General features: G+C 64.2%; 56 protein-coding genes (2 of these 56 running past the window's edge). 22 read left to right on the top strand and 34 right to left on the bottom strand.

Annotated elements, in window-relative coordinates; genetic code table 11:
• The 3 genes in view from LDZ23_RS07330 to LDZ23_RS07320 are tightly spaced (at most 27 nt apart) and all read left to right on the top strand, a layout consistent with a single transcriptional unit that may run on beyond the window.
• Positions 1–2,812, top strand: the 3' portion of a protein-coding gene (locus LDZ23_RS07330; RefSeq protein ID WP_034474185.1) for an efflux RND transporter permease subunit. Its footprint begins 377 nt before the window's first position; only the last 2,812 of its 3,189 coding nucleotides appear in the window; the start codon falls outside the window, past its left edge; its stop codon occupies positions 2,810–2,812.
• 27 nt (positions 2,813–2,839) lie between these two features.
• Positions 2,840–4,048, top strand: a complete 1,209-nt coding sequence (locus LDZ23_RS07325) for an efflux RND transporter periplasmic adaptor subunit (RefSeq protein WP_008349563.1) — start codon at positions 2,840–2,842, stop codon at positions 4,046–4,048.
• Complete coding sequence (locus LDZ23_RS07320; protein WP_034474186.1) at positions 4,048–5,547, top strand: efflux transporter outer membrane subunit; 1,500 nt, start codon at positions 4,048–4,050, stop codon at positions 5,545–5,547. Before LDZ23_RS07325 ends, LDZ23_RS07320 begins: the two co-directional genes overlap by 1 nt.
• 81 nt (positions 5,548–5,628) lie before the next feature.
• Here LDZ23_RS07320 and LDZ23_RS07315 read toward each other — a convergent pair whose 3' ends face one another.
• Positions 5,629–6,252: a hypothetical protein gene (locus LDZ23_RS07315; protein WP_034474188.1), complete on the bottom strand. Its 624-nt coding sequence runs from the start codon at positions 6,250–6,252 to the stop codon at positions 5,629–5,631.
• Positions 6,253–6,272: 20 nt separating this feature from the next.
• Positions 6,273–7,667, bottom strand: coding sequence for a selenium-binding family protein (locus LDZ23_RS07310; protein WP_034474191.1), 1,395 nt, complete (start codon positions 7,665–7,667; stop codon positions 6,273–6,275).
• 187 nt (positions 7,668–7,854) lie between these two features.
• On the opposite strand from LDZ23_RS07310, the gene LDZ23_RS07305 reads away from it, so the two are divergent.
• On the top strand, positions 7,855–8,010 hold the full coding sequence (locus LDZ23_RS07305) for a hypothetical protein (protein WP_167354197.1): 156 nt from the start codon (positions 7,855–7,857) through the stop codon (positions 8,008–8,010).
• 109 nt (positions 8,011–8,119) lie between these two features.
• Here LDZ23_RS07305 and LDZ23_RS07300 read toward each other — a convergent pair whose 3' ends face one another.
• Positions 8,120–8,440 carry a hypothetical protein gene (locus tag LDZ23_RS07300; RefSeq protein WP_008349571.1) on the bottom strand — a complete coding sequence of 107 codons (321 nt, stop codon included), beginning with the start codon at positions 8,438–8,440 and terminating at the stop codon, positions 8,120–8,122.
• A gap of 86 nt (positions 8,441–8,526) precedes the next feature.
• The gene (locus LDZ23_RS07295; protein WP_008349572.1) at positions 8,527–8,997 is read right to left on the bottom strand and encodes an Lrp/AsnC family transcriptional regulator; all 471 of its coding nucleotides are present in this window, start codon (positions 8,995–8,997) and stop codon (positions 8,527–8,529) included.
• A 112-nt stretch (positions 8,998–9,109) separates the two neighbouring features.
• Here LDZ23_RS07295 and LDZ23_RS07290 point away from each other — a divergent pair, with 112 nt between their 5' ends.
• Both LDZ23_RS07290 and LDZ23_RS07285 read left to right on the top strand, forming a co-directional pair.
• Positions 9,110–10,048, top strand: a complete 939-nt coding sequence (locus tag LDZ23_RS07290) for a DMT family transporter (RefSeq protein WP_034474193.1) — start codon at positions 9,110–9,112, stop codon at positions 10,046–10,048.
• Positions 10,049–10,101: 53 nt separating this feature from the next.
• The gene (locus LDZ23_RS07285) at positions 10,102–11,013 is read left to right on the top strand and encodes a recombination-associated protein RdgC (RefSeq protein ID WP_033537178.1); all 912 of its coding nucleotides are present in this window, start codon (positions 10,102–10,104) and stop codon (positions 11,011–11,013) included.
• A 9-nt stretch (positions 11,014–11,022) separates the two neighbouring features.
• Here the strand turns inward: LDZ23_RS07285 and LDZ23_RS07280 are convergent, their stop codons facing one another.
• From LDZ23_RS07280 to LDZ23_RS07260, 5 genes are all read right to left on the bottom strand, one after another.
• Complete coding sequence (locus tag LDZ23_RS07280) at positions 11,023–12,099, bottom strand: GGDEF domain-containing protein (RefSeq protein WP_034474195.1); 1,077 nt, start codon at positions 12,097–12,099, stop codon at positions 11,023–11,025.
• A gap of 34 nt (positions 12,100–12,133) precedes the next feature.
• On the bottom strand, positions 12,134–12,895 hold the full coding sequence (locus LDZ23_RS07275) for a hypothetical protein (RefSeq protein WP_034474198.1): 762 nt from the start codon (positions 12,893–12,895) through the stop codon (positions 12,134–12,136).
• Between the two features lie 494 nt (positions 12,896–13,389).
• Positions 13,390–14,262 carry a DMT family transporter gene (locus LDZ23_RS07270; protein WP_034474200.1) on the bottom strand — a complete coding sequence of 291 codons (873 nt, stop codon included), beginning with the start codon at positions 14,260–14,262 and terminating at the stop codon, positions 13,390–13,392.
• Between the two features lie 67 nt (positions 14,263–14,329).
• Entirely contained in the window at positions 14,330–15,241 is a 912-nt protein-coding gene (locus tag LDZ23_RS07265; protein WP_008349578.1) for a YihY/virulence factor BrkB family protein, read from the bottom strand.
• A 77-nt stretch (positions 15,242–15,318) separates the two neighbouring features.
• A complete protein-coding gene (locus LDZ23_RS07260) occupies positions 15,319–15,489 on the bottom strand; it encodes a hypothetical protein (protein ID WP_160172930.1) in 171 nt (56 codons plus the stop codon).
• 162 nt (positions 15,490–15,651) lie between these two features.
• On the opposite strand from LDZ23_RS07260, the gene LDZ23_RS07255 reads away from it, so the two are divergent.
• A complete protein-coding gene (locus LDZ23_RS07255) occupies positions 15,652–17,133 on the top strand; it encodes an NCS1 family nucleobase:cation symporter-1 (protein WP_033537166.1) in 1,482 nt (493 codons plus the stop codon).
• Between the two features lie 4 nt (positions 17,134–17,137).
• Here the strand turns inward: LDZ23_RS07255 and LDZ23_RS07250 are convergent, their stop codons facing one another.
• Positions 17,138–17,458: a hypothetical protein gene (locus LDZ23_RS07250; protein ID WP_034474202.1), complete on the bottom strand. Its 321-nt coding sequence runs from the start codon at positions 17,456–17,458 to the stop codon at positions 17,138–17,140.
• Positions 17,459–17,573: 115 nt separating this feature from the next.
• Between LDZ23_RS07250 and LDZ23_RS07245 the strand changes: the two genes are divergently transcribed.
• The 3 genes from LDZ23_RS07245 (at position 17,574) to tehA (ending at position 19,263) form a co-directional block, all read left to right on the top strand.
• The gene (locus LDZ23_RS07245; protein WP_241484924.1) at positions 17,574–17,717 is read left to right on the top strand and encodes an alpha/beta fold hydrolase; all 144 of its coding nucleotides are present in this window, start codon (positions 17,574–17,576) and stop codon (positions 17,715–17,717) included.
• 143 nt (positions 17,718–17,860) lie between these two features.
• On the top strand, positions 17,861–18,130 hold the full coding sequence (locus LDZ23_RS07240; RefSeq protein WP_008349582.1) for a hypothetical protein: 270 nt from the start codon (positions 17,861–17,863) through the stop codon (positions 18,128–18,130).
• Between the two features lie 98 nt (positions 18,131–18,228).
• On the top strand, positions 18,229–19,263 hold the full coding sequence (gene tehA / locus LDZ23_RS07235; RefSeq protein WP_034474204.1) for a dicarboxylate transporter/tellurite-resistance protein TehA: 1,035 nt from the start codon (positions 18,229–18,231) through the stop codon (positions 19,261–19,263).
• A 3-nt stretch (positions 19,264–19,266) separates the two neighbouring features.
• Here the strand turns inward: tehA and LDZ23_RS07230 are convergent, their stop codons facing one another.
• The 7 genes from LDZ23_RS07230 to LDZ23_RS07200 form a co-directional block, all read right to left on the bottom strand.
• Positions 19,267–20,052: a 3',5'-cyclic-nucleotide phosphodiesterase gene (locus LDZ23_RS07230; protein ID WP_034474206.1), complete on the bottom strand. Its 786-nt coding sequence runs from the start codon at positions 20,050–20,052 to the stop codon at positions 19,267–19,269.
• A 6-nt stretch (positions 20,053–20,058) separates the two neighbouring features.
• Positions 20,059–22,287, bottom strand: a complete 2,229-nt coding sequence (locus LDZ23_RS07225) for a CHASE2 domain-containing protein (protein ID WP_034474208.1) — start codon at positions 22,285–22,287, stop codon at positions 20,059–20,061.
• A complete protein-coding gene (locus LDZ23_RS07220) occupies positions 22,284–22,430 on the bottom strand; it encodes a hypothetical protein (protein ID WP_160172931.1) in 147 nt (48 codons plus the stop codon). The genes LDZ23_RS07225 and LDZ23_RS07220 overlap by 4 nt, the downstream gene beginning before the upstream one ends.
• 10 nt (positions 22,431–22,440) lie before the next feature.
• A complete protein-coding gene (locus LDZ23_RS07215) occupies positions 22,441–23,088 on the bottom strand; it encodes a FecR family protein (protein WP_034474212.1) in 648 nt (215 codons plus the stop codon).
• An 8-nt stretch (positions 23,089–23,096) separates the two neighbouring features.
• On the bottom strand, positions 23,097–24,863 hold the full coding sequence (locus tag LDZ23_RS07210; protein WP_244808092.1) for a ShlB/FhaC/HecB family hemolysin secretion/activation protein: 1,767 nt from the start codon (positions 24,861–24,863) through the stop codon (positions 23,097–23,099).
• The gene (locus LDZ23_RS07205) at positions 24,836–27,136 is read right to left on the bottom strand and encodes a two-partner secretion domain-containing protein (RefSeq protein ID WP_244808091.1); all 2,301 of its coding nucleotides are present in this window, start codon (positions 27,134–27,136) and stop codon (positions 24,836–24,838) included. Before LDZ23_RS07205 ends, LDZ23_RS07210 begins: the two co-directional genes overlap by 28 nt.
• Positions 27,137–27,302: 166 nt before the next feature.
• On the bottom strand, positions 27,303–28,220 hold the full coding sequence (locus LDZ23_RS07200; protein ID WP_008349593.1) for a LysR family transcriptional regulator: 918 nt from the start codon (positions 28,218–28,220) through the stop codon (positions 27,303–27,305).
• 235 nt (positions 28,221–28,455) lie between these two features.
• On the opposite strand from LDZ23_RS07200, the gene LDZ23_RS07195 reads away from it, so the two are divergent.
• The 3 genes from LDZ23_RS07195 to LDZ23_RS07185 all read left to right on the top strand — a co-directional run bounded on the left by LDZ23_RS07195 (position 28,456) and on the right by LDZ23_RS07185 (position 29,690).
• Positions 28,456–28,806: a hypothetical protein gene (locus LDZ23_RS07195; RefSeq protein WP_008349595.1), complete on the top strand. Its 351-nt coding sequence runs from the start codon at positions 28,456–28,458 to the stop codon at positions 28,804–28,806.
• Between the two features lie 30 nt (positions 28,807–28,836).
• Positions 28,837–29,088: a hypothetical protein gene (locus tag LDZ23_RS07190; RefSeq protein WP_235366340.1), complete on the top strand. Its 252-nt coding sequence runs from the start codon at positions 28,837–28,839 to the stop codon at positions 29,086–29,088.
• Between the two features lie 68 nt (positions 29,089–29,156).
• Positions 29,157–29,690 (top strand): cupin domain-containing protein, encoded by a 534-nt coding sequence (locus tag LDZ23_RS07185; RefSeq protein WP_008349599.1) that lies wholly within the window; start codon positions 29,157–29,159, stop codon positions 29,688–29,690.
• Positions 29,691–29,694: 4 nt separating this feature from the next.
• On the opposite strand, the gene LDZ23_RS07180 is transcribed toward LDZ23_RS07185, so the two are convergent.
• Entirely contained in the window at positions 29,695–30,642 is a 948-nt protein-coding gene (locus LDZ23_RS07180) for a DMT family transporter (protein ID WP_244808090.1), read from the bottom strand.
• Between the two features lie 323 nt (positions 30,643–30,965).
• Here LDZ23_RS07180 and LDZ23_RS07175 point away from each other — a divergent pair, with 323 nt between their 5' ends.
• Entirely contained in the window at positions 30,966–31,448 is a 483-nt protein-coding gene (locus tag LDZ23_RS07175; RefSeq protein WP_244808089.1) for an ElaB/YgaM/YqjD family protein, read from the top strand.
• A 68-nt stretch (positions 31,449–31,516) separates the two neighbouring features.
• A complete protein-coding gene (locus LDZ23_RS07170; RefSeq protein ID WP_008349604.1) occupies positions 31,517–31,972 on the top strand; it encodes a response regulator in 456 nt (151 codons plus the stop codon).
• Between the two features lie 39 nt (positions 31,973–32,011).
• Here LDZ23_RS07170 and LDZ23_RS07165 read toward each other — a convergent pair whose 3' ends face one another.
• The 3 genes from LDZ23_RS07165 to LDZ23_RS07155 form a co-directional block, all read right to left on the bottom strand.
• Complete coding sequence (locus LDZ23_RS07165; RefSeq protein WP_008349606.1) at positions 32,012–32,287, bottom strand: DUF1488 family protein; 276 nt, start codon at positions 32,285–32,287, stop codon at positions 32,012–32,014.
• Between the two features lie 204 nt (positions 32,288–32,491).
• Positions 32,492–32,716 carry an FmdB family zinc ribbon protein gene (locus LDZ23_RS07160; protein ID WP_008349608.1) on the bottom strand — a complete coding sequence of 75 codons (225 nt, stop codon included), beginning with the start codon at positions 32,714–32,716 and terminating at the stop codon, positions 32,492–32,494.
• Positions 32,717–32,801: 85 nt separating this feature from the next.
• Positions 32,802–33,500, bottom strand: a complete 699-nt coding sequence (locus LDZ23_RS07155; protein WP_008349610.1) for a carbonic anhydrase — start codon at positions 33,498–33,500, stop codon at positions 32,802–32,804.
• Between the two features lie 244 nt (positions 33,501–33,744).
• Here LDZ23_RS07155 and LDZ23_RS07150 point away from each other — a divergent pair, with 244 nt between their 5' ends.
• Both LDZ23_RS07150 and LDZ23_RS07145 read left to right on the top strand, forming a co-directional pair.
• Positions 33,745–34,056 (top strand): TFIIB-type zinc ribbon-containing protein, encoded by a 312-nt coding sequence (locus LDZ23_RS07150; RefSeq protein ID WP_008349612.1) that lies wholly within the window; start codon positions 33,745–33,747, stop codon positions 34,054–34,056.
• 60 nt (positions 34,057–34,116) lie between these two features.
• Positions 34,117–34,623, top strand: coding sequence for a CBS domain-containing protein (locus tag LDZ23_RS07145; RefSeq protein WP_244808088.1), 507 nt, complete (start codon positions 34,117–34,119; stop codon positions 34,621–34,623).
• Positions 34,624–34,627: 4 nt separating this feature from the next.
• Here the strand turns inward: LDZ23_RS07145 and LDZ23_RS07140 are convergent, their stop codons facing one another.
• From LDZ23_RS07140 to LDZ23_RS07120, 5 genes are all read right to left on the bottom strand, one after another.
• Positions 34,628–36,013 (bottom strand): glycosyltransferase family 9 protein, encoded by a 1,386-nt coding sequence (locus LDZ23_RS07140; RefSeq protein WP_244808087.1) that lies wholly within the window; start codon positions 36,011–36,013, stop codon positions 34,628–34,630.
• Between the two features lie 361 nt (positions 36,014–36,374).
• On the bottom strand, positions 36,375–37,811 hold the full coding sequence (locus LDZ23_RS07135; RefSeq protein ID WP_425306897.1) for an ISNCY family transposase: 1,437 nt from the start codon (positions 37,809–37,811) through the stop codon (positions 36,375–36,377).
• A 176-nt stretch (positions 37,812–37,987) separates the two neighbouring features.
• Positions 37,988–39,292 carry an RNA polymerase sigma factor gene (locus LDZ23_RS07130; RefSeq protein WP_008349617.1) on the bottom strand — a complete coding sequence of 435 codons (1,305 nt, stop codon included), beginning with the start codon at positions 39,290–39,292 and terminating at the stop codon, positions 37,988–37,990.
• A complete protein-coding gene (locus tag LDZ23_RS07125) occupies positions 39,289–39,687 on the bottom strand; it encodes a VOC family protein (RefSeq protein WP_008349619.1) in 399 nt (132 codons plus the stop codon). The genes LDZ23_RS07130 and LDZ23_RS07125 overlap by 4 nt, the downstream gene beginning before the upstream one ends.
• 77 nt (positions 39,688–39,764) lie before the next feature.
• Positions 39,765–40,118, bottom strand: coding sequence for a YciI family protein (locus LDZ23_RS07120; RefSeq protein ID WP_008349620.1), 354 nt, complete (start codon positions 40,116–40,118; stop codon positions 39,765–39,767).
• Positions 40,119–40,394: 276 nt separating this feature from the next.
• Here LDZ23_RS07120 and LDZ23_RS07115 point away from each other — a divergent pair, with 276 nt between their 5' ends.
• Positions 40,395–40,793 carry a DUF2917 domain-containing protein gene (locus tag LDZ23_RS07115; protein WP_008349622.1) on the top strand — a complete coding sequence of 133 codons (399 nt, stop codon included), beginning with the start codon at positions 40,395–40,397 and terminating at the stop codon, positions 40,791–40,793.
• A gap of 18 nt (positions 40,794–40,811) precedes the next feature.
• On the opposite strand, the gene LDZ23_RS07110 is transcribed toward LDZ23_RS07115, so the two are convergent.
• Positions 40,812–42,470, bottom strand: a complete 1,659-nt coding sequence (locus tag LDZ23_RS07110) for a tannase/feruloyl esterase family alpha/beta hydrolase (RefSeq protein ID WP_008349624.1) — start codon at positions 42,468–42,470, stop codon at positions 40,812–40,814.
• A gap of 113 nt (positions 42,471–42,583) precedes the next feature.
• Positions 42,584–43,444 (bottom strand): LysR family transcriptional regulator, encoded by an 861-nt coding sequence (locus LDZ23_RS07105; protein WP_008349626.1) that lies wholly within the window; start codon positions 43,442–43,444, stop codon positions 42,584–42,586.
• A gap of 153 nt (positions 43,445–43,597) precedes the next feature.
• Between LDZ23_RS07105 and LDZ23_RS07100 the strand changes: the two genes are divergently transcribed.
• Positions 43,598–44,989 carry a DHA2 family efflux MFS transporter permease subunit gene (locus LDZ23_RS07100; RefSeq protein ID WP_008349628.1) on the top strand — a complete coding sequence of 464 codons (1,392 nt, stop codon included), beginning with the start codon at positions 43,598–43,600 and terminating at the stop codon, positions 44,987–44,989.
• Positions 44,990–45,029: 40 nt separating this feature from the next.
• Positions 45,030–46,025 carry an aldo/keto reductase gene (locus tag LDZ23_RS07095; RefSeq protein ID WP_008349630.1) on the top strand — a complete coding sequence of 332 codons (996 nt, stop codon included), beginning with the start codon at positions 45,030–45,032 and terminating at the stop codon, positions 46,023–46,025.
• A gap of 4 nt (positions 46,026–46,029) precedes the next feature.
• On the opposite strand, the gene rarD is transcribed toward LDZ23_RS07095, so the two are convergent.
• Entirely contained in the window at positions 46,030–46,905 is an 876-nt protein-coding gene (gene rarD, locus LDZ23_RS07090; protein WP_008349632.1) for an EamA family transporter RarD, read from the bottom strand.
• 244 nt (positions 46,906–47,149) lie between these two features.
• On the opposite strand from rarD, the gene LDZ23_RS07085 reads away from it, so the two are divergent.
• Positions 47,150–48,211 carry an AI-2E family transporter gene (locus LDZ23_RS07085; RefSeq protein ID WP_008349635.1) on the top strand — a complete coding sequence of 354 codons (1,062 nt, stop codon included), beginning with the start codon at positions 47,150–47,152 and terminating at the stop codon, positions 48,209–48,211.
• A gap of 120 nt (positions 48,212–48,331) precedes the next feature.
• The gene (locus LDZ23_RS07080; protein WP_144403608.1) at positions 48,332–49,561 is read left to right on the top strand and encodes a hypothetical protein; all 1,230 of its coding nucleotides are present in this window, start codon (positions 48,332–48,334) and stop codon (positions 49,559–49,561) included.
• A 59-nt stretch (positions 49,562–49,620) separates the two neighbouring features.
• Here the strand turns inward: LDZ23_RS07080 and LDZ23_RS07075 are convergent, their stop codons facing one another.
• The 5 genes from LDZ23_RS07075 to LDZ23_RS07055 form a co-directional block, all read right to left on the bottom strand.
• On the bottom strand, positions 49,621–50,061 hold the full coding sequence (locus LDZ23_RS07075; RefSeq protein WP_033535930.1) for a lysozyme inhibitor LprI family protein: 441 nt from the start codon (positions 50,059–50,061) through the stop codon (positions 49,621–49,623).
• A gap of 14 nt (positions 50,062–50,075) precedes the next feature.
• On the bottom strand, positions 50,076–50,786 hold the full coding sequence (locus LDZ23_RS07070; protein WP_034473394.1) for a LysM peptidoglycan-binding domain-containing protein: 711 nt from the start codon (positions 50,784–50,786) through the stop codon (positions 50,076–50,078).
• A gap of 170 nt (positions 50,787–50,956) precedes the next feature.
• Entirely contained in the window at positions 50,957–52,621 is a 1,665-nt protein-coding gene (locus LDZ23_RS07065; RefSeq protein ID WP_008349642.1) for a SpoVR family protein, read from the bottom strand.
• Positions 52,618–53,883 (bottom strand): YeaH/YhbH family protein, encoded by a 1,266-nt coding sequence (locus LDZ23_RS07060; protein WP_008349643.1) that lies wholly within the window; start codon positions 53,881–53,883, stop codon positions 52,618–52,620. Before LDZ23_RS07060 ends, LDZ23_RS07065 begins: the two co-directional genes overlap by 4 nt.
• 204 nt (positions 53,884–54,087) lie before the next feature.
• Positions 54,088–55,687, bottom strand: partial view of a PrkA family serine protein kinase gene (locus LDZ23_RS07055; RefSeq protein WP_008349646.1) — the 3' portion only. Its footprint extends 323 nt past the window's final position; the window shows 1,600 of its 1,923 coding nt (coding positions 324–1,923); its start codon lies beyond the right edge, outside the window; its stop codon occupies positions 54,088–54,090.

Below are 55,687 nucleotides of genomic sequence, written 5' to 3'. Positions count from 1 at the left end.
GCCGAATATCTTGCGCTTCAATGCATCGACGGTGCCGATTCTGCGGCTCGCGTTGTCGTCGTCGGAACTCAGCGAACAGCAGCTCTACGACTTCGGCAATAGCTTTCTGAAGACGCAGCTCGCGACCGTGCAAGGCGCTTCGGTGCCATTGCCTTATGGCGGCAAGCAGCGGCAGATCATGGTCGATATCGATTCGCGCAAGCTGCAGGCGAAGAACCTCGCGCCGACCGACGTGGTCAATGCAATCAGCGCGCAGAATCTGATTCTGCCGACGGGCACGACGAAGATCGGCGCAACGGAATACTCGGTCGGCCTGAACGCGAGTCCGGGCTCGATCGAAGGACTCAACGACATACCGATCCGCACCGGTCCTGGCGGCACGATCTATATCAAGGACGTCGCGCATGTGCGCGACGGCTTCCAGCCGCAAACCAATATCGTGCGGGTGGACGGCACCCGCGCTTCCTTACTCACGATCAACAAGAGCGGCAATGTATCGACGCTCGATATCGTCGCGCGCGTGAAGAACCTGTTGCCGACCTTGCGCGGCATGGTGCCCGAGTCGCTGAAGATCGAGCCCGTTGCGGATCAATCGCTCTTCGTGCGCGCGTCGGTGTCGGGCGTGCTGCGTGAAGCGGTGATCGCAGCGGGCCTGACTGCGCTGATGGTGCTGCTGTTTCTGGGAAGCTGGCGTGCGACGCTCATCATCGCGATCTCGATACCGCTTTCGATGCTGACGTCGATCGTCGCGCTCTCCGCGATCGGGCAGACGATCAACATCATGACGCTCGGCGGCCTCGCGCTCGCGGTCGGTATCCTCGTCGACGACGCGACAGTTGCAATCGAAAACATCAGCCAGAATCTGGAGCAGGGCAAGGAACTGGAGCATGCGATTCTCGATGGCGCGCAGCAGATCGCCGTGCCGACGCTCGTGTCGACGCTCTCTATCTGCATCGTGTTCATTCCCATGTTCCTGCTGACGGGCGTCGCGCATTACCTGTTCGTGCCGATGGCCGAAGCCGTCGTGTTCGCGATGCTCGCGTCGTACTTCTTCTCGCGCACGCTGATCCCGACGCTTGCGAAGTATCTGTTGCGTCATCACGAGCACATGGGCGGCGATGTCGAATCGATGAAAGGCTCGCGCAATCCGTTCGTGCGGATTCATCTCGCATTCGAGCGTCATTTCGAGTCCGTGCGCCATCGCTATCGACGCGTTCTCGAAACGCAGCTCGCGCAACCGGGCCGCTTCGCTTCGTTGTTTTTGCTGTGCTGCCTGCTGTCGCTCGGGCTTGCGCCGTTCCTCGGGCGCGACTTCTTTCCGTCGATCGATTCAGGCGTGATCGCGCTGCATATGCGCGCGAAGACGGGCACGCGCATCGAGGAAACGGCGGCGCTGACGGATCGCGTCGATGCACGCATCAGGCAACTGATTCCGCGCGGCGAGATTCGCTCGATCATCGACAACATGGGCTTGCCGGTATCGGGTATCAATCTCTCGTACAACAACACGGGCACGGTCAGTTCCGCCGATGCCGACGTGCTCATCAGCCTCAACGAAGATCACGCGCCGACAGAAGGCTATATCCACGAGTTGCGAAAGCGCCTGCCGCAGGAGTTTCCCGGCGTGACGTTTTCATTCCTGCCCGCCGATATCGTGAGTCAGATCCTCAACTTCGGCGTGCCCGCGCCGATCGATATAGCGATCACCGGCCGCGATGTGCGCGGCAATCGCGCGCTGGCGAATCGCATGCTGGAAAAGATTCGCCGCGTGCCGGGTCTCGTCGATGCGCGCATCCAGCAGCCATCCGATCTGCCTGCGATCAACGTCGAGGTCGATCGCACGAAGGCGTTGCAAGCGGGCTTCACGCAGCGCGATGTCGCGAACAACTTGCTCATCACGCTGTCGGGCAGTCAGCAGACGACGCCCACGTTCTGGCTCAATCCGGTGAATGGCGTGAGCTATAACGTCATCACGACGGCGCCGCAATACGACATGAACTCGCTGCAATCGGTGGCGAACATTCCGGTGACATCGTCGAGCGGCAAGACCAATATTCTCGGCGCGCTCGCAACGCTTTCGCGCAGCGCGCGCGATGCGGTCGTCTATCACTACAACGCGCAGACCACCATCAATCTCTATGCGACCACCGAGCGGCGCGATCTCGGCGCAGTGGCGGACGACGTGCAACGCATCATCGACGAAGCGCGCGGCGAATTGCCCAAAGGCTCGACGATCGAAATGCGCGGCCAGGTCGAGACGATGAACGGATCGTTTTCGGGTCTCGCATTCGGCCTCATTCTCGCGGTCGTGCTGGTGTACTTGCTGATCGTCGTGAACTTCCAGTCGTGGCTCGATCCGTTCATCATCATCACCGCATTGCCGGGCGCGCTCGCGGGCATCGTGTGGATGTTGTTCCTGACGCATACGACGTTGTCGATTCCCGCATTGACCGGCGCGATCATGTGCATAGGCATCGCGACGGCAAACAGCATTCTCGTGGTGAGCTTCGCGCGCGCCGCGCTCGCCGAACATGGCGACGCAGTGCGCTCCGCGCTGGAAGCGGGCTATACGCGTTTCAGGCCGGTGCTGATGACCGCGCTCGCGATGATGATCGGCATGGTGCCGATGGCGATCGGGCTCGGTGAAGGCGGCGAGCAGAATGCGCCGCTCGGGCGGGCGGTGATCGGCGGCCTGATGGTCGGCACCATCGCAACGCTGTTCTTCGTGCCGGTCGTGTTTTCGATCGTCTATCGGCGCATGGAAGCACGCGGCAAGGGACCGGGCGCGGCGGCACGGAAAGCGGCGCAATAAAACAATCGAACAGCAGGCGGAGCAAGAATGGAAGAGCAGTTGTCGCAACGATCGGGCAACAGGCGGCGAGGGCGCTTATGGCTCGTGATCGCGCTCGTGGTCGTCGTCGCGCTCATCGCGCAGGGAATCCTGTCGCGCCGCGCTGCGCACGCGGAACTCGAACGCGATGCGAACGAGCACGGCTTGCAGACGGTCGAGGTCATCAAGCCGACGCGCATGAAGGCCTCGCAGGATCTCGTGCTCGCAGGCGATATCCGCGCGTTCTCCGATGCGCCGATCTTCGCGCGCACCAATGGGTATCTGAAGCGCTGGACCGTCGATATCGGCACGAAGGTGAAGAAGGGCCAGTTGCTCGCGGAGATCGATGCGCCCGAAATCAACGATCAGCTTCGTCAGGCGCGTGCCGATGCGCAAACCGCGCGCGCGAACTATCTGCTTGCGAAGACGACTGCGGAGCGCTGGGCGCAGATGCTGAAGAACAACTCGGTGTCGCGCCAGGAGACCGATGAAAAGAACGGCGACATGCTCGCGAAGGAAGCGGCGCTGAACGCGGCGCAGGCGAACGTGTCGCGGCTCGAACAACTCGTGTCGTTCCAGAAGATCTATGCACCCTTCGATGGCGTCGTCACCGCGCGCAACACCGATGTCGGTCAGTTGATCGACGCCGGCAGCGGCGCCGCCGGCCGCGAGCTCTTCCACATTCAGGATGCGTCGACGTTGCGTGTGTTCGTCGATGTGCCGCAAGCGTATGCGCGGATGATCACGGTGGGTTTGCCCGCGGAGTTGCTGCTCAACGAAGAGCGCAATCGCAAGTTCGACGGCGTCACGGTGCGTACCGCGGGCGCGGTCGATCCCGTCGCGCGCACGATGCGCGTCGAAGTCGATGTGAAGAATCCGGCGGGCGAATTGCTTGCGGGCGCGTATGCGCAAGTGCGCTTTCGTCTCACGAGCGCGAGTCCTTCATACACGCTGCCCGGCAATGCGCTGTTGTTCCGTCCGGATGGCGTGCATGCCGCGAGTGTCGATGCGAACAACCGCGTGAAGCTTCTGCCGATCACGCTCGGCACCGACTACGGCACGCGTGTGTCGATCGTCTCCGGATTGAATGGCGATGAGCGCGTGATCGTCAATCCGCCCGATTCGATCATCGATGGCGCGGCGGTGCGTATCGGCCGCGCGGGTTCGAGCGACGCCGCGAGCGGTGGTGCAGCGAAGGCTGAAGGAAGCGAGTCGTGATGAGGCGCGCATCGCTCGAATTAGTTGCATCGCTAACTATCGCGGCATTGGGCGGCTGCGCCGTCGGGCCGGATTACGTGCGGCCCGAAACTTCTACGCCTGCTGCGTACAAGTCGCAGATGCCGCTCGATGCGCCTGCGTCGGCATCGCAAGACTGGAAGCCTGCGCAGCCCGCCGATGCGAAGCCGCGCGCGCCGTGGTGGGAAGTCTATGGCGATCCGCAATTGAACGCGCTCGAAGAACGTGTCGCGACAGCGAATCAGACCGTGGCCGCGGCCGCCGCGCGTTTTCGTGGAGCGCGTGCGGCGGCCGCGCAGGCGCGTTCGGCGTACTTTCCGACCATCACGGCGAATGCCGCATTCAATCAGTCGCGGGTATCGTCGAACGTCCTGTACAAATCGAGCGCGGGCGTGACCGTGCCCGACTATCTGATCGACGCACAGATCTCGTGGGAGCCGGATCTCTGGGGCCGCATCTCGCGTGCTGTCGAAGGTGGCCGCGCAGAAGCGCAGGCGAGCGCCGCGGATCTGCACAGCGCGATTCTGTCGATGCAGGCCGAACTCGCGACCGACTACTTCGATTTGCGCGGCATCGTCGAAGAAGAACGGCTGTTGCAGGCGACGCTGCAAGCCTATGAGAAGGCGCTCGCGCTTACACGCGATCGTTTTGCGGGCGGCGTCGCGGCGGAATCGGATGTCGCGCAGGCCGAAGAGCAACTGCGCGCGACGCAGGCACAATTCATCGATCTGGAGACCACGCGAACGAGCCTCGTCAATGCGATCGCGATTCTCGTCGGCGAGAGTCCGTCGAGTTTTACCCTCGATGTCGCGCCGCTCAACGAAGCGCATTCGCCGCATCCGTCGGCGGCGCTCGCGGTGCTGCCGCCCGGCGTGCCGTCCGCGTTGCTCGAGCGCAGGCCGGATGTCGCGGCGGCGGAGCGGCGCGTGGCCGAGGCGAATGCGCGCGTCGGCGTGGCGACGGCGGCGTTCTTTCCGAACCTTCTGCTCGCCGCGACGGGCGGTCTCGAGGCGACGCGCTTCAGCTCATGGCTCGAAGCGCCGAGCCGATTCTGGTCGCTCGGGCCACAGCTCGCATTCACGGTGCTGGACTTCGGCGGTCGCGCGGCGGCTCGCGATGCGGCGCGCGCTGACTACGACGAGAAGGTCGCCGATTATCGGCAAACCGTGCTGACCGCGTTCGGGCAAGTGGAAGACAACCTGAATGCGCTGGAAGTGCTGCGCCGCGAAAGCGAAGCACAACGCGATGCCGTCGATGCCGCCCAGCGCGCGCTCGGCAAGGTCAGCAATCGCTACGAGAACGGCGCGATCACGTATCTGAGCGTGGTGGTGACGCAGGCAATCGTGCTGTCGGATCAACGCACGGCGGTGCGTATCGAGCGGCGCCGCATGGCGGCGAGCGTCGCTCTCGTGAAGGCGCTGGGCGGAGGGTGGACCACCGCCGAATTGCCGAATCCGGAGGAAGTGTCGCGCCGCGATTGAATTCTGTGCTATGCGCGATGCATGCAAAATGCCATCGCGCATAACGTATGCAAAATGCAATTCGGCGTGCAGGACTCCGCGTCAGACGAATAGAAATAAGCCGCACGCGATCAATGCCGCGCTCCAGATCCAGTCGACGTTGATCCATCCGCTGCGTAGAAAGCCGAGTCCGCCGCGTTCCTGAAGGGACATGGCGAACATGGCGATCGTCGCGATGACGGCGAGCATCGCGCCGGTATGCACGGTCAACGCGAGTGCGCTGGCTTCGAAAGCCGTCTTTGGCATCGCGCCCGTGCACAACGGCAAGAGCGCCGGCACCAGCATCAAACCTGCGCCGTGCGCGCTCGACATCATGAAGGACCATAACGCGAGACCGGCCAGCCCGGTACGCATGCCGACGGTCGGGCGTCCGCGATGCCCGCGCCACGCGCTCCACACGCCCCAGCCGATCAGCAGCGCCCCGCAGCCGCGTGCGAGCAGGTCATGGCCGACCGCCGCGCCGAGCGTGAGCGCGCCCGCGAGCACGAGCGCGACCGACGCCGCGTGGCCGAGCGCGATCGGCACGAGCGATACGAGCGCGACGCGGCGGCTTCGCGCATACAGGCCGAGCGCGACGGCGAAGAGCCATCCCATCGCGGGATTGAGACCGTGAAACGCGCCGAGGCCCGCGGCGGTGAGGAGGAGCGCGGGCGATGCGGCGTCCATGCGAAGTGTCTCGCGGCGGATCAGGGATAGCAGTACGAATCCGACGAGCAATCGCCCCCTTGCAGCCGGATCTGATGCGGCCGATGTCCCTTGGGCCAGTCGATGAAAAACTTGTCGTCGACGGCGAGGCCGCCGTTGGGATCGGCATCGAGCTTCACCATCCAGCCGTCGATGCCTTCGGGATAGAACTGCGCATCGACCGCGCCGTACAGCGAATTCGTGAAGTAGACGCGGCGGCCGTCGCGGCTCACTTCGACCATCTGCGGGCCGCCATTCAGCGCGCCGTTCTTCGCGCCCGGATGCGTCGCGCGCGCGACCACGCCGCCGATACGCACCTTGCCCGTCAGTTTCGGCGCGAAGGGATCGGAGACGTCGTATTGCAGCATGTCGCCGGTGCCCCAGCACGACACGTACAGAAAGCGGTCGTCCATCGACAGATCGATATCGGAGACGAGCGGCGGCACCGCATTGAAGCCCTTCAATAACGGCGGCAGCTTGTCGGCATCGGCGGGTTCGGCGGGAATGTCGATGATCTTTTTCACCGCCCACTTGTCCTTGTCGCGATACCAGGTCCAGATCGACGACGACAGATCCTTCAGACTGATCACGCAGTTCACGAAACCATATGCCTTGGTCGGATCGTGCGCGGGACGCAGTTCGAAGACGAGCTGATATTCGTCGCCGAAATCGATCTCCTGAATGTGCTTGCGCTTCGTGAAGTCCCAGAAATGCAGCTTGCGCCCGTACTTCGCGCCGAGCAGCAGATCGGGCACGAGGCCTTCCTCGAAGGTGTCGGGCGTGCCCCATTCGCTCGTGACCATCGTGTCGTAGCCGAGATGCCACCAGCCGTCGTACGCGAGCTGTTGCGGTCCGCGATCGACTTCCCATCGGCCGAGCGGATCGAAGCTCTGCTGATCGAGCATCAGCACGCCGCCGGGCGCCTTGCCTTCGGCGTTGCCGAGCGCGGTGATATAGATGCCACCCGGCCCGCAATGCACGGTATGCGGCCGCGTATAGCCGGTCTTTTCCGCGAGTTCCGCGGGCTCGATCGTCTTCACGATCACCGGCTTCTTCGGATCGGGCTTCGTGTCGATGATATGCACGCGCGATGAACGCAGCCCCGGCACGACGAGATAGCGCCGCTCCATGTGCGGATGCGGCGCATTCGGGCACAGGCACGACGAGCATGCGTTCCAACCGAAGTGATGCAACTCGTCGCCGACATCGGGCATCGCGATTTCGCCGACGATCTTCGTATAGTCCGGCGAATCCGGATCGACATCGACGACGGCGATCTTGTCCGGCGACTTGCGCTCGGGATCGAACGTCGCGACATAAGCCAGCGTTTCGCGCGGCGCTTTCGCTGCGAGCCGCGGGGAAGGATAGAAGCTCGGATCGGGTTTCCACGTCGCCATCTGCGTCTCCCGGTTGATTTCGTGGATCTTCAAACCAAACGTGCTAAAGCACTATAGGACATGGGAACACGTCATGCTTTCGATGACTTAGCTGCTTTCATGCGAAGCATGTGCGCGCGGGGCGTGATTCGTCGCGCGAAACAGCGCCTAAAATACAGGCATCGCCTGTCGAAGAAAGGAGGTAGCGATGGCCGAGCCAATGATCAGCCTGATGGCGGGACTCGTCCTGGTGCTATGCGTCGCGGTGGTTATCGTGATGCATCACCGGCATCCGCATATCCATACTCCGAAAGCGCGTTGGCTGGATACGCATCCGCCGCGCGACTGGCGGCACAGGCATTGAACGTGCAGTGAATTGCGAAGTGTGAAGCGCGAAGTGTGAAGCGCGAAGTGGAGGGATGAAGCGCCGGCATCGACCGGCGCTTTCTTTTTTGCGCGGCGCGAGAAACGCCTTAGCGTCGTGGCCCTTTCATCGCTTCGGCCTCCATTGCGGCGTGCCATTCCTCGCTGTTCTCGATCGGGTCCATGCCTTCGTCGATGAACGCGGACGCGCGCTCTGCCGCCGAACGCGTTTCCTCGTCGGTTTCGTCGTCGGCGGGGCCGTCTTCGTCGCCTGGCGGCTCCAGCATGTCCTGCAGCATCGCCTCGAGTTCCGGCGTGTCCCACGGCTCGTCGCGCTGCTTTTTCTTCTTGATGTAATGCCGCACTTCGGCATCTTGCTCGGGTGTCAGCGGAAGTCCGCGGAAGGTGCGGTTGGCGTCGAAGTCACTCATGTTCGCTCCTCGCGCGCATAGCTGTGATGCGGTTTCAGGCGACTCAAGTGTAACCCCGTTCTTCTGCAGGTAAAAACGCGCAGCGATCAGCCGAGCGGCGGCAGGCGTCTTTCGATCGGCGTTGCCTTGATGATGGCCGTGCTCGTCGCGGCGCGCTCGGTGACGCGCGAAAGGATGTCGTCGAGATGCTCGATCGAGCGCAGATAGAGGCGGCATACGAAGCAATCGTCGCCCGTCACCTTGTCGCATTCGACGAACTCGGGAATGCGCCTTATCGCTTCTTCGACAAGATGCAATTGCCCCGGCAGCGGCTGCACGCGCACGATCGCCTGCAGCGTGTAGCCGAGCGCGCGCGGATCGATATCGACGGTGAAGCCGCGAATCACGCCTTGCGTCTCGAGCCGCCGCATGCGCTCGGCGGTGCTCGGCGCCGACAGGCCGACGCGCTTCGCAAGCTCGCTCACGGCGATGCGTCCATCGCTCGCAAGCACGGCGATGAGTTCGCGATCGATTGCGTCGATGCCCGCTTGCGGCGGGTTGCTCAGGTGTTTTCCCATGATGGCCTTCAATTCAAAGGTCGAAAGATGCGTGAGCCTAATTTTAGGCATGGTTTCGAGCGATGCGCATCGATAGACTTGAAGCCATCGAAACTTGCATGACGGGCGCGAAATGAATAGCGAAAGAATCGATGCGCGGCTTGGCGGCGCATCGCGTGCGAATGAACTGCGTCGCGGCGCGATCGAGATGTCGCTCGCGATGCTGATGTCGGGCACGATCGGCTGGCTCGTGGTGTCGTCGGGGCAGACGCCCTGGAACGTGGTGTTCTTCCGCTGCGTGTTCGGAGGCGCGACGCTCATCGCCGTGTGCGCGGCGCTCGGCTTCTTGAAGAGGCGCTATTTCTCGTGGCGCATGATCGGTCTCGTCGCGCTCGGCAGCGTGGCGATCGTCGGCAACTGGCTGTTGCTTTTCGCCGCGTATTCGCGCGCGTCGATCTCGATGGCGACGACCGTTTACAACACGCAGCCCTTCATGCTGGTCGCGTTGGGCGCGCTCGTGTTGCGCGAGCGCGTGTCGGTATCGACGATCGCGTGGCTCGGCGTCGCGTTCATCGGCCTTGTGATGGTGGTGCGGGTCGAGCCGTCCGTGCTCGCGATGCCGGGGCAGTATCTCGAAGGCATTGCGTATGCGCTCGGCGCGGCTTTTCTGTACGCGATATCGTCGATCGTCACGAAGCGCCTCGCGGGCACGCCGCCGCATCTGATCGCGATGCTGCATGTGTTGTTCGGCATCGCGATGCTCGCGCCGTTCGCGCGCTTCGATGCGACGCCCGCGACGATCGGCGGCTGGACCGATCTCGTCGTGCTCGGCGTCGTCAACACGGGACTGATGTACGTGTTGCTGTACGGCGCGATCCAGAAGCTGCCGACCGCGACGACGGGCGCGCTGTCGTTCATCTATCCGGTGGTGGCGATCGTCGTCGACTGGCTCGCGTTCGGGCAACGGCTCGCGTGGCTGCAAGTGGCCGGCGCGGCGCTGATCCTGCTCGCCGCGGCGGGCGTGAATCTGCAATGGCGGATCGTGCCGCAAAAATGGCGCGCGAACGACTGACGCGCACTCGTATAGAATGGCGCCCCTTTCCGACTACATCGAAATCCTGCGCCATGTGGTTCAAGAATCTTCAGCTTCACCGTCTTCCCGCACACTGGTCCGTCACGCCGCAGCAGATGCAGCAATGGCTCGCGCCGCTCGCGTTCACCGCGGCGTCGAGCATCGAGAACGAGCGGCGCGGCTGGGTCTCGCCGCGCGGCGACGATGATCTCGTCTACACGGCGAACCGTCAGATGCTCATCGTCTATCGCGCGGAAAAGAAGCTGCTGCCCGCATCCGTCGTCACGCAGTTCGTGAAGGAACGCGCCGCCGAGCTCGAAGAGCAGCAGGGCTTCAAACCCGGCCGCAAGCAGATGAAAGAGCTCAAGGAACAGATCACCGACGAACTCCTGCCGCGCGCCTTCAGCATCCGCCGCGATACGCGCGTGTGGATCGATCCGGTGAACGGCTGGCTCGCGATCGATTCGTCGTCGGCGACGCTGTGCGACGACATCATCGGCTTGCTGGTGAAGTCCGTCACCGATCTGCCGCTCGCGAGCGTCCGCACGGCGCGCTCGCCCGTTTCGGCGATGACCGAATGGCTGCTTTCCGGCGACGCGCCCGCGGGCTTCACGCTCGATCGCGATACGGAACTGCGCTCGACCGGCGAAGGCAACGCGACCGTCCGCTACGTCGGTCACGCGCTCGAAACGGAAGACATGCGCCGCCATATCGAAGCGGGCAAGCAGTGCATGCGTCTTGCGATGACGTGGGACGATCGCGTGTCGTACGTGCTGACGCCATCGCTCACATTGAAGCGCGTGAGCGCGCTCGACGTCATCAAGGAAGCCGCCGATCCGACCGCGTCGAACGACGACGAGCGCTTCGAATCCGACTTCATCCTGATGACAGGCGAACTCGCGCGCATGCTGTCGGCGCTGACCGAGGCGCTGGGCGGCGAAGAAGACCTGCGCGCCGCCGCGTAGGAACGAGCGTCAGGCGGACGGCGCCGACGCGAACGCGTAGCCGTTCTTGCCGTTGCGCTTGACGGTGTACATCGTGTCGTCGGCAGCGGCGACGAGCCGCCAGTAATCGTCGACACGATCCGGAAAACTCGCGATGCCGACGCTCGCGCGCACGATCGACAAGCCCATCTGCGCGTCGGTTTCCGCGACGCACGCGATGATTCTCTGCGCGATCACCGCGAGCTCGCCATCGCTCGAAAACTCGCGCACGAGCAACGCGAATTCGTCGCCGCCGATACGCGCGACCAGATCGCCGCCGCGCACCGCCTGACGAAAACGCCGCGACACCGCAATCAGAAACTCATCGCCGATGCGGTGGCCGTGCGTGTCGTTGACGCGCTTGAAGCCATCGAGATCGATATACAGCACCGCGATGCGCGACGCCCCGCGCGCGCCGCTCGCGAGCGCATTCGCCGCTTCTTCCAGCGCCGCGAAGAGCTTGCGCCGGTTGGGCAGGCCCGTCATCGGATCGTGCAGCGACGCCTGCTCGAATTCATTCGAAATCCCGAGAAGTTGCCGATTGCGTTTTGCATACATGCCGAGCGCGGTGATGAGCACGCCGAATACGATCGCCGACAACGCGATCAGCGTATGCGACACGCTCAGGATGCGCTCGCGCACGTCCGCGCTCGTGCGATCGCGCTCCGCGCGCCACCAGGCGTAGGCCGAATCGAGCGCGGAGCTGGCCTCGCCGAGCGCGGCGGAAGGCGAGAGCACGGCGGAAGGCAGCGACGGCGCCGACATCGGACTCGACGACACCAGCGCGTGCAGCGCCGCGAGCCGCCCGGCCAATTCGATGCGCGCCTCGCGATACGCAGCCTGGCGCTGCGTATCGCTCGCGGGCGTGTTCTGCAGGGAAAGCGCGGTCGCGCGGGCGGTATCGGCGCGCTCGACCGCTTCGAGCACGAGCCCGACGTACTCCTGCTGCAGTTGCGCCGAAAAGATCGCGCGCACCTGCAACGCCAGGAACAGCAGCCCGATCAGCAGACACAGCAAGGCCGCGCCAGCGAGCGGCGCGGGGCCGGGCACGCGCAGGCGCAAGCGCATGATCGCGTGCCGCGCACGGCTCGCCAGCGTCTCCTCAGGGACGTGAATACTCCTCTCGCTGACGGGTCGGAACATTGTGTCGATAGCTCACTCGATGGAAGAACGCGCCCACGCGCGCGAACAGTCCGCCTTCGGACTGCTGCCTTGCGTTCGCGCGCGCCTGATGCCTGCGTGCCTGCGCGTACTGATCGGCGCGATTGCTCCGATCGACGGCCGCACGCTGCGTCGCGGACGGCGTGCCGCGGCGTTGCGCCTGTTGCGCCAAAGGTTGCGCGGACGCCGTCGCGAGCGCCGCGGCGGCGGCCGCGCCCGAGCCGTCAGCGCCAGCGTTGGCGACGGTGGTTTCGTCGGCGGGATCGGCGGTGGGTGCGTTGTCCGCGAGCGATGCCGTGTCGATGGGCGCGGCCGTCGGACCGTCGTTCGACGAGTACGGAATCGCGCTGCCGGGCGCGGCGGTCAAGGGCGTTTCGACGGCGCCGCCCGATTGCGTCTGCGCGGTAATCACCGGCTGATCGATGCCGAGCGTGCGGCGCGCGCTCGCCATCGCCTCGGCATAGACGCGCTGATCGTGGTTGAACCACATGCCGTACGCGACCGTGCCGAGCACGCCGATGCCAAGCGCGCTCGCCGACGCCATCCACAGCGCGAGACGCCCGAAGCGCAGCGGCGCGCGCATGGGGCCGGGTTCGTCGTCGTAATCGATTGCAGTCTCGGGCAAGTGAGTGACAGTGGGATCATTCGCAGGACTTGCGCGTTCCGCGATGCTCTCTTCGGGTAGCTTTGCGTGCTGAGGCATGACAGCGCTCTCCAGAACCTATTCGTCAGACAGCGGACCAACGCGGACTTACAGCGCGCGTCCGGCCCGATGCTTCACCTCGCGCGTCCCATCATATGAACAATCAAACGCGATGCGGCTTCGTCGGACGTAACAGCCGGTTGCCGGTTCAGCATCTGCCGCCGGCCCTTTTTTGCCAAACAATGTAACTCGCGCCACATATCGCCACAATCAGGGGCGGCGAGGAGGCGTTGGAACGACGCTGCGGATCATTGCGCCCGATGCGCGGCGCGCCTGCCGTGGCGCGGTCCGGCGCACCGTTGCACGGCGATTTCACCTCATTGCGTGTCGCGACGGCGAAGCAACTTCGGCCATTACGTCAGCATTTCCCGTTCCTGCCCCGATTTGAAGTGCGGTGCATGCATCATTCTTCAGAGGAAGTTCCCGCGCGTATGTGAGGTGCCGCACATACGCGCATGGCAGCCGTTTGCGTGTGGAACGCGCGCCACAGTTCGTCATCGGGGCTTCGACGACACGACGAGCGCGATGCCGCCGAGAATTGCGACCGCGCTGGCCGCGAGCCGCATCGTCAGCGTTTCGCCGAGCAGCAGCACGCCGCCCGCCGCCGTGATGAGCGGCACGCTCAGTTGCACCGTGGCCGCCGTCGCGGGCTTCAATCCTTTCAACGCCGCGTACCAGACGACATAGCCGAGCCCCGAGGTCAACGCACCCGAGGTCATCGCGTAGGCCAGGCCTGAGACATCCGCGTCCGTACCCGCAAACGCGAGCGCGAGCGCCGACACCGCGATCGCGAACGGCAGCGCGCGCAGGAAATTGCCGGCCGTCGCGGCGACGGGATCGGACTGGCCCCGTCCGCGCAATGAATAGACGCCCCAACCGATGCCCGCCGCGATCATCAGTGCGGACGACGCGGGATCGGGCGCCGCGAGTCCCGGCAGCACGAGCCACACGAGACCGGCGAGCGCGAGCAGCAGGCCGAGCCATTGCGCCGCGGCGAGACGCTCGCCGGTCGCGATGCCGTAGCCGATCATCGTCGCCTGCACCGCGCCGAAGAGCAGCAGCGCGCCGGTGCCCGCCGCGAGCCGAACGTACGCGAAGGAGAACGCCGCCGCATACACGATCAGCGCGAATGCCGATACCCAGCTTCCGGCGCGTCGCGTGTCGTCGCCGGGCGCGCCGCGCGCGAGCAGGATGATCCACAGCACGAGCGCCGCCGACGCGACGCGTACGAGCGTGAAACTCGCCGCGTCGATGCGCGCGCCCCTGAGCGCGAGGCGGCACAGCAGCGAGTTGCCGGCGAACGCGATCATCGCGACGACGGTGAAGAGCGCGATGCGCGTGCCGTGCGAGCGTGTGGGTGTCGACATCGGCGGCGCTGGAATGAGGGCGCATCACTGTAGCGCACGCGCGTCGCGAAGACATGCTGCGGCGCGTTCAACCGGTGGTGAAGGGCTGCGGCGGCGCATCGGCCTCGGAGCCGAAGCGCTCGAATTCGGAGATGACCTGCGCGCCGAATAGAAGCAGCGTCGCGAGCGCTTCGAGGCTGAAGAGCACGACGATCGACGTCGTCAGCGATCCGTAAACGACGCTCACTTGCGAGAGCGTCGCGAAGTACCAGACGAGCACATGCCGCGTGATTTCCCAGAGCACGGCGGCCGTCACGCTGCCGAGCAGCGCGAGCCGCAGCGAAGGCCGGCCGACAGGCATCACGAGATAGATCGACGTCAGCACGAAGATCTCGCCCGCGACGCCGAGCAGATACAGCAAAAGCCGCGACACGCCCCTGAGCGACACCTCGACGCCGAGCAGGTCGACGCTGTTGCTGCCCATCGCCTGAAGGCCGTTCGACACGAGCGTGACGATCAGCATGCCGACGCCGAGAAACAGGATGTAGCAGTAAGGCAGGAGCGCCGAGAGCAGAAAATGCCGCCGCCTGACCGCGACGCGATGCACGAAGATCACCGACATCGCGTTCTCGAGCACCGTGAAGGCAAGCGAACTGAAGAAGATCATCGTGACGAGCAGCAGCCAGCCGAGCACCGCGCGATGCGCAAGAAAATTCGCGAGCTCGCCCACGACGGCGTGCGCCTGGCCCGGCACGAGCCATTCGAGCAGATGCGCGAGCGTGTCGAGCAATTGCTGTTGCCCGACGAATTTCGACAGCACGATCACGATCAGGATCAGCAGCGGGACGATGGAAAGCAGCGCGTAATACGCGACCGCGCCCGCGAGCAGCAGGCCCTGATTGGCGCGAAAAGCCTTGAACGTGCGCATCGCAAAGCCGAACGGATGACGCGCGACGCTTCTCACCTGCGGGCCCAGCACAGGGCCGAGAATCTTCGACATGGAACCTCCGCGGCGCGATCGCTGGCCATCCTTTGTGGACGAGCAAGATCCGCACCCGTAGCGAAGGTCCGCACGCTTCAGCCTGTCCGGCGCGCCTCGATGCGTGCGGCTGCTTGCTGCGCGGCTTCCTCGAATGCGAGATTGAGGAAGACATCGACTTCGCACGCGCTCAGGTCGGCGGCATCGACGTTACGTAGCCGGCAGAAGAGCGCGAGCGCCTCGGCTGCGGCGGCGAAGGCGTTGTTCATATCCCGGGAGTGAAGGCGTTTTTTTCTCATGGCCAGCATAACGGCAGGCGCACGGACGACTTTAATGCGTCGCAACGCAACGCGCACGCCGTTTCATTTTCGCTTTTTGATGCATTAATCTAGGTTCATAACTCGAGCCCGCCGAAGGCACTGGAGGACATGATGGCCGCATCCCACGCAACCTCCGCCGCCGACGCCGCCGCGCTCGGTGCCGATGCCGAAATCGTCAACGCCGACGAGCGCCTCTACAACCACGACCTCGCGCCCGTGCCGCGCGCGAAGCGCACCTGGAACGGCTACAGCATCTTCGCGATGTGGATGTCGGACGTGCACAGCGTCGGCGGCTACACCTTCGCCGCGAGTCTCTTTCTGCTCGGCATCTCGGGCTGGCAGGTGCTGCTCGCGCTGACCATCGGCATTCTCATCGTGTATGTGCTGATGAACTGGGTCGGCAAGCCGAGCTTGAGACACGGCATTCCTTTCCCGGTGATGGCGCGCGTCTCGATGGGCGTGATGGGCGCGAATCTCGCCGCGCTGATTCGCGGCGTGGTCGGCATCGTGTGGTACGGCGTGCAGACGTATTTCGCGTCGAAGGCCGTCGCGACCTTGCTGCTGCTTTTCGTGCCGTCTGTCGCCGCGTGGCGCGATACGAGCTTTCTCAGGCTCGACATGCTCGGCTGGGTCAGCTTCCTCTTCATGTGGCTGCTGCAGCTCGTCATCTTTCAGCGCGGCATGGAGATCATCCGCAAGTTCATCGATTTTTGCGGGCCGGCCGTGTATGTCGTGATGTTCGTGCTGATGGGATGGATTCTCTATCGCGCGGGTCTCGGCAGCCTGAATCTCACGCTCTCGGGCAAGGTGCTGACCGGCGACGAGCAACTTCACGCGATGATCAACGCGATCCTGCTCGTCGTGAGCTATTTCGCCGCGCTGCTGCTGAATTTCGGCGACTTCTCGCGCTTCGCGAAAAGCGAGCGGCAGATGAAGATCGGCAACTTCCTCGGGCTGCCGTTCAACTTCGTTGCGTTTGCAATCATCACGGTGATCGTCACGGCGGGCAGCGAGAAAGTGTTCGGCACGATGATCATGGACCCGGTCGAAATCGTATCGCGCATCGAGAACAAGGTGTGGGTGGCGATCGGCAGCGTCACGTTCGTCATCGCGACGATGGGCATCAATATCGTCGCGAACTTCGTGTCGCCCGCGTACGACATCGCCAATCTGTTTCCGAAGCATGTGGACTTCAAGAAGGGCGGCCTGATCGCGTCGATACTCGCGGTGCTCGTGTGTCCGTGGATCTTCGTCGACAGCCCGAAGGCGATCACGATCTTCGTGTCCGTGTTCGGCGCCGTGCTCGCGCCGATGTACGGCGTGATGATGTCCGACTATTACCTCGTGAAGCGCCAGCAGGTGAGGACCGCCGAACTGTATTCGATGCAGCCCGGCGGACGCTTCTATTACGACGGCGGATGGAACAAGGTCGGGCTCGCGGCGCTGATCGTATCGGGCGTGATCTCGGTCGGCTGGGAACTGTCGACGCAGTTCTTCAAGCTCTTGCCGCCGAACAATCTCGGCTGGCTGATCGGCGCGGTGGCGGGCGCGTTGCTGTATGTGCTCTTCATGCGCATGGCGAACCGCAAATAGCGCTTTATTCGAGCCACTTTCGTACGTCCTGTTCCCAATCGGGCTGGCCGCAGTTCGGCGGATTCTCCGGCCCGAGCACGGTGATGTAGCCCTTGTCCTTCATGCACGCCTCGTAGGCGCGCACCTGCGTGCAACGGCCCGCGCCGGCTCTTTTCGCGGCGCCCTTGCATGCGGACATCGCGTTGTCCATGCCGCTGAAATCGGCATCGCCGTCGTTATTCCATGAAGGCGGATTCGCGCTCGCCGAAAACTCGACAGGCGTGCTGCACGCGACGAGCGCGAATGCAGCGGCGGGAAGAAGGCACAAGCGGAAGAATCGATTCATCTGCTTTAACTCCTTGTTCTTAAGCTCTTGTTGAACGCGCGCAATTCGCCGCCTATTATTCCCCGCTGCCGTTGGCGCGTCGCGTGTTCTTTTCATCGCGGGCGCGAACGACGATGTGCTTGCCGATACCAACGCGCGCCGTCTCGAACAGATGATTCCGCGCGCGACGCTCGATGTGGTCAGCGACGCGGGACACGCGCTGATGTTCCAGTATCCGAGCGAGCTCGCGCGGCATATCGATGCGTTCGTCGCGAAGTGAGCGACGCCGAACACGTCTATCGCTTCATAGCGCACAGAACGCACGCGTTTTAGCTTGTCGGCGCATTTCCCGGCCCTTCATACTGTCGCGCAACCGCGATGCGAAAGCGCGCGCCGATAACAAGAAGAGCCGGGGAAACCACCATGAAGTCACGCTTCACTGCCGTTCACCTGCGTCCCGTCGAACTTGCCGATCCGCATCTCGCGCATCTCTACATGGAATGCGCCGATGCCGAGGCGCGTCTGTCGGGCGCGAGCAGAGTCGCGGCGGTCGCCGTGTACGAAGCCCGTGAGAAGACGCTCGATCGTCTGTGGTCGCGTCTCGATGCGCTCGATCCGAGACTGTGCCGCGAGCTGAAACACGCGGTAGAGGACTGGCACGAAATCGCGGTGAAGCTGCGCGGCGGCGACTGATTGAGACGCGCGCGCAGCGCAATGAGACGCTGCGGCATTCGCGCGGAAGGCCGCCGCCACTAACCTTTCTCCAACGACGCAAATCAAGGAGAAGGGCAATGAACAGCAACAATGGTACGAACAATCGCGCGCCGATGCCGGCTGCGTTCTTCGGCATCGCGGTCGGCGGGCTCGCGCTCGCGGGCGCATGGCGCGCGGCGGCTCGCGTGTGGGCGATTCCCGATGCGGTGCCCGCATGGCTGACGGCGGGCGCGCTCGTCGTCTGGATCGCGGTGCTCGTCGCATACGGGCGCAAGTGGCTCGTCCAGCGCGATGCGGCCATCGCGGAAATGCGTCATCCGGTGCAGTCTTCGTTCGCGGCGCTCGTGCCGGTATCGGCGATGCTCGTCGCACAAGCCGTGCAGCCTTATTCGCGGCCGCTCGCGATCGCGCTCTTCGCGATCGGCGTCGCGAGTTCGCTCGCGCTCGGCGCGTATCTGCATGGCCGGTTCTGGCAGGGCGGCCGCAAGCCCGAGCTGACGACGCCCGCCATCTACCTTCCGACGGTCGCGCCCAGCTTCGTCGCGGCGACGGCGGCGGCCGGGCTCGGTTTCACGCAAATCGGCATGTTGCTGTTCGGCGCGGGCGTGTTCTCGTGGCTCGCGATCGAATCGATCATGCTGCATCGCGCCGCCGTGCATGAACCGCTGCCCGAAGCATTGCGCCCTACGCTCGGCATCCAGCTTGCGCCGCCGGTCGTCGGAGGCGTGTCGTATCTCGCGATCACGCACGGCGTACCCGATACGTTCGCATACATGCTGCTCGGCTACGGTCTCTATCAGGCGCTGATGCTCGCGCGCCTCGTGCCCTGGATTCGCCAACGCGCGTTCACGCCTTCGTACTGGGCCTTCAGCTTCGGTGCCGCAGCATTGCCGACGATGGCTATTCGCATGCTCGAACGCGGCGCCACCGGCCCGATGACGTGGATCGCACCGGCTGCGTTCGTCGTGGCCAACGTGGTGATCGGTCTCATGATCGCGGGAACGGTGCGGGCGATCGTGCGAGGCGAGTTGCTGCCGGCCGCGGTTACATCGGCGCCGGCGAACGTCACGCCGATCAGCATCGAGCGTCGTGCGGCAGCGGGTTCGCGTTGAACATCACAACGTCAGCACTTCGCCCGCGCGCAACGCACGCAGCGACACATCGGGCAACGCGGCGCGCAGTTCTTCCAGAATCTGCGCGCCGTGCGGCGGTTTCAGATGCGAAATCAGCAATTCGGCTTTCATCGCGCGGCCACGCAGATCATCGGCGATGAGCTTCGGGCAATAGTGATGCGCCGCACGCGCCAACGCGATCTGCGCATCCGGATACGCGGTCTCGACGATCACATGGCGCAGTCCCGGCAACGCGCACACGGCGGCCCAGAACTCGGGATTGCTCGTCGTATCGCCGCTGAACGCGATGCACGCCGTTGCGTTCGACACCGCCAGCCCCATCGACGGCACCGTATGCCGCGCGGGCAATGCCGTCACGGTGCGCCCGTTCAGCATGAAGCATTCGCCGACCTCCAGCGCTTCGAAGCGCACGCCCGGCGCATCGGGCGAAGGAATGCGCGTGAAGTCCGGCCAGATCAGATTGTTGAAGATGTGCGCCTGAAGTATGTCGAGCGTCGCGCGGCTCGCGTGAACGACGAGCGGCCTATCGCGCGCGTCGCCTACGGCATCGATCATGAGCGGCAGATACGCAATGTGATCCAGATGCGAGTGCGTGAGAAACACATGATCGATACGCGCGAGTTCGTCGTCGGTGAGCACGGCGACGCCCGTGCCGGCATCGATCATGATGTCGCCGTCGACGAGCAGCGCCGTCGTGCCGCCGCGATCGCCCGCATCGTCGCCGCCGCGCCTGATCGCGCCGCTACAGCCGAGTACCCGAACGTTCATGATGATTCATTTCGTGTCGAATTCGCTTACGCAATCCCAGTCCTCGGGCAACGCAATGCCGCGCAGCGCATCGATGCGCCTGCGATACATCGCGTACACCTGTCGCTCAGGATACTGCGCCGCGAGCGTCGCGAGTAGCGTTTGCGCTTCGTCCCACTCGCGCGCGCGATAGTGCGCGAGCGCCGCGTGCCAGCGCGTGAGCGCATCGCCGTGTTCGTGCGCGGGCTGCGGCTCGAACACCGCAATCGGCGCGACGCGTCCTTTCACGCGCACGCGATCGATCTCGCGGAACGCGATATCCGTCACCCGTTCGCGCGTCGCTTCGCCCACGATGATGTCGATATCGAAGCGCCGCGTGAGGCCTTCGAGCCGCGCCGCGACATTCACGGCATCGCCCATCACGGTGTAGGCGCGGCGCACGTGCGAGCCCATGTCGCCGACGGTCATCGGCCCCGTATTGATGCCGATGCCGATCCACAGCGTCGGCCAGCCGCGCGCCGTGAGCGTGCGGTTCAGCTCGACGAGCGCCGCGCGCATGCCGAGCGCCGCCGCGACGGCGTTGCGCGCGTGATCCGGATCGTCGACGGGCGCACCCCAGAAACCCATGATCGCATCGCCGATGTACTTGTCGAGCGTGCCGCGATGCGCGCGGATCACTTCGGTCATCGTGCCGAGATACTCGTTCATCAGACGCGCGAGCGCTTCCGGCTCCAGCGTCTCCGCGATGGCCGTGAAGCCGAGCACGTCGCAGAACAGCACGGTCAACTCGGCGCGCCGCCCGGCCATGCTGTAGTCCTCCGGATGACGGCTCATTTCCTCGACGAGCTCGGGCGGCACGTATTGCCCGAACAGCGCGGTGAAATGGCGTTTCGCGCGCGCCTCGACGAAGTAGCCGTACGACATGTTGAGCACGTAGAGCGCGAGCGCGGCGAGCAGCGGCGACGCCACAGGAATCGACCAGCGAAGCCGCGCGAACGCGAAGAGATCCGCCGCGACGACGAGCGCGAGCAACATCGCGGTGAAGATCGTCGCGCGCGCGGGCATGTGCCACGGCCAGAGGAAGATCATCGCGAGTCCGATGAGCGCAAGCATCGACGCCTGCAACGCCGACGCGAACGGGGGTTCGAAGCGGATCGTATCGTCGAGCATGCCGCCGATCAGATTCGCGTTCACCTCGACGCCCGGATAAACCTCGCCGACGGGCGTCGTGCGCTGATCCATCAGGCCCGGCGCCGTCGTGCCGACGAGCGCGATCTTGCCCGCGAGCGCGTTGGCGGGAATGCGCTCTCCGAGCACGTCGGCGATGGAGTAATACGGGAAGCTGCCGGTCGGGCCGCGATAGGGCACGAGCGCCGCGCCGTTTTCATCGACAGGAATCGTGCGCGTGCCGCGCGGCGTCGTGAGCGCGAGTCCCGCGAGCGGCGCGGCGGGATCGGTTGCGTCGTCGAAGACCGGCGTCACCGCGGCGTCGCCGAACAGCGCGCGGATCACGTCGAGCGACAGCGCGCCGTACACGCCGTCGCGATAGGCCGCGATGAGCGGCACGCGGCGCACGGAGCCGTCGAAATCGATCACGGGATTGAAGTATCCGGCGCGCTTCGCCGCCTGTTGCAGCGCGGGCAGATTGCCGCCGTAGCTCGTCCAGTCGAAGAGCATGAGCGGATGCGTGCCGAACGCGCGCGCGCTCATCAAGGGCGATGGAATCGCGCCGCTCGATGCATCGCGATTCGAAAAGTAAAAGCCGAGCACGACGGGATGACCGGCAAGGGCATCGGCGAAACGGCGGTCGTAATCGAGGCGCGGAGCAAGCGCATCGAGCGTCTTGCGGTACGCGGCGTCCTCGGCGAGCGGGCCGCGCGCGAGTTCGTCGAGCACGGCAAGGCCCGAACTCGCGTCGGCTTCCGCGAACACCATGTCGAAGCCGAGCACCGCGATGCGCTCGCGCGAAAACAGCGTATCGACGAGCGCCGCCATGCGCGCGCGATCCCACGGCCAGCGGCCCAGTTCGGCGAGGCTTTTCTCGTCGATATCGAGAATCGCGATGCGCGCGTCCGTCGTGCGCGGCATGAAGAGACGCACTTTCGCGTCGTAGATCATCGCGTCGAGCGAATCGATGAAGCGGATGTCATAGCGCGACAGCGCATGTCCCGCGAGCGCGACGACGATCGCGAGCCCGAGCGCCCAGCGCGCGCCCGAGCGTTTGAACGTGAACGCGAGCGGTTCTCGCACCCTCATTGCGCGGCCCGGATCTGTCCGTTCGCGACGACGAGCCGCGCCGCCAGCACGCGCGCGTGCGCATCGACGCCGAAAGACATGAGCGCCGCGTGCAACTGCGCTGCGCGCATGACGTCCGTATCGCGGCTCGTGTTTTCGCTCATCGTGGGCTCGCTAACGGCACGCCGCCGACGGCACCACCGGCGTCACGCGCGATGCCGGCAGCACGCCGAACGGCAGCCGCGGACTCACGACGATCACGCCTTCGCCCGCGCGCACGATCTGCCTGTCGACCTGATTGATGACGACGATCTGACCATCGTAGACGACGATCTGATCGCCCTTGCAATCCGCGTTCGCGCCCGGTTCGAGATTCGCGCAATCGGTGACGGAATATTCGGTGCCGCGTATGCCGATGGTCGACGTCGGCGTCTTCACGCGATAGTTCTCCGGCTTGCCTTCCTTCGCGACGAGCCCGTCGAGCGCGCGCAATCCGCCTTTCACGAGCGACAGAAAGCTGCGGTCTTCCTGCGGCGCGTTCGCCGCGTAATGAAAATCGTCGACGCGAAACACCGAGCCGGGCTTCAGATACACGCGCTGCTTGTCGGTGAAGATCATCACGATTTCAGAGCCGACGCCGGTCTGCACGGTGTCGCCGTTGTCGATGTCGCCGCCGACCGCCGCCACGCGTTGCGCGCCGCCCGCCGATTGAATCGCGACATTGCCGACGAGCGCGGTGATCGTCGCGACCGCTTCGGCGCACGCCGCGCGCGCGGTCATCGCCAGGAAGAGGAAGAGAAGAAGGTGTCGGGCGCGCGTCATGTTCGGTCTCAGAAGGACTTCGTGAGCGCGATCCAGAAGCGGTTCGCGTGTCCGGTGCCGAGCGTCGAAGGCACGTAGCCGAGCGTGTGCGCGTACGACATCGACAGCAGAAAGTCGTGCGGCGCGGCGAACGTCGCGCCGACGCCCAGCCCGGAAAGCCGGACGTGATCGCTGCCCGGCGCGACCGGATGCGCGACGATCTTCCCGTCGGCGGTATCGATGAAGCCCGATAGCGTCACGAGCACCGGCACGAGCGATTGCCTGATCGTCTGCCGTAGTTCGATGGTCGCGATATACGCTTCGGCGACGGGCGCGTCGCCGGTCGCATAGGCGCGCACGGCATACGGGCCGCCGAGCGAGATCTGCTCGGACGAATCGAGATTGCGCGAAGTCGCCTGGCCGTTGAGCGAAAGGTAGAGCTGCGTGCCGTTGGCCTGATCGCCGATCACCTGCGTGTGCGTCACGGCGAACACGAACTTCGTGAACGCACCGGCGATCTGCGCGGCGATCTGTTCCGGCTGCGGCGTCTTATAGCGCAGGTTGCCTTGCTGGATAGCCGTGTCGAACGTCGTGATGCTCTTTTCGAGCGTCAGATTGCCCGAGAGCCCGAGCCGGCCGACATCGCTCGTCTTGTCGCTGACGGAATCGAACGCGCCGAGATGATCCGACAGCAGCTTGTGGTCGTAGCCGAGCGTCGCGAATACGTTCGCCGACGGCGAGCGCAGCAGCGCGTAGCTCAGGAACGTCGAGAAGGCATTGGCGCTGCCGTAGGCGTCGAGTTCGTCGAACTGACCGCCGACCGAATACGTCGAGCGCGTGTAGCCGACGCCCCACGCGAACCCGCTGCCGCCGACCGGCACCGTGTAGCCGATGTTGCCGTAGAACTGCCCGGTGATCGAGCCGAGCAGCCGCGCGCCCAACTGATCGCCGATGCCGAGCGGATTGTTCCATTGCAGCGCGCCGATGAGACGCGCGGTGCCGGTCGTCGTCTGGCCGTAGTTGTCGGCCTGCACGCTGCCGGAGACGGGCCGCGCGGTCGGCACGGCGAGCGTCATGTCGGAGGTGCCGGGAAGAAGGCCCGGCGAGATCGTCGCGTTCGCGCCCGTCGTGCCGGCCGCGTCCTGCGCGAGCAACGTGGCGCGGGTGAGGGCGCGCTCGTCGATCACGTCGCCCGGTTTGAGCGCGCCGAAAAATCGCGCGATGACGGGGTCGCGCGTGCGCGACTGGTTGTCGATGTCGATGCGACCGTAACGTCCCTCGCTCACCGCGATACGCACGATGCCGTCATCGATCTGCTGCGGCGGCACAAAGGCGCGCGCGACCAGATAGCCGTGCCGCCGATAGAACGCGCTCACGCGATCGGCGGCGCTTTCGAGATCGTCGAGCGAACGCCCCGCACCGATGAACGGCCGCACGGCGTCGAGCAGTTCCGCCGTCGGGAAAAGCGTGTTGCCGGTGAACGCGAAACCTTTCACTTCGAAGCGGATGCCTCCTGTTTCGCCGGAGACGGGCGGCGGTTCGGGCGCGGGCGTCACGTTCAGACGCAGATCGGAAGGCGGGACGGGCGCGGGCGCTTGCTGCTGCTGTTCGCGCAGGATGCTGCCCGCGTTCGGCAGCGTCTGGGCGTGCGTTTCGCGCATGTCGCGCGCCGTCGCCGCGACGAGCGTCGCGATGAGCACGGCGAGCCGGCGCGACGCGACGCTGTGGCGTCGTTCGCGGGGCCCGAAGCGTCGCACGCGCCTGGGCCTCACATGCGGCATACGTGACCGGGCCATGCGTCGTCCGGCAGACGGCTGCCGTCGCTCGTCGAATCGGTGCGCTGCTGCACGAGCGGCGCGGACTCCGGCTGACGGCCCGGCGTCGCGTTGTAGAGCGGCGCGGGATTGGCCGCGTCGGTACGCACGGAATCGAGAATGCCGGGCAGCGCCGCGACGGTCGTGACGGGCGTTTCCGGTTCTTGCGGCATCACCGGCTGTACGGGGACGGACGGCGGCGCAGGCGGCGGCGTGCCCGCGATGCGCAGCGTGCCGCCTTGCGTCGTGATCGTGTAGCCGGTCGGGCCGCCCGTCGCCGTGACCGTGATCGCGTACGTGCCGATCGCCGCGCCCGGCGTCGCGCCGGTGCTCGTCACCGTGAAGACGAACGGCTCGTGGTTCGCCGGGCTGTCGGCGAATGCGTTGCCGTAGTTCGCGCCGTTGTAGCGCAGCGCGATCGTCACGTCGTTCGGACCGAGCGTGCGCGGCGTCTCGAACGGCACGTCGATGTTGATCGCCGTCAACGTGACCTGCTGCCGCGCATTGAACGCGAACCGGTTGCCCGATGCCGATGCCGCGCGCGCATCGGCGCCGCCGGTGTAGGCATCGCCCCAGAGCGCGAGATTGCCGCTTTGCAGTCCGCCGAAGGCGTCGGCCTCGGGCGCGTCGGAGTAGACGAGCCAGCGGCCGTTCGGCGCGGAAAGCGCGTTCGCTCCCGCGCGGTTCACGAAGGTCGTCGCGGCGAGCGTGATCGCCGTGCCGCTCGCGCGGCTCGCAATGGGGGCGGCGAGCGTGAGCGCGGGCGCCGTGAGCGTGACCGCGCCGCTCGCCGAAACGCCCGACAAACCCGCGACGCGGCCGATCGTGAGCGGCGCGCTATCGGCGATGTCGACGGAACCGGCGTTCGCCGCCAGCGTGCCGATGCGATTGCCCGCGTTCGTCAGCCGGTACGCGCCCGCGCCGCCTTGCAGGGCGACATTGGCCGCCTGGATGGGCGCCTGTTGTGTCGCGGTGCCGGCGGTCGTCATCGCGAGCGTGCCGCGCGGCGCGCTGATCGACGCGTCGACGCGGATAGCGCTCTGCGCCGCGAGCGAAAGCGTGTTGACGCCGCTCCACGCGACCGGGCCGTCGATCAGCACGAGGCCGAACGCCGCAAAGCCCGCCGGCGACGCGGCGCTGATCGACACATTGGTCGATTCGAGCACGCGCGAAAGCGTCGCGCCCTGAATCGTGCCGAAGCGCTGTCCGAATGCATCGCCGCCGCCGACGAGCGCGGCGAAGTCGCTTGCAATGCGCCACGTTCCGGTTTGTCCCGATGCCGCCGCCGTCGTGACCTGCGCGTCCGGCGCGACGCGCACCTGCGTGCCCGCCGTTTCGATGGCGCCGCCGTTGCCGCCATCCGGCGCGGATGCGTCGAGCGTGCCGCCGGCCTGCACGACGCCTTTGTCCGCGATGAGGCGGATCACGCCGTTCTGGTTCACGGCGCTTCTCGCGCGGATGACGCCCGTGTTGTTCACGACATTGGCGAGGAGCGCGTCCTCGGCGCTCGCGACGAGCCAGGCCTGACCGCCATCGGCCTGAATCAGACCGTGATTGGCGGCGAGCGCACGCAACGCGCCGCGCTCCACCGACAAGCCGATCATGCTGTGATCGCCGAGCGTGACCGCGATGCGCTCGCCCGCCGCGAGCGCCGCGAAACCGCCGGGCGAGTCGATCGTGCCGGCGTTGATCGCGCGCGCGCCGATCAGCGCGACATAACCGCCGGGCGCGCTCGTGAGCGTGCCGAGATTGACGACCGCCGCGCCGTCCTCGTGATGATGATGCCGATGCCAGCGCCCGTCGCCCGAAAAGGTGTAGTGGCCGCTCATGAAATCGCTTGTCGACAGATTGAGCGTCGATGCCAGCAATCCACCGACGTTCACCTGCGCGCCCGGCCCGAAGATCACGCCGTTCGGATTGACGATGAACACTTGGCCGTTCGCGTCGAGCTTGCCGAAGAAGGCCGTCGGGCGCGGTCCGACGACGCGGTTCAGCGCGATCGAATTCGCGCCCGGCTGATTGAACGTGACCGCTTCGCCAGGGCGCGTGCTGAACGAATTCCAGTCGATGGCGAGGCGGCCGCTATTCTGCTGAATGATCGTGCTGGCGCCCGCGCTCGTCACCGAGCCGGAACCGGCGACGACGCGCGCGCCGCTCGGTTCCGCGCGCGCGGACATGCACGCCATGACGATGAGCGTGGCGATGCAGAGCCATCGCGCGGGGAACGCGGTGCTCGCGCGCAGAGTCTTGTTCATGTCGGCCGACTCCTTTCTGTTGCGGCGCATCGTCGTGACGAGATGCAGGCGCACCATCAAGCAGTTTAGTGTTCCGAAGCATGCTTGCAACTACGCGTTTAGAGAACCTTCGCATACGCGCTGTTCTTCGCCATTCGTATTAGGAACGCGGCGTTTTATCCGACGATCACGCGGCCTGGCTCGCGAGCGTCTCTTCGACGAACTCGCGCAGGAACGTGACCCACGTGCGGATCTTCGCATCGAGATACTGGCGGGACGCGTACATCGCGTAGATGGTCATTGTCTGAAGTTCGCACTCGGGCAGCACGCGCACGAGCGCGCCGCTGTCGAGCCACGGCAGCGCGGCGAGCATCGGCAGCGGCGCGATGCCGAGACCGTTCGACAGCGCGACCGCGAGCGCATCGGCGGAATTGACGCGCAGGCGGCCCGGGTCGAGTTCCACTTCGACGTGGCCGCGCGGGCCTTCGAAGACCCATCGGTCGACGGGGAAAAACGTCGTCACGAGTTGCAGGCACGCATGGTTCTTCAGATCGTCGATGCGCTGGGGCGTGCCCGCCCGTTTGAGATAGCCCGGCGACGCGCACAGCACGCTCGGCATCGAGCAGATTTTCGTGGAGACGAGCGCGGAGTCGGGCAGTGCGGACGTGGTGACTTGCAGGAAGACGTCGAAGCCTTCGTCGAGCATGTCGGGGATATGTTGCGAAAGCGTAAGCTCGACGCGCACCTGCGGATGCTGCTCGAGATAGCGCGTGAGCGCGGGCACCACGTAGTGCTGGCCGAAGGTGATCGGGGCATGCATGCGCAGCACGCCCGTCGGCGAAACCTGGGCGTTGCTCGCCTCCGCCTCGGAGAGATCGACGAGTTCGAGCACTTCCTTGCAGCGCGTGAGATAACGGTTGCCGGCATCGGTGAGGGCGACGCGGCGCGTCGTGCGATTCAGAAGCCGCGTGCGCAGATGCGTTTCGAGTTCGGTGACCGCGCGCGAGGCCTGCGCCGTCGTGATGTCCATCTGCTGCGCCGCGACGGTGAAGCTGGCCGCTTCAGCCACGCGCGCAAAGATTCTCATGCTCCGCAACAAGTCCATCGTCCAGGCATCCGTTTGACGAAGCCGGAACTATCCCACGTCGGCGCAACAGCGCGCAACCTGCGCGGGCGAAGCGGCGTCGCGTCGGCTTTTCGCACATTCGTTTCAGGATTCACATCTGTTACAGGCGTTGTAACGCAGCCCGCACGCGGCGCGGCTACGATGGATTCATGGCTGCATATGAATCCAGGATCGCATCGCGGTCTGCTTGTCGGCCTTCTCAGACGAGGACGAAATGAACATCAAGGGCTTGGTCGGGATCGGTATCGCGTTGTCGGCGGGACTCGCTTGCGAAGCCGCCGTGGCGGGCGTGAGCCTGGGCATCAATCTCGGGGTTCCGGTTGCGCCGGTTTATGCGGCGCCGGTGTACGTCGCGCCCGCTCCCGTCTATGCGCCGCCTCCGCCGCCCATGTACGCGCCGCCGCCTCCGCCCGTCGCCTATCAGCCCGCGCCGGTCATGGTTGCGCCCGCGCCGGCGATCGTCGTGGGTTGGCACGGCGACCGCTACTGGGATGGCTATCGCTACTGGGGACGCCGCGACTGGTACGCGCATCACGGCGGCTATTACGGCTATCGGCACTGGTAAGCCGGAAGCCGGCGGCAACGGGGCATCATCATGAAAAATTCAACTCGAACTCGAACCCGGTCGCGCCTCGCGCGCTCGCTGATCGTGCCCGTCGCGCTCGTGGCGGCGGCGGGGCTCGGCGGCTGCGTTTATGCGCCGCCTTATGGCTATGCGCCCGCGCCCGCTTATGGCTACGCGCCTGCCTATGGCTATGCGTATGGACCGGGCTACTACGCGGCGCCATCGGTGTCGCTCGGCATCGGCTTCTCGAGCGGCGGCGGCGGTCACTGGCACGGCCGCTGACGCGCGGTCCATTCCGACTGGAACGTGCGTTGCTGCGATTTCTCTGACTCTTTCGGAGAAAGCGCAACATGACCGAGCAAACTGCAAGCTTGCTGTCGCAACACGCCCGCTGCGAGCATTTCATGCTGCCGCCGAACGGCTGGGTGCCAAATAACACGCGGCTGCCCGTCCTGGTGTGGCGCGGCGCGATCGACCCGAAAGCCACCGATTGCGCCGAGCGCTTCGAAGCGCTTTTCGCGCAGAACGGCTGGCCGCCGCAGTGGCGCGACAGTGTCTTCGACTATCACCATTTCCATTCGACCGCGCATGAGGCGCTCGGTGTCGCATCGGGCGACGCCGAACTGATTCTCGGCGGCCCGCATGGCCGCGTGATCGCGGTCAGCGCCGGCGACGCGCTCGTCCTGCCTGCCGGCACCGGCCATTGCCTGCTGACGGCCGGACGGCGCTTTCAGGTCGTCGGGGCTTATCCGCCGGGGCAGCAATGGGATATCCGCCGCGAAGCGATCAGCGAGCAGGAACGCATCGCGATGGAAGAACTGCCGTTCCCGCGAAGCGATCCCGTCGCCGGAGAGGACGGGCCGCTCGCGCGTCACTGGCATTAGCCGATCACGCTTTGCTTTCCTTCACGCATTGAGACCGGCGCGCGCCGACGAGCGACACGCGCTTGATCACGCCCGTCGCGAGCGCCGTGCCGACCAGCACGATCGCGCAGGCGGCCGCCATGCCCATCGACACGCGCTCGGCGAGAAAGAGCGCGCCCCACAGAATCCCGAAGATCGGAATCAGGAACGTGACGGTGATCGCGCGTGCCGGCCCGGCGACCGCGATCAGATGGAAGAACATCATGTAGGCGAGGCCCGTGCACGCGACGCCCAGCCCGAGCACCGCGCCCCACGCGTGCAACGATACGGCGCCGGCCGGCCAGAAAAAGAGCGCGAAGGGCAGAAGCACGATCGTCGCCGCGCTCATCGTGCCGGCGGCGACCGTCAGCGAATCGACGCCCATCAGATGCTTTTTCGTGTAACTCGCGGCGACGCCGTAAGAAGCCGATGCGGCGAGCGCGGCGAGTGCGGCCAGCGCGGTCGCCATCGGGGAGGCGGCGGCGCTCGCGTCGTGCGCGAACATCTGATCCCAGACGAGCGCGAGCACGCCCGCGAAGCCGATCGCAAGTCCCGCCACGCGCATGCGCGTCAGCCGGTCGCTCAACCACAGATACGCGACGATCGCGCCCCAGAGCGGCGTCGTCGCGTTGATGACCGACGTGACGCCCGCCGACAGCGTCAGCTCGGCATACGCGAAGAGACAAAACGGCGCGGCGGAATTGAGGACGCCGACGACGAAGAGCGGCCACGCGCGTTCGCGCATCGTCGAGAAGGCTGGCCGCGCCTTGCCGCGCAGCGCTAGCACCAGAAGCAGAAACAGCGCGCCGATGCCCACGCGCAACGCCATCAGCGGCGCGACGCCGAGATCGGTCACGCCGACGCGGATGAACAGGAACGAGCCGCCCCAGAGCGCGGCGAGAACGAACAGTTGAGCGAGATTGACGGGATTCATGGCGGCTTGGCGATAGAAGTTGGGAGCGAAACCATCGTATCGGCGTGCGTCGTGCCGACGTTTCGGCGCGGCGTGAAACGAAAGATGCGGCGCGATGCACCCGCTCGCCCAGCTCCCGGAATCCCGCATCGTAGGCGCGCGCCGATGCCGCCGCAAACGAGCATTTCTCACCGTTATGTGAGAAAAATTGCCAAGCGCCGCGCGGCTCGACCGGCCGCGGACCCCGAGGTTGCTGGCAGGCCCGATCGGTGCGACTCTTGCATGACCGAAAGATGGACGATGGTTCTTGCAGCGCGATGGACGCAGTCAACGGGAGAGAAGCCATGGACAATGCAAACGGCAACGCATCCACGATTCAGTCGATGCAAAACGGCGACCGGGGCGATCCGGCCGATCCGCCGCTCTCGCGCCGCACGGTCGCGAGCGCGATGGACGCGGCGCTCGCGCCCGGCATGGCGCACGGACAGGCCGCGAGCGTGACGCCGCTCACGCCGGGCGAGGCGCACAAGCCCGCAAGGTATTCGCCGTATCACGTGCACGGCGATGTGCTCGAAGGCGGCGACAGTCCGACGGTGCTCGCGCAGCCCGCCGCGACGCACGCCGCGGGACAGGGCAGTCAGTACCATCCGTCGCGACCGATGCCGCGGCGCGCGCGCGACGTGCTGGCGGGCGCGCAGGACATCATCGCGACGCAGTACAGGCAGGCGAAGGAGGGCACGGACGATTACGTGCACGACAATCCCTGGAAATCGATTGCGCTGGCGGCGGTCGGCGGGCTCATCGTCGGTCTGCTGGCCGCACGCTGAAGCGCGGCGGGCCTCAACCTTGCTGGGTTGCTGATATCGGCAGAGGCTTATCGCCGTGCCGGACCGACATGGAAGAACGATCGTACGACCTCTGCACCGACCGGTGCGAAATCTGGAATCCGCTGACGATGGCGCTCGCCAGTCCGCGGCGCGTCTTGATCGTGCATTCGGAATCGAACGTCGGCGATTCGTTCGCGCTGCTCCTCGCGATGCGCGGTTTCGAGGCCGTGCAGATCGGCGATGCGGCGGCCGCGTCGCAATTCATCCGCAACTGGCGGCCGCAGGTGTTGTTCGTGGATACGCTCATCGGCGACGCGCACGACCACGCGCCGGCGCGCACGCTGCGCGAAGCGCTGACCGTCGATCGGACGGAGGGCGAAGTGGAGTTGCTGATTGCGCTCGCCGCCGATGCCAAGCAGGATCCGCGCGATGCATTGCACGCCGCGGGCTACGACGGCTTTTGCAGAACGCCGTGCCCGGTCTGGTGGATGTTCGACGTATTGAAGTGTTTCTACGTCCACTGATGCGGGCGGTGCATTGCGCCGCCGCCCGCCGCTTGAGACCTAAACCGCTCGCGATGCCTTGAAATCGTTGGTTTCCAGTTCGACCGACTGGCCGCCGTTGCGCTCGAGCGCGCGCCGGGCGGCGTCTTCGATTTGCACGCGTCCGCCTTCGAACGCGGAGAGGAGATCGTGCGACGACGTCCCGCTATTGCCGAAGTGATCGTTGAGCGCATCGAGGGAAATGCTGCACCACACCTCGCGGCCGTCCACCTTCGCCTCGAACGCGACACGCGCTGCCGCCACGACATGACGGCGCCCGCTGAACTCTATCGTCATCCTTATCACCTCCTGTTTTTCGTTCGGAACACGGTTGAGCGCGATCATCGCGAGACTTGCAACGACGCGCCCGCGATGTCGATGCCTACGACTGCGTGCGGCCTTGCGCGCCGCGCACGTCGTCTTGCATGATACGCCCGCGCTGCGCGGGGCGTACGGGAGGTGACTTTGCAATGACCGTGCCCGCGCGCGGTACAAAGCGCGCTATCCGCAGCAGAGGCAGCCGCCGCGATGCCTCATGCCGTAACTGCCGGCTTCTTCGGCGGCGCCGGCGGATGCGCTCGAACCGCCCACGCTCGGCGCGCCGATCGTCACGCGCGCAGCGGTCGCGCCGCATTGTGGACAGGCCGCGGGATCGTCGCGCTCGGCGATGCGGCGGACGGCTTCGAACGCGCCGCAATCCGCGCATTCGTAATCGTAGACAGGCATGACGTTTTCACTCGGAGAAAGAGGGCATCGATCACGGTAGCAAGCGCTATGCAACGGCTCGCCGCGAAGCCGGGGCGTGCCGATGTCAACGCCCGTCCTTGCGCAACAGGCGCAGACGCGCTTCTTCGAGCGACTCGAACTTGCTGTCGGCTTCGTCGTAGATCGACACCTTGCCGCGCCCGATGTCGTACACCCAGCCCTGCACCTGCAGCTTGCCGAGCGCGAGCCGGCCCGCGACCGCCGGATGCGTGCGCAGATGCGTCAGTTGCAGGCGGATGTTCTCCTCGACCATCGCCTGGACGATGCGTTCTTCTTCCAGCTTGCGCGCCATCACGACGCTGCGCGCGGCTTCGGCGTTGCGCAGCCATGCGTGAACCGTCGGCATTTCATCGGCGATGGCCGCGCCTGACGCGAGACCTTTCATCGCGCCGCAATCCGAGTGGCCGCAAATCACGATCTGCCGGACGTTGAGCGCGAGCACCGCGAATTCCACCACCGCCGACACGCCGCCGAGCATCTCGCCATAAGCCGGCACGATGTTGCCGATGTTGCGGCACACGAAAAGCTCGCCGGGGCGCGTCTGCGTGATCATTTCCGGCGATACGCGCGAATCCGCGCAGGTAATGAAGAGCGTATGCGGCGCCTGCTGGCGCGCGAGGCTCTTGAACAGCGCTTCGCTGTCGGGGAACACGAAACGGCTGAAGTCGTCGGCGCCTTGCAGCAGGTACAGCAGGTCGCCGGTTTCGGCGCCGTGGCGTTCTTCGCTCATCGATTTGTCGGACATGGTGTCGCCTTTGTTGTGCGGTTCCGACGCGCGTGCGTGCGCGTCACGTCAAGGCGAAAGCTTGCGGGGTTTTGAGATGGATCGCAAGTCGCTCCGATTCAAGACCTTCACGGGCGCACCAATTCGGTGCGAGGGCGTCATCCGGTTCGGTTTTCCCGAAGTGACGCGCTCAAAATCTCCTATTTTTCGACGCGTACCATTCCGCTAGATTGTTTTCATTGAAAGCAATCAGAAAGGAACCGACATGAAATGCCCGGTATGTCCCGCGACCGAACTACTGATGACCGTGCGCGAGGGCATCGAAATCGACTATTGCCCGCACTGTCGCGGCGTGTGGCTCGACCGCGGCGAGCTCGATCAGATCATCCGGCGCGCGGCGCAGGCGTCGCTCGCGGAGGCGCAAGCGTCCGGGCGCGACGAATGGGACGAGCGCGGACACGATCGCGAGCGCCGCACGCATCGGCAGGACGGTTACCACTACGGCGATTCGCGCGGCAAGCGCGAACATGCGCGGCGCAAAAAATCCTTTCTCGGCGATCTGTTCGACTTCGACTGATCGGCGAGCGTCACGCGCATCGGCAGTAATTCGGCGGCAAAACAGCAAGGAGAACGGCAAATGTCAACGGTGAAGCAAGTCCTGAAGGCAAAGCGCGACACGACGGTTCACACCATCGACGCGGAGGCGAGCGTGTACGAAGCGATCGCGCTGATGTCGCGGGCGGAAGTGGGCGCGCTCGTCGTCGTGGTGGGCGACGCGGTGTGCGGCATCGTCACCGAACGCGACTATGCGCGCAAGGTGATCCTGCAGGACAAAGTCTCGCGGACGACCACCGTATGCGAGATCATGACCGCGCCGGTGATGTCGGTCAGCCTCAGAACGAGCGCCGACGAATGCATGACGCTAATTACGCGGCAGCGGATTCGCCATCTGCCGGTGATCGAGGGCGGCCGGCTCGTCGGGATGATTTCGATCGGCGATATGGTGCGGCATCTGATCGAGGAGCAGCAGTTCGCCATCGACCAGCTCGAAAGCTATGTGCGCGGCCCGCGCCACGATGCACCGACGTGCGCGCTCACGCGGCGTAGCGAGATTCCGCAGACACTCGCACTGCGTATCGTGTAGCGCGTCAGCGCGCTTGCGCCGTCAGAAGCGCCTGCAGGTTGCGCACGACATCGTTCCAGTCGCCGAGGCCGCGGGCGCGAACCAGGCGCATCGAGGCATACCAGGGCGTGACATGCGGATCGCGCTCGTAACGCCATTCCGCGACCTGATTGAGAAACAAGTAGCACGGCTTGCCGAGCGCCCCCGCGATGTGCGACAGCGCGCCATCATTGCCGACGAACGCATCGAGCCTGTCGATGATGCTCACGCTTTGCGTCAGCGTGACGTCGGAGGCGAGGGTGGTGAAGCGGTCGAGGTCATTCGAACGCGGGGCGTTCAGCCAGCGCTTGCGCTCGAAGCCGCGCTGCATGACGACCCAGTGGATGTCGGGCGTGCTGTCGAAAAGCGGGACGAGATCAGGCAGGGCGAGGCTGCGGCTGGCGAAATTGTTCGCCGATTCGCACGACGACCAGAAAATGCCGACGCAGCGCCGGCCCTGCGCGCGCTGGCGGATCTCATCGACGATTGCATCGGCGGCGCAGGGATCGGCGGGCTCGATATAGCGTGCCGACGACGCATAACCGAGCACCGGGAAAAGCGCGGTAAAGAGCGCGAAAGGATCGGTCCACAGCGCGCCGTCCGTTGCGACGGCGAAGCCGGCCGCGCGCATGGCTTCGGCGTCTCGGGCGGATTCGGCATCGGGCATCGCGAAGCGATAGTTCCGGTCCGAGCCGTCGGCGTAGGCGATCTGCACGCCCAGCGCCTGAAGCGCGCCGGCGTAGCGCACCCAGTTCACTTGATCGCCGTGGCCCGACGCGATCGACGTCATCGTCAGATGCGCCGGCAGGACCCGCTGTCCGCACCAGTAATGCTCGATATCGACATCGGGAAACAGCACGCGGCGCGCTTCGTGCGATGACCAATAGCGATGCAACAGTTCGACGCCGCTCGCGATGCCGTTCAGGCGCATCGCGCTGCGTCCCTGATGATGTCCGAGCACATAGGCGGAATGTTCGTCGACGTCTTGCGCGCTCAGTTCCAGAACCCGGTCGTCGCAGCCGAGATAATGCCAGCCGTAGACGCGCCACAGGAATGCGAAGATCGGTGCGACATCGGGCTTGCATCCCACGTACTCGATCATGCTGAGCGCGACTTCCTTCAATCCGAGATGCGCGCACGCGTCGCACAGGCTGTGAAGCTGGAAGCCGAAGGTGTTCGATCGGCGCGTGAGCTCGCAGCCGATATCGACGGCGCGCAGAAATTCGCCCCCTCGCAGATGCGCGAGCGCGCGCGCGTGCAGGTACTCCGAGGTGTGTCCGTCGGCGGCGAAGCGACCATCGAGAAAACGGAAACATGCCTCGATTTCGCCTGCATACAGGCTGGAATGGAACTGTTGGTAACTGTCGATCATGGGAGCTTGCCGAGTCAGGTGGCGGCATTATTGCGTGCGCCGAAGCGTCGGGCGCGCAGGCGGCAAGCCTTTTCACAAAAATTTCGGATTCTTGATTAATGCGTTGATAATCCGACAATTTTTGAAAAATAGCGGCGCGTCAGGTTCGATTATAGGTGGCGTGCCGGCGGGGAAACTCGCTCGAGTCGGTCCCGGCGCGATGACCAAAACACGACATTCCAATTTGGCGTAACATCAAATGTCAAAGCAAAATTGAAATGTCGTACCACCGGCTAAATACAGATGTCGTATCTATCCAAGGATTTTGCTCTCACGCAGTGTTGAAGAAAGCGGGTTGAACGGGCAGGGCGCGGGTGCGCATTCAAGGTGCCTTGCCCGACCGATGAGCCGTTGTTGTCCCGCTTGCGTGTGCTGCGGTGTGCTGTTGGCTCAACTGGCCGATCATCTGTTCGAGATCGTCGCGCGTGAACTCGCGCTGCTTCTTGGTGCCGGGTGCGCGTTCGGGCGAACGCACCTCGATGCCCCGATTCGTGCGCGAGGGCGATCCCGAGGCTCGCCGGTCATCGCGCTGTGCCTGCATCCTCTGCGCAAGCTCCAGCGCGTGACTCAGGCGCTTGTGCTCGACAATCGCGCCTTGATCCACCTCCGTGAGCCGATCGTATTCCCGGTAAGGCAACACGCGGCCCGCCGCCCGAAGCGCCACGCGTCCATCGGGGTACTCCCAGACCTCGATATAGCGGTGAATCAGCGCGCGGTTCTCATCGGTGTCGTCGAGCAGATACAGCACGCGATCGTACTGCACCGTGAGCGTCTTGGTGACGCGTCGTTGCTCACGCCACGTCAGCACTTCGTCCAGCTTCTCATCGTCGCGCAACGGTCGGTGTGCATCGAACGCGCGGCGCGCCGGCTTCGCAAAACGCGCGTTGTAATCGGCCATGAAGCGCGGCGCGTAGGCATTCGCTTCGGCGACTGTGCTGATGCCGCGCAAGCGCAACTCCTTGACCAGCCGGTCCTGCAAGGTCAGGTGCGCGCGTTCCACGCGGCCCTTGGCAGGACTCGAATTGGCGCACAGCGTGTCGATATTGAGCTCAAACATCGCCCGGCCAAAGTGCGTGACGCTGCGCCCGGTCTTGTGCGCCACCACGCTGCGAAACACGCTGGCGCGGTCGCTGTAGAACGCTATCGGCTTGCCATGGCGCTCGAGATACGCCCGCGTGGCCTCAAAGTAGCTGAAGGTCGACTCGGTTTGCGTGAAATGCAGCTGCATCAGCCGGCTGGTGGCATCGTCCACATACACCAGCAGCGTGCACTGCGGGGCGCGTTCCTCGAACCAGCGATGCTCGCAGCCGTCGATCTGGATCAGCTCGCCCAGGCACGAACGCCGCGCGCGCGGCTGATACACCTTGGGCGGACGCTGCCGGCGCGGCACCCACAAGCCGGCCTCGATCATCAGATGCCGCACGGTTTCCTTCGATAGCGTCAATCCGTGACATTCACGCAGCTTCTCACAGGCGAGCGTCGGGCCGAAGTCGGCATAGCGCTCGTGGATCAACGCCAACGCGCGGCAGATCGTATCATCGGGCAACTGGTGATTGCTTGGGCGGTGGCGGCGCTTCGAAATCAGCCCCGCGTCACCCTCGGCTCGATAGCGATTGGCCAGGCGCTCGACCTGCCGCCGACTCATGCCCAGCCTCTCGGCGGCACGCCAGGTCATCAGCCGTCCATCGACGACGGCTTCGACGACCTTCAGCCGATCGACTTCGCGCATGGTCATGGTGATCGTCTCGATCTCGCTCATGGCTGGCCTCCGCAGCGTGCGAAAACCAGTCCAGCTTGCCCTCGAAATACCTGCGGTGCGACATCTGTACTTTGCTCAAGTACGACATTACAACTTTGCCGTGACATCAAAAACGCCGATAATTTGTCTTATGTTAAATCAATGACGCGATCGGACGAAGCCCATCTCTCACGGTCTCATCCCATCTCGCCAGCCCGCTCCAGCAGAAACGCGCGTTCCCGCCCGTTCTTCGTCAGCGAAGCCGCGCGCTCGAATTCCGCGCGCGCCTCGTTCTTGCGCCCGAGCTTCGCCAGCAGATCCGCCCGCACGCTCGGCAGCCAGTGATAGCTCTTGAGCGCGGGTGCGTCGGCGAGCGTGTCGACGATCGGCAGCGCGGCTTCCGGCCCGTACGCCATGCTCACGGCGACCGCGCGATTCAGTTCGACGACAGGCGTCGGCGCAGTCTGCATCAGCGCGTCGTAGAGCGCGACGATCATCGGCCAGTCGGTGTCGGCGGCGCTCGGCGCGCGCGCATGGCACGCCGCGAGCGCCGCCTGCAACGCATACACGCCGCGCGCACCGCCCAGCGCTTCGGATCGCTCCAGCGCGGCAAGCCCGCGCCGGATCAGAAGCGGATCCCAGCGGCTGCGGTCCTGACCGGGCAACAGCACCGGACGGCCTTCCCGGTCGACGCGCGCCTTGGTCCGCGACGCCTGAATCTCCATCAGCGCGACGAGCCCGTGAACCTCGCTCTCATCCGGCGTCAGCTCCGCGAGGATGCGCCCGAGCCTGAGCGCGTCTTCGCACAACGCCGGTCGCATCCAGTCGTCGCCGGCGGTCGCCGAATAGCCTTCGTTGAAAATCAGATAGATGACTTCGAGCACCGATCCGAGCCGCGCGGCGCGCGCATCGGCTTTCGGTACCTCGAACGGCACGCGGGCGGCCGACAGCGTGCGCTTCGCGCGCACGATACGTTGCGCGATCGTCGGCTCCGGCACGAGAAACGCACGCGCGATTTCATCCGTCGTGAGTCCGCCGATCAGGCGCAGTGTCAGCGCGGCGCGGGCATCGACGGACAGCACCGGATGACACGCCGTGAAGATGAGCCGCAGCAGATCGTCGCCGATGTCGTCCTCGCGCGCGGCATCGAGCGCATCGACGAAATCGGGCGTGATATGCGCTTCCCGCGCGTCGAGATCGCGTCCGTATTCTTCGTGCTTGCGCGCGTGCAGCGCGTGTTGCCGCAGACGGTCGAGCGCCTTGTTCTTCGCTGTCGTCATGAGCCACGCTCCCGGCTTCTCGGGCACGCCCACGCCCGGTTGGCTCCAGTGTTCCAGCGCGGCGACGAACGCGTCCTGCGCCAGTTCCTCGGCAAGCGCGACGTCGCGCACGACGCGCGCCACGCTCGCGATCACCTTCGCGGACTCGATGCGCCACACCGCGTCGATGGCGCGCCGGGCGGCATCGTCCGGCGTGCTGTCCCGTTTCGCGCGCCCGCTCACGCCGCTTCCGGATCCATGTGCACGAGCTCCCAGATATGGCCGTCGAGATCTTCGAATCCGTGGCCGTACATGAAGCCGTGATCCTGCGGCGCGCGCGGCGCACGTCCGCCCGCGGCGATGGCTTTCGCAACCAGATCGTCGACTTCCGCCCTGCTCTCGCACGACAGGCACACGAGCGCTTCGGTGCTCGCGTGGGCATCGACGATCGGTTTTTTGGTGAAAGTCTGGAAGAACGTTTCGACGAGCAGCATCGCGTAAATGTTTTCGCCGATGACGAGGCACGCGGCGTCGTCATTCGTGAACGCCGGATCGAAGCTCAGGCCCAGTGCCTTGAAAAACGTCATCGAACGCTTGAGATCGCGAACGGGAAGGTTCACGAAAATTTGTTTGTGCATGGCGGCGGTCTCCGGGTTGATCGCTGTTTTCAATACCACGACGAACGGCGCGCAGGAAAATCGACACGAAGCGCGTGTCAGGTATAGCAAGGGCCGACTTTTCGGACTTCGACGGTGCACCATTTCGCTGCCGGACATTCGGCCGCGATCGCGACCGCTTCGGCGCGCGTTTCGCAATCGATCAGAAAAAAGCCGCCAATCATCTCCTTAGCTTCGGCGAACGGTCCGTCGATGACGCGCGCATCGCCCTTCGTTGCGCTGACGCGCGCCGCATCCCTGAGCGATGTCAGCGATTCGACCGCGCGCAGCACGCCGCGCGCCTTCAGTCCTTCCGCGAATTCGCCCATCTGGCGATACGCCTCGCGCCCCTCTTCTTCCGTGCGCTGGCCACGCTGTTCGACCGGTTCCACGACGAGTAGCAGATAAGCCACGACGAGCCTCCGAATGTTTTTTGATGCGTTCAAGTCTATCTCGATATTGACAAACACGAACATGCCCATCGATACTGCGACACATGCACGCAGCCATCCTTTTCTCCATCGCCGCGATTAAAAACCGCATGAACGCCATCCGTGGCGGGTCATCGGGACAGCGTGTGCGCTAGCAGAAAAGCAAGCAGACAGATTCCGAAGGCCCCGCCGCAAGACGGGGCCTTCTTGTTTTTGCGTGCAAGGTTCCGTCTTCGGCTCACATCATGGAGAGCAGAGATGGAAGAGGTATCGCAAGTTTTCGCGCGTCATGGCGTCGGCCACGGCGTCGCTTCCGGGCGCCTTGCTGCATCGGGCGCGCGCGTCGTGGTCTTTGTCGAAGTGCATCCGCATCAGATGGTGTCGTGGCGGCTCACGCGCGACGCCGAACTGCGCATCGGCGATGCGGCGGCGCCGTCGATCTGGCTGACGCGTCATCGCGATCCGTACGATTACTGGATGAAGCCCGGCGATGTCGTGCGTCTCGCGCGCGGCGAGCGTGTGTGGCTCACGTCCGAGAGCGATCAGCCGATCGAGGTGTCGCTCACGTCGTATCGCGTCGCGAAGCGCGGACTCGTGTCCCGCTGGCTGGCGAGATACTGGCCGCGCATGTCGGACCGGCACGCCAACGCATTCTGACGATGCCGATGCCGATGCTCACGGCTCGACGCAACGGAAGCTCGCCGCGACGTTGATGCTGCCCTTGCCCATATAGCGCGGATAGTTCGGATAACGGCACATCGGCCGCGTGCGTCCGTTGGTGGCGGGCGCGATGTCGCTGCCAATGAGCGTCTCCGGCGCGATGCCGTTGCTCACCCAGTCGTCGAGCGCGCCGAGCTCGTCCCACGCGGGGATGAACACGCCGTTGCCGTGCTGGAATCCCGGCACCATGTAGAGCCGCATGAACGCATCGACGCTGTCCTTTCCGTAACGATCGACGAGCCCGCGATAAAACGCGATCGTCTGATTCGGGCTGATGACTTCGTCGGCGAGGCCGTGCATCGCGATCAGCTTGCCGCCATGCGCGATGAACGCGGTGAAATCCGGGTTCATCGCGCCGACGGTGTACGCGAGCGTGACGAGGCGCTGCTTGAAGCGCCCGGGCGTGTCGACGTCGAACGTGAGCGAGCTGAACGCGAGATCGCGCGTGACGAAGTGGCGGATATAGGCATCGCCTTGGGCGAACAGATAGCCGTTCGCGGCGAACGTCGGCGGATTGAGCAGCGTCGGCGAATCGCCGAGGCCGAGCGCGCCGGAGAAGTCCACGCCCTGAAACACGTTGTAGCCCGGATAGGCGCTGACGTCATACGCGAGCGGATACGGCAAGGTGACGCCGTCGCGCAGGGTCTCGAGCGTGTCGATCTGCGCGTCCGACAGACAACTGTCGCGCAAGGAAGGCCGCTGTCCGTTCTCGCAACGCAGCGACGCGATGATCTGCGGCTCCAGTTTCCTGCACGCCTCGACATTGCTGACGATCCCGTCCGCCGCGCCGTCGAGCCGGTCGCAATCGTGCACGACGGTCTCGAAGACGCGCCGCTGCTGCGCAAGGCCGACGAAGCCGCCCGGCTTCGCATACGACGCCTGGCCGACCTTCACGCCCATCAGCCGCACGCCGGAAAAGTTGATGGCGGGCGCGTTGGCGATGACGCCGTCGTAGTCGTTCGGAAACCGCTCGATCACCGTGAAGCCCTCGCGGCCGCCGGTCGAGCCGCCCGCGAAATAGGTCTTTTCGGGCGCCCGCCCGTAGCCCATCTGGATCAGCGCGAGCGCGACGTCGCGGGTTTTCTTCAGATGGCCGAAGCCGAAGTTCACGATGGCTTCGTCGTTGCCGGCGAAGTCCGCGCGCCCCGAATTGCCGACGTGGCCCGAATCGGAGCCGAAGGTCGCGTAGCCGCGCGCGAGCGGCGTCGAATCGGGGGCGAAGGACATCGGCTCGGTGCCGGAAACGATGGTGCCGTTGTAGCCGCCGCCGCCCATCTGCAGGGCGCGGCCGTTCCAGCGGCTCGGCAGATTCACTTCGAAGCGGATATCGGGCGTCGTGTCCTGCAGCGCCCTGATGAAGCCGGTAATGCGGCAGTATTCGCCGTTGCGGTTGCCGAGCGCCGCCGCCTTCACGACCGATGCCGAAACGATCGCCGCGCCGCGCGTCGGCAAGCCGATGATCGACGCGGGCACGGTTTTCCCTTCGAGATCGGCGCAGTGTTTCGTCAGATAGGTCGCCGCGTGGGCGTTCGAGCACGCGGCGAACGCGATCGCCGCGAGAAGCGCACGGATGCCGGGCAAACCGGAAGTGAAGAAAAGGAAGAACCGAAACACGTCTTTTAAGGTGGCTACTTCAAACGCCGCACAATATATAAGAACAGTTTGCAGATAGCCATTCGGGTCTGCCGGTCGTTGCAGGGCCGCGTCCGGTGCCCTGCCCGCGCATGTCATTCGCCGTCCCATTCGCCGCGCAGATCGCTATTTTCCAGAAGCTGTAGCAAGGTTTCGGCCGGACGGCTCAGATGTTTGGCGCCGAACGCGATGAATTCCACTTCGGGCAATTCGGGCAAGTCGGCGCGATTCACCGGCGGCGCGAGTCCGCGCGCCGCCAGGAAATGCGAGCGCACCGTCAGCCCGAGACCGCCGCGCGCCGCGGCGATGCAGCCCGCGTGGCTGCTGCTCGTGCAGACCATCTGCCAGCTTGCGCCGGACATCGCGAGCGAATCGAGCACGACGCCGCGCGTGACGCTCGGCTCCGAGACCAGAATGAGCGGCAGCGGCTCTTTCGTATCGACGACCGTTCCCGGCTTCGCGAGCCATTCGAGCCGGCCGGAAAAAAGCCGCATGCCGCGCGCATCGCCCAGACGCCGCTTGCCGACCGCGAGATCGAGCTCGCCCGCATCGACCATCTGATAGAGCCGTCCCGTCATGCCGATCGTAATCTCCAGCTCGACATCGGGATGCGTGTCGCGAAAGGCCGCGAGCACGCTCGGCAGCGGCCCGAGCGCGATATCGTCCGATGAGCCGAGCCGCACGCGTCCGCGCAGCCGCGGCGAGCTGAACTGCGACTGCGCGTGCGCCATCGCTTCCAGAATCACGCGGGCGTGGACCAGCATCGCTTCGCCGTCGGCGGTGAGCGCGAGCGAATGCGTATCGCGCACGAAAAGCCGCCGCCCGACGCTCTCCTCCAGGCGACGAATATGCTCGGACACGCTCGACTGCCGCAGCCCGAGCTGGCGCCCGGCGTCGGTGAAGCTGTGCGACGCGGCCACCGTCGCGAATGTCGTCAGCCAGACTGGATTGAGCATGCGATATTGTTATCGGATATTCCGATGACAGTCAATGCGGCTAGCGGTCTTCCCGATGACGTGCGGAGTAATTAAGATTTCACATATCGCGCAAACGACCTTGCTTTCAAAAGGCTTTCGTGGGCGCGCGGCCCTCCGCAACTCCGCTTCCACATGACCAAAGGTTCCTCCCACACGGCACTGCTCTGGATCGTCGCCGTGGGCTTTTTCATGCAGGCGCTCGACACGACGATCGTCAACACGGCGCTGCCTTCCATCGCGCGCAGTCTGAACGCCGCGCCGCTCGCGATGCAGTCGATCGTCGTCGCCTACACGCTCACGATGGCGCTGCTCACACCCGCATCGGGCTGGCTCGCCGACCGCTTCGGCACGCGCCGCGTCTATCAGGTGTCCATTTCGCTGTTCGTGATCGGCTCGCTCGCCTGCGCGAACGCGCACTCGGTGAACCAACTGGTGCTCGCGCGCGTGCTGCAGGGCGTCGGCGGCTCGATGCTGCTGCCGATCGGGCGTCTCGCCATATTGCGCGCCGTGTCGGGCGAAGCCTACGTTTCCGCGCTCGCGATGATCTCCGTCGCCGGCCAGGTCGGCCCGATTCTCGGCCCGACGCTTGGCGGCTGGTTCGTCGAGTCGTTCTCGTGGCACTGGATCTTCCTGATCAACGTGCCGATCGGCGCGGTCGGCCTGTATGCGGTGCAGCGCTTCCTGCCGAACGACACGGTGCATGACGCCCCGCCCTTCGACTTCGTCGGCTGCGGCTTGCTCTCGATGTGCATGGTGTCGTTCTCGCTCGCGCTCGATTGCCCGGTCGAGACGCATCGCGGCGCGGTATCGGCGGCGCTGTTCGCGCTCGCGGCCGTGTCGACGTTCGCCTATGTTCCGTACGCGCGCAAGAAGCGCAATCCGCTCTTTCAGCTCGCGCTCTTTCGCGAGCCGAACTTCAGCGTCGGGCTGATCGGCAATCTGCTATGCCGGATCGGATCGAGCGCCGTGCCGTTTCTGCTGCCGCTTCTGATGCAGCTCGAACTCGGCTACAGCCCGCTGCATTCGGGTCTGATGATGCTGCCGATCGCCGTCGCCGGCACGATCAGCAAGCGCTGGATCGCGCAGCTCGTGAAGCGTTACGGCTACGACATGTTCCTGCTCGTGAACACGGCGCTCGTGGGCGCGTCGATCGTCGCGTTCGCGCTGTTTTCGCCGACGCTGCCGCTCGCCGTCGAAATCGCGATTCTCGCCGTGTTCGGCGCGTGCAACTCGATGCAGTTCGCCGCGATGAACAGCGTCACGTTGAAAGGCCTGTCGAGCAAGGACGCGGGCAGCGGCAACAGCCTCTTCTCGATGGTGCAGATGCTCGCGATCGGTTTGGGCGTGTCGATCGGCGGCTCGCTCGTGCAGCTCTTCGAGGGGTCGTTCTCGACTGCGACCGGCTTCAAGCTGAGTTTCGTGTGCATGGGCGTCGTCACGTTGCTGTCGGGTGTCGTGTTCCGCTATCTCGATGACGCGCCGGGCCGCTCCGCGCCTGCCGCAGCGGGCAAGCGCGCGGCATAGCAAGTATTCTGTCCGTCCAACCGATCTTTGGAGCGCAACCGTGCAATACCGCAAATTCGGCAATACCGGTCTCACCGTTTCGCGTCTCACCCTCGGCACGATGACCTTCGGCCTGCAGACCGAGGAAGACGTGTCGCGCAGCATCATGGACCGGGCGGCGGACGCGGGCGTCAATTTCATCGACACGGCGAACGTCTATCCGCTCGGCAGCGGGCACGATCTCGCGGGCCGCACCGAGGAAATCGTCGGCCGCTGGCTGAAAGGCCGTCGCGACCATTACATTCTCGCGACCAAGGCCGTGCATGAAATGGGGCCGCTCGCGTGGCACAAGGGCGCATCGCGCAAGCATCTGCTCGACGCGATCGATGCATCGCTCAAACGGCTCGATACCGATTACGTCGATCTCTATCAGCTTCACAACGACGATCACGACACGCCGCTCGACGAGATGCTCGAAGCGCTCGATACCATCGTGCGGCAAGGCAAGGCGCGCTATATCGGCGTGTCGAATTTTCTGGCGTACCGGCTGGCGCGCGCGCTCGGCCGCTCGGATGTGCTGCGCGCCGCGCGTTTCGTCTCCGTGCAGCCGCGCTACAACCTGCTCTTTCGCCAGATCGAGCGCGAATTGCTGCCGCTCGCGACCGAGGAAGGACTCGCCGTCATTCCCTACAACCCGCTCGCCGGCGGACTGCTGACGGGCAAGCACCGCTACGACGCCGCCCCGAGCGACGGACGCTTCACCGGCGCGGTCGGCAAGGCAGGCGCGATGTATACGCAGCGCTACTGGCACGAGCGCGAATTTCACACCATCGAAGCGATCAACGGAATCGTTGCGCCGACCGGACGCTCGCTCGCGAGCACGGCGCTCGCGTGGGTGCTGGCGAATCCGGCGGTGACGTCGGCGATCATCGGCGCGAGCCGGCCCGATCAGCTGAACGAGACGCTCGCGGCCGTCGATCAGCCGATCGATCCCGACATCAAGGCGAAGCTCGATGAAGCGACAGTCGAATACCGCTTCGGCGACGCGTTGCGCTGATCGTTCAGACGCGGGCCGCGCGGGCGCGAACCACGCCTTCGAGCGAGTAGATCGCGAGCGCGGTCCAGATGGCGCCATAGCCGATCACCTGATCGTGCCCGAAGAACTCGTGATAGATCACGACGCCGATCAGCAATTGCAGCGACGGCGTGATGTACTGGATGAGCCCGAGCATCGATAGCGGAATGCGCCGCGCGCCTGCCGCGAACAGCAGCAGCGGCACCGCGGTCACGGGCCCCGCCGCCGCAAGCAGCAGTTTCACGCTGAGCGAGGCATGTTCGAAGCCGCTGCCGCCGTGCGAATTCAGAAAAAAGAGATACAGCAGCGCAACGGGACACAACAGCATCGTTTCGAGCGTGAGTCCTTCGAGCGCGCCGAGCGATGCGGTCTTGCGCAACAGCCCGTAGCCGCCGAAGGTCAGCGCGAGCGCGAGACTGATCCACGGCGGCGCGCCGTTCACCCACGTCAGCCACGCGACGCCTGCCGCGGCGATCGTCACCGCGAGCCACTGCACCGGCCGCAGCCGCTCGTGCAGGAACGCCATCCCGAACAGCACGTTGACGAGCGGGTTGATGAAGTAGCCGAGACTCGCCTCGACGATGCGCCCGTCGTTCACCGCCCAGATATAGATGCCCCAGTTCGCCGACAGCAGCACGGCGCTCGCGGCGAAACGCGCAAGCAGACGCTTGTCGCGCAGGACGGGGCCGAGCCACTTCCATTGACGCCGCACGGTCATGACGATCAGCAGGAATGCCATCGACCACGCCATGCGATGCGCGAGCATCTCGACCGCGCCGATCGAATGCAAGGCCTTGAAGTAAATCGGAAAAAGGCCCCAGATGGCAAAGGCCGCGAATGCGTAGACGACGCCTGGATTCATTGTTCGATGCGTTGAGCGGATAAACGCCGCGTACGAACGATCGGCTCGTTCGCGCGCCTGCTCGCCGTGTTCCCGGAAAGCGATCCGCAAGGATTGGAAGCCGGATTTTAGTCGACGCGAGCGGTTCGGCTCCAGCAGTGACCGAACAATCGGCCGGTTCGCGGCGAACCCTTGGACGAATTCTTGCTCGAACCCTAGCGCGAACGCCCCGCTCTTCGCCCTTTTGTTTGTTTCCTGGCCGCTAATGAATAACCACAACGTCAATCAGAAGTTCTTCCATATCCTGCTGTGCGTCGTGACGCTCGCGCTCGCCTGGGTGCTGCTGCCGTTTTTTGGCGCCATCTTCTGGGGTGCGATTCTCGCGATCCTGTTTCAGCCGATGCAGCGTTACCTCGCCGCGCGCTTCGGCAAGCGTCGAAACCTCGCCGCGCTGACGACGCTGGCCGCCGCGATTCTCATCGTCATCATTCCGCTCGCGATCGTCGCGGTGACGCTCGTGCAGGAAATCGCCCTCGTCTACGCGCGGATCAAGAGCGGCGAGCTGAATTTCGGGCTTTACTTCCAGCATGTGCTGCACGCGTTGCCGGCGTCGGTGCAGCAACTGCTCGGCCGTTATGGACTCGACGACATTCCCGGCGTGCAGCGCAAGCTGATGGAAGGCGCGTCGCAGATCAGCCAGTTCGCCGCGACGCAGGCGCTGTCGATCGGGCAGAACACGTTCCAGTTCGTGGTGAGCTTCGGCGTGATGCTTTATCTGGTGTTTTTTCTACTGCGCGATGGCGGCGAAATCGGACGGCGCATCCGGCGCGCGATTCCGCTCGATCCCGAGCCGAAGCAGCATCTGATCGCGAAGTTCACGACCGTGGTGCGCGCGACGGTCAAGGGGAACATCGCGGTTGCGGCCGTGCAGGGTCTTCTCGGCGGGCTGATTTTCTGGATTCTCGGCATCGGCGGTTCGCTTTTGTGGGGCGTGCTGATGGCGTTTTTGTCGCTGCTGCCCGCGGTCGGCGCGGCAATCGTGTGGGCGCCCGCCGCGCTCTACTTTTTCATGACGGGGCAAATCGTCAAGGGGCTGATTCTGGTCGCGTTCTGCGTCGTGGTGATCGGGCTCGTCGATAACGTACTGCGACCGATTCTCGTCGGCAAGGATACGAAAATGCCGGACTGGGTCGTGCTTATTTCGACGCTCGGCGGGATGGCGCTTTTCGGCATCAACGGGTTCGTGATCGGGCCGCTCGTCGCGGCGCTGTTCATGGCGAGCTGGGATTTGTTTTCGCAGGATGGGGTGAGCGGCCGGGGCGAGTGACGCGCGTTGGTCTGCCTGGTGTCGTGGCCTGCTCGTCTGTAACGAATCATCAAGAAGATGTGTCTTGGCGTGCAGGCTGTCTGTATGTGGTGGTTTCGAACCACCATCCGGCAGTACCGCATGACAACCGATCCCAGACTCGCAAAACTCCGAGCAACGGCAACTGGCTTTTTACTTTGCGCGGTGCTCGCCGGTTGCAACGGCAGGCACGACGACATGCCCGCCGCGGCCGACGACGTTCCGGTGCTTTCGGTTCCCCTCAAGCGTGACGGCCACTGGCTCCTCGAGGCGCGCAGCGCGGACGGCAAATCAGTGCGGGTCCTTCTGGATACAGGTGCGACCCTGAACGTACTCGATAGGCGCGGTCGGCTGGCCGCCGTCCCGATGACGCCGGCCGCCGAAGCGGTTTTCCTCAGGAACGGCCTGCTATCGGAGCCCGTTGGCGACCGCGCCGTCACGAGCGGAACGGCGAGCGACACGATGCGCATGGAGCTTGGCACGAGTCCGGCGATCCGTCTCGACGGCTGGTCGATCCCGGCGGGCGGACCGGTGCTCATCGGTGATATGGCGCGCCTTTCTTCCGTCTATGAGAGGCCTTTCGACGGCATCATCGGGATGGAGTCGATGCGCAATCTGACATGGCGAGCCGATTATGTTGCCGGGCGCCTCTCCGCGTATGCCGGCGAAGCACCTGCGCACGCATGGCAGCAGTGCGCGTTCATGACGCTGGATGCCGCGCAGCGAACGCCGCTCATCGAACTGCGTCTCAGGGACGAACCTTTGCCGTTCCTGCTCGTTACGGGCGACAACGGGGATGTCGCGCTGCCACAGGAAACGTTCGATGCGATCGCGGAAGCGCAATGGTTCGAGCGCATCAATACGACCTTTTCCTACGATGCGACCGATCGATTCACGCCGAATCAGCAGGGTTTGATCGCCGGATTCGCCATCGGTCAGAAGGCGCTACCGAAACTCACGGTGCTGGCAGGCTCACCAACGCCTCGTATCGGCCAGGGCTTGCTGGAAAAGATGGACCGCTTCGAAATGGATTTCCGTCACTACCGGTTCTGCTTCGATCTTCCCGATACGCCCAAAGACAGCACGCCCTCGATCATCGGCGCTGGCCTGCAGCGCGCTGGCGATCGCTACAGGGTCGCCGCACTCGCACCGGACGGCAGATTGGCCGCAAGCGGCATCGAGATTGGCGATCGGGTCGTCATGGTTGAGCGGACGTCGGTTGCGACGCTTAAGTTCGTCCGTCTGCTCGAACTGTTGAACGCGGCCGCGACCGGCGAGGTGACTATCGAACGAGGGAAACGCACGCTGGTTATCAAGTTGAGGGCGATCTGAATTGCGGCGCGTAGTGGTGGTCTCGCAGCATTGGCGCGCTGCCATGCCACGTACCCCGGTTACTTCGAAGGTAGTTCCGACGCTGCGCTGCGCAGTTGTTCTGCGCGTCTGCTGTTGAGTTCTGCGATGCACGCGAGTCGCCTGATCTCGTGAGAATTCCCTGCGGCCCCACCATTGAGTGACGCTGAGAATTTGCATTGAGCCTCACGATACTGAGTGAACGACTTATTCGACGTTGAGAGACTCGCTCGGGCCGCGCGGCTGAATCTGTCGTCTTCATCCCACTGCGCGAGCGCGCTGATAGCATTCTGTTCGGCCTGTTTCAAATCGCGTTCGCTCTGATTTGCTTTTTCCTCCAGGCACGCGCGCACGTGCACCTGCGAAAAGTGGAGTGAACTGCATTGTGCGCGTAGTTCCTTTTCGCTCAACACTGAATTTGCATGACCGAAAAATGGAAAGCAGGCTATTAGACTCACGCCGACGCGCCTTAACGTACTCATGGCCTTCTCATTCTTCATCGCGCAATAATGGTCCAGACGTAGTCGAATTTTTTTGCGTACTCGCTGTCCCCACCGCCGTTATAGCGATTCGCAATCATGGCTGAGTTTATCGGTCGCCAGCCAGTGATGACTTGTCCGATCGATGCCTTTCGGCACTTTAAGATTTGACCCGAGCGCAGGATATTCGCTGCCGGATTCAGGCTTTTGAGCACATCGACCGTACTCCCCTGCGCCTTTGCGATCTTTTCGAGGCTATCGCCACCCTTGACGGTTACATCGAACGTTCTGGAATCGCCGTCCAGCACACTTCGGTACTCGAATCTTGCCGAACGCATGAGCAGATAACCCACTCCCGCCCGAATGTTATGAAGGGGGTCTGCTCTGACCGACGCGACCGTGAGGCGGGACTTCCATGCTGGCGGCAGAATCAAGTCTCCACCTTCCTTGGCAGAGAGCAGCGCTGACAGCCCCGGATCTCCTGCTACACCTATTTGCATCGGCTTCTTTTTCCATTCGGAACTGTTGGCGCCGGATTCGACCCATGTCATTGCCTTGATGATCCGCCAATCGAGCGGTCGATATCCCGCGTTTCCGATCAGGTGATGATTGAATTCGCTGACCGCCAGCTGAACTTCATTGTCCCAACTGTTCCATCTATCATCCCCAACCGCTGCACTTATTCCGTCGCGCCATTTATCAAAACTGGGTGCTGAATTGTCCGCCATGGTTCGATCCTCCTGCGGACAATTCTCAGTCATGTAGCGCAGATTGTTTAGACGAATCCTCTTAATTCGTGGCTGACTGCGATCCATGCGAAGCGACGCGTCTGAGCAAAAAAAAACGCGCCGTCCTTTCAAGACGGCGCGCGTTGTTCAGATAACTGTCGGAGGTAGTGTCAGCGCGTACTCGGCGCCGTATACCGGCATTCGAACCGCTTCCTCACCGTTCCGTTTTCATCGACGCTTTCCAGATAAACGTCGAATTGCCACAAGCGCGCCATGTGCTTGAGCACTTCGTCGCTATCGTTCGCGAGATGGCGGTTATCCGTCATGAAATGCCGCAGCGTCAGGCTGCGATCCCCACGCGTGTTCACCGAATAAACCTGAATGTTCGGCTCCCGATGATGAATATCGTATTGCCGCGACAGCGCCTGACGCACGTAACGATATCCGCTGTCGTCATGAATGGCCGACACTTCCAGCGCATCGCGCATATCGTCATCGAGAATCGAGAACAGACGCATTTCCCGGATCAGATGCGGCGACAGATACTGCGCGATAAAGCTCTCGTCCTTGAAGTTGCGCATCGCATAATGCAGCGATTCCAGCCAGTCGCTTCCCGCGAGTTCCGGGAACCATTCGCGATCCTCGTCCGTCGGGTTTTCGCAGATGCGGCGAATGTCGCTCATCATCGAAAAGCCGAGCGCGTACGGATTGATGCCGCTGTAATACGGCTTCGTCACCGGCGGCTGATACACCACATTCGAATGCGAATGCAGAAACTCCATCATGAAGCTGTCTTCGAGACGGCCTTCGTTATAGAGCGTGTTCAGCAATGTGTAATGCCAGAACGTGGCCCAGCCTTCGTTCATGACTTGCGTCTGCCGCTGCGGATAAAAATATTGCCCGATCTTGCGCACGATGCGGATCACTTCCCGCTCCCACGGCTCAAGCAACGGCGCATTCTTCTCCGCGAAATACAGCAGATTCTCCTGCGGCTCCGGCGGATACCGGCTCTCGGTTTCCTCGGGCGACGGCTCCTTGCCCTTGGGCAGCGTGCGCCACAGTTCGTTGACCTGCGATTGCAGATACGCTTCGCGCTCGCGGCGCATCGCCGCTTCCTTCGCCAGCGACAGTTTCTGCGGCCGCTTATAGCGATCGACGCCGTAATTCATCAGCGCGTGGCACGAATCGAGCAGTTCCTCGACGCGATCCAGCCCGTAACGCTCCTCGCACTCCGCGATGTAATTCTTCGCATAGACGAGGTAATCGATGATCGCGTGCGCGTCCGTCCACAGGCGGAAAAGATAATTGCCCTTGAAAAAGGAGTTGTGCCCGTACGCGGCGTGCGCAATCACGAGTGCCTGCATCGTCATGGTGTTCTCTTCCATGAGATACGCGATGCAGGGATTCGAGTTGATAACGATCTCATACGCGAGCCCCATCTGCCCGCGCCGATAGCCTTTCTCGGTCGCAAGAAAGTGCTTGCCGAACGACCAGTGGCGATAATTCACCGGCATGCCGACGGACGCATACGCATCCATCATCTGCTCGGAGCTGATGATTTCCAGTTGGATCGGATAGGTGTCGAGACCATAACGGTTCGCGACGCGCGATATCTCGGCGTCGTACTCCTCGATCAGTTCGACGCTCCAGTCCGACGGGCACGGCAGCGGTCGCCGCTTCTCCGATACATTCATTCTGCCTTCCTCGTGCGCGCCGTCTGCTTTCGCGGACGCCTTGCGTTGCCTGGCCTCTGATTCGAGCTGGGAATCCACACGATCGTCCGTGCCTTCCAGCTGATACCCACGCGTCTCGTTGTGCAAATGCCGCGTCGTCATGCGGCCGCCTGCTGCTTTTCGAACAGCTCGCGGAACACCGGATAGATGTCCGCCGCCGAATCGACTTTCTTCATGGCGAGTTCAGGCGCGCCCATCGCAAGCTGAGCATACTCCAACCAGAGATTCTGCTCCTCCGGCGCAACTTGAATATAGGCAAAATACCGGACCTTCGGCAGGATGTCTTCCGCGAGCAGCTTGCGGCACTTGGGCGAGTCGTCCGTCCAGTTGTCGCCGTCCGATGCCTGCGCGCCGTAAATGTTCCATTCAGTCGGCGAATAACGCTCGTCCATGATCTTCTTCATGAGTTCGAGCGCGCTCGACACAACCGTGCCGCCGCTTTCCGTCGAATGGAAGAACGTGTCTTCGTCCACTTCTTCCGCGCGCGTATGGTGCCGGATGAACACGACTTCGATCTTCTCGTAGTTCCGCTGCAGGAACAGATACAAAAGGATGAAGAAGCGCTTGGACAAATCCTTGCGTTGCTCGTCCATCGAACCGGAGACGTCCATCAGGCAGAACATCACGGCCTTGCTCGACGGCGTCGGCTGCTTCACGCGATTGATATAGCGCAGGTCGAACGGATCGATGAACGGAATGCGCGTGATCCGGCCCTGCATGATGACAATATCCGCTTCGAGCCGGGCGATGTCTTCGGGATCGCCGTTCTCTTCCTTCAGTTGTTCGAGCTGGCGCTCCATCTCACGCAGTTGCGATGCAAGCGGCCAGCCGAGCGCGATGCGCCGTCCAAGCGCGGAGCGCAGCGATCTCACCACGTCGATATTGTTGGGCGTGCCTTCCGCCGCCCAGCCCGCGCGCACGTTCTTCCACGTCGGCACGGCGAGCAGTTGCGTCTTGACGAGGCGCGGCAGTTCGAGATCGTCGAAGAAGTACTGCATGAACTCTTCGCGCGAGAGCTCGAAAACGAAGTCGTCCTGCCCTTCGCCTTCGTTGCTCGCGCTCTTGCCGCCGCCGCCCGCGCCGCCCGGCGGGCGCGGAATCTTGTCACCGCGAATGTAATCCGCATTGCCCGGATGAACGTACTCGCGCTTGCCGCCCGGTCCGTGACGGAACGAGGGCTCGGAGATGTCCTTCTTGGGAATGGTGATGCTCTGAGTGCTTTGAATGTCTTTGATGCTGCGATCGCGCACCGCGTCGGAAACGGCGCGGCGAATGTAACTCTTGACGCGTCGCAGGAAGCGCTCGCGATTGGCGATGCTCTTGTTCTTGCCGGCTAACCTGCGGTCGATGATTTGGTGCAGCACATCCAGTCTCCCGCGTTATTGGCGAGGTTGTGAGGCGCTGCGCGAAGCTTCGACTGATCGCAGCGTCTTTCGTCTCGCAAACTGTCCACTGTGCGGTCCGGTTGCAATCCACGCGCCCGGACCGCCGGGACTTCCTGACTATCGCTTTGCGCGGGACCGGAGCCAGGCGCTTCGAGCGCCGGCTCCCGTCTTGCCTTGCTTACATCACGACGACTTGCGCACGCGCAGATACCAGTCGCACAGGAGCCGGACCTGCTTCGGCGTATAACCCTTGGCGACCATGCGATTGACGAAGTCTTCGTGCTTGCGTTGCTCTTCGGCCGATCCTTTCGCGTTGAACGAAATCACCGGCAGAAGTTCTTCCGTGTTGGAGAACATCTTCTTCTCGATCACCACACGCAGCTTCTCATAGCTGATCCACGCGGGGTTCTTGCCGCCATTGGCCGCACGAGCGCGCAACACGAAGTTCACGATCTCGTTGCGGAAGTCCTTCGGGTTGCTGATGCCCGCGGGCTTCTCGATCTTCTCCAACTCGGCGTTCAATGCCGCGCGGTCGAAGCTCTCGCCGGTGTCGTGATCGCGGAACTCCTGATCCTGAATCCAGAAGTCCGCATACGTCACATAGCGGTCAAAGATGTTTTGTCCATACTCCGAATACGACTCCAGATAAGCGGTCTGAATCTCCTTGCCGATGAACTCGGCATAGCGCGAAGCGAGCACGTCCTTGATGAACGACAGATACTTCTGCTCCGTTTCCGGCGGGAACTGCTCGCGCTCGATCTGCTGTTCGAGCACGTACATGAGATGCACCGGATTCGCCGCGACCTCGCTCGAATCGAAGTTGAAGACACGCGACAGGATCTTGAACGCGAAACGCGTGGACACGCCCGTCATGCCTTCATCGACACCCGCGTAATCGCGATACTCCTGATACGACTTCGCTTTCGGGTCCGTGTCCTTCAGGTTCTCACCGTCGTAGACCTGCATCTTCGAGAAGAGGCTCGAGTTCTCCGGTTCGTGCAGACGCGTGAGCACGGCCATCTGCGCCATCATCTTGAGCGTGCCCGGTGCGCAGACCGCCTCGGCGAGGGACGAATTGCGCAGCAGCTTCTCGTAGATCTTGATCTCTTCGCCGTAGCGCAGGCAGTACGGCACCTTCACGACGAAGATACGATCGAGCAGTGCTTCGTTGTTCTTGTTGTTGCGGAACGCCTTCCACTCAGACTCGTTCGAGTGCGCGAGGATGACGCCGTCGAACGGAATCGCGCCGAAGCCTTCCGTGCCCTTGAAGTTGCCTTCCTGGGTCGCGGTCAGCAGCGGGTGCAGCACCTTGATCGGCGCCTTGAACATCTCGACGAATTCCAGCAAGCCCTGATTGGCGAGGCACAGGCCGCCGGAATAGCTGTAGGCATCGGCGTCGTCCTGCGAATACGTTTCGAGCTTGCGGATGTCCACCTTGCCGACGAGCGACGAGATGTCCTGATTGTTCTCATCACCAGGCTCGGTCTTCGCAATGCCGATCTGACGAAGAATCGACGGATAGCGGCGCACGACGCGGAATTTGCGGATGTCGCCGTTGTACTCGTGCAGGCGCTTCACCGCCCACGGCGAGAGAATGCTCTTGAGATAGCGGCGCGGAATGCCGTATTGCTCTTCGAGCACCGGACCGTCTTCGTCGTAATCGAAAAGGCCGAGTGGCGATTCGTTGACGGGCGAGCCCTTCAGCGAATAGAACGGCACACGCTCCATGAGCTGCTTGAGTCGTTCGGCGATCGACGACTTGCCGCCGCCCACCGGACCCAGC

It is taken from the genome of Caballeronia zhejiangensis, from assembly GCF_022879815.1.
Taxonomy (GTDB): domain Bacteria; phylum Pseudomonadota; class Gammaproteobacteria; order Burkholderiales; family Burkholderiaceae; genus Caballeronia; species Caballeronia zhejiangensis.
The sequence above is the reverse complement of the archived record's forward strand: the minus strand, read 5'-3'. Positions and strand labels throughout refer to the sequence as shown.

Coding starts and splice junctions, on each gene's coding strand:
- LDZ23_RS07325 (WP_008349563.1), top strand. CDS start 2,840: ATGGAAGAGCAGTTGTCGCAACGATCGGGCAACAGGCGGCGAGGGCGC.
- LDZ23_RS07320 (WP_034474186.1), top strand. CDS start 4,048: ATGAGGCGCGCATCGCTCGAATTAGTTGCATCGCTAACTATCGCGGCA.
- LDZ23_RS07315 (WP_034474188.1), bottom strand. CDS start 6,252: ATGGACGCCGCATCGCCCGCGCTCCTCCTCACCGCCGCGGGCCTCGGC.
- LDZ23_RS07310 (WP_034474191.1), bottom strand. CDS start 7,667: ATGGCGACGTGGAAACCCGATCCGAGCTTCTATCCTTCCCCGCGGCTC.
- LDZ23_RS07305 (WP_167354197.1), top strand. CDS start 7,855: ATGGCCGAGCCAATGATCAGCCTGATGGCGGGACTCGTCCTGGTGCTA.
- LDZ23_RS07300 (WP_008349571.1), bottom strand. CDS start 8,440: ATGAGTGACTTCGACGCCAACCGCACCTTCCGCGGACTTCCGCTGACA.
- LDZ23_RS07295 (WP_008349572.1), bottom strand. CDS start 8,997: ATGGGAAAACACCTGAGCAACCCGCCGCAAGCGGGCATCGACGCAATC.
- LDZ23_RS07290 (WP_034474193.1), top strand. CDS start 9,110: ATGAATAGCGAAAGAATCGATGCGCGGCTTGGCGGCGCATCGCGTGCG.
- LDZ23_RS07285 (WP_033537178.1), top strand. CDS start 10,102: ATGTGGTTCAAGAATCTTCAGCTTCACCGTCTTCCCGCACACTGGTCC.
- LDZ23_RS07280 (WP_034474195.1), bottom strand. CDS start 12,099: ATGCGCTTGCGCCTGCGCGTGCCCGGCCCCGCGCCGCTCGCTGGCGCG.
- LDZ23_RS07275 (WP_034474198.1), bottom strand. CDS start 12,895: ATGCCTCAGCACGCAAAGCTACCCGAAGAGAGCATCGCGGAACGCGCA.
- LDZ23_RS07270 (WP_034474200.1), bottom strand. CDS start 14,262: ATGTCGACACCCACACGCTCGCACGGCACGCGCATCGCGCTCTTCACC.
- LDZ23_RS07265 (WP_008349578.1), bottom strand. CDS start 15,241: ATGTCGAAGATTCTCGGCCCTGTGCTGGGCCCGCAGGTGAGAAGCGTC.
- LDZ23_RS07260 (WP_160172930.1), bottom strand. CDS start 15,489: ATGAACAACGCCTTCGCCGCCGCAGCCGAGGCGCTCGCGCTCTTCTGC.
- LDZ23_RS07255 (WP_033537166.1), top strand. CDS start 15,652: ATGGCCGCATCCCACGCAACCTCCGCCGCCGACGCCGCCGCGCTCGGT.
- LDZ23_RS07250 (WP_034474202.1), bottom strand. CDS start 17,458: ATGAATCGATTCTTCCGCTTGTGCCTTCTTCCCGCCGCTGCATTCGCG.
- LDZ23_RS07240 (WP_008349582.1), top strand. CDS start 17,861: ATGAAGTCACGCTTCACTGCCGTTCACCTGCGTCCCGTCGAACTTGCC.
- tehA (WP_034474204.1), top strand. CDS start 18,229: ATGAACAGCAACAATGGTACGAACAATCGCGCGCCGATGCCGGCTGCG.
- LDZ23_RS07230 (WP_034474206.1), bottom strand. CDS start 20,052: ATGAACGTTCGGGTACTCGGCTGTAGCGGCGCGATCAGGCGCGGCGGC.
- LDZ23_RS07225 (WP_034474208.1), bottom strand. CDS start 22,287: ATGAGGGTGCGAGAACCGCTCGCGTTCACGTTCAAACGCTCGGGCGCG.
- LDZ23_RS07220 (WP_160172931.1), bottom strand. CDS start 22,430: ATGAGCGAAAACACGAGCCGCGATACGGACGTCATGCGCGCAGCGCAG.
- LDZ23_RS07215 (WP_034474212.1), bottom strand. CDS start 23,088: ATGACGCGCGCCCGACACCTTCTTCTCTTCCTCTTCCTGGCGATGACC.
- LDZ23_RS07210 (WP_244808092.1), bottom strand. CDS start 24,863: ATGGCCCGGTCACGTATGCCGCATGTGAGGCCCAGGCGCGTGCGACGC.
- LDZ23_RS07205 (WP_244808091.1), bottom strand. CDS start 27,136: ATGAACAAGACTCTGCGCGCGAGCACCGCGTTCCCCGCGCGATGGCTC.
- LDZ23_RS07200 (WP_008349593.1), bottom strand. CDS start 28,220: ATGGACTTGTTGCGGAGCATGAGAATCTTTGCGCGCGTGGCTGAAGCG.
- LDZ23_RS07195 (WP_008349595.1), top strand. CDS start 28,456: ATGAACATCAAGGGCTTGGTCGGGATCGGTATCGCGTTGTCGGCGGGA.
- LDZ23_RS07190 (WP_235366340.1), top strand. CDS start 28,837: ATGAAAAATTCAACTCGAACTCGAACCCGGTCGCGCCTCGCGCGCTCG.
- LDZ23_RS07185 (WP_008349599.1), top strand. CDS start 29,157: ATGACCGAGCAAACTGCAAGCTTGCTGTCGCAACACGCCCGCTGCGAG.
- LDZ23_RS07180 (WP_244808090.1), bottom strand. CDS start 30,642: ATGAATCCCGTCAATCTCGCTCAACTGTTCGTTCTCGCCGCGCTCTGG.
- LDZ23_RS07175 (WP_244808089.1), top strand. CDS start 30,966: ATGGACAATGCAAACGGCAACGCATCCACGATTCAGTCGATGCAAAAC.
- LDZ23_RS07170 (WP_008349604.1), top strand. CDS start 31,517: ATGGAAGAACGATCGTACGACCTCTGCACCGACCGGTGCGAAATCTGG.
- LDZ23_RS07165 (WP_008349606.1), bottom strand. CDS start 32,287: ATGACGATAGAGTTCAGCGGGCGCCGTCATGTCGTGGCGGCAGCGCGT.
- LDZ23_RS07160 (WP_008349608.1), bottom strand. CDS start 32,716: ATGCCTGTCTACGATTACGAATGCGCGGATTGCGGCGCGTTCGAAGCC.
- LDZ23_RS07155 (WP_008349610.1), bottom strand. CDS start 33,500: ATGTCCGACAAATCGATGAGCGAAGAACGCCACGGCGCCGAAACCGGC.
- LDZ23_RS07150 (WP_008349612.1), top strand. CDS start 33,745: ATGAAATGCCCGGTATGTCCCGCGACCGAACTACTGATGACCGTGCGC.
- LDZ23_RS07145 (WP_244808088.1), top strand. CDS start 34,117: ATGTCAACGGTGAAGCAAGTCCTGAAGGCAAAGCGCGACACGACGGTT.
- LDZ23_RS07140 (WP_244808087.1), bottom strand. CDS start 36,013: ATGATCGACAGTTACCAACAGTTCCATTCCAGCCTGTATGCAGGCGAA.
- LDZ23_RS07135 (WP_425306897.1), bottom strand. CDS start 37,811: ATGAGCGAGATCGAGACGATCACCATGACCATGCGCGAAGTCGATCGG.
- LDZ23_RS07125 (WP_008349619.1), bottom strand. CDS start 39,687: ATGCACAAACAAATTTTCGTGAACCTTCCCGTTCGCGATCTCAAGCGT.
- LDZ23_RS07115 (WP_008349622.1), top strand. CDS start 40,395: ATGGAAGAGGTATCGCAAGTTTTCGCGCGTCATGGCGTCGGCCACGGC.
- LDZ23_RS07105 (WP_008349626.1), bottom strand. CDS start 43,444: ATGCTCAATCCAGTCTGGCTGACGACATTCGCGACGGTGGCCGCGTCG.
- LDZ23_RS07100 (WP_008349628.1), top strand. CDS start 43,598: ATGACCAAAGGTTCCTCCCACACGGCACTGCTCTGGATCGTCGCCGTG.
- rarD (WP_008349632.1), bottom strand. CDS start 46,905: ATGAATCCAGGCGTCGTCTACGCATTCGCGGCCTTTGCCATCTGGGGC.
- LDZ23_RS07085 (WP_008349635.1), top strand. CDS start 47,150: ATGAATAACCACAACGTCAATCAGAAGTTCTTCCATATCCTGCTGTGC.
- LDZ23_RS07080 (WP_144403608.1), top strand. CDS start 48,332: ATGACAACCGATCCCAGACTCGCAAAACTCCGAGCAACGGCAACTGGC.
- LDZ23_RS07075 (WP_033535930.1), bottom strand. CDS start 50,061: ATGAGTACGTTAAGGCGCGTCGGCGTGAGTCTAATAGCCTGCTTTCCA.
- LDZ23_RS07070 (WP_034473394.1), bottom strand. CDS start 50,786: ATGGCGGACAATTCAGCACCCAGTTTTGATAAATGGCGCGACGGAATA.
- LDZ23_RS07065 (WP_008349642.1), bottom strand. CDS start 52,621: ATGACGACGCGGCATTTGCACAACGAGACGCGTGGGTATCAGCTGGAA.